General features: G+C 60.6%; 53 protein-coding genes (2 of these 53 cut by a window edge). 29 read left to right on the top strand and 24 right to left on the bottom strand.

The genetic code is table 11. The annotated features are described in order from the left end of the window. Window positions 1-105 carry the 5' end (the start) of a hypothetical protein gene (locus HCK86_RS07320; RefSeq protein WP_176083794.1) on the bottom strand. Its footprint begins 342 nt before the window's first position, so 105 of the gene's 447 nt are visible here — the first part of the coding sequence; its start codon is at window positions 103-105; its stop codon lies beyond the left edge, outside the window. Between the two features lie 138 nt (window positions 106-243). Between HCK86_RS07320 and HCK86_RS07315 the strand changes: the two genes are divergently transcribed. From HCK86_RS07315 to HCK86_RS07290, 6 genes are all read left to right on the top strand, one after another. Continuing rightward, on the top strand, window positions 244-414 hold the full coding sequence (locus tag HCK86_RS07315) for a hemin uptake protein HemP (RefSeq protein ID WP_176083793.1): 171 nt from the start codon (window positions 244-246) through the stop codon (window positions 412-414). 10 nt (window positions 415-424) lie between these two features. Further along, window positions 425-1,504 carry a ChuX/HutX family heme-like substrate-binding protein gene (locus HCK86_RS07310; RefSeq protein WP_176083792.1) on the top strand — a complete coding sequence of 360 codons (1,080 nt, stop codon included), beginning with the start codon at window positions 425-427 and terminating at the stop codon, window positions 1,502-1,504. Window positions 1,505-1,513: 9 nt separating this feature from the next. Further along, the gene (locus tag HCK86_RS07305) at window positions 1,514-2,401 is read left to right on the top strand and encodes an ABC transporter substrate-binding protein (RefSeq protein ID WP_176083791.1); all 888 of its coding nucleotides are present in this window, start codon (window positions 1,514-1,516) and stop codon (window positions 2,399-2,401) included. A gap of 4 nt (window positions 2,402-2,405) precedes the next feature. Further along, window positions 2,406-3,503, top strand: a complete 1,098-nt coding sequence (locus tag HCK86_RS07300; protein WP_176083790.1) for an iron ABC transporter permease — start codon at window positions 2,406-2,408, stop codon at window positions 3,501-3,503. Window positions 3,504-3,507: 4 nt separating this feature from the next. Next, on the top strand, window positions 3,508-4,296 hold the full coding sequence (locus HCK86_RS07295) for a heme ABC transporter ATP-binding protein (protein WP_176083789.1): 789 nt from the start codon (window positions 3,508-3,510) through the stop codon (window positions 4,294-4,296). Between the two features lie 391 nt (window positions 4,297-4,687). Continuing rightward, complete coding sequence (locus HCK86_RS07290) at window positions 4,688-5,806, top strand: anthrax toxin-like adenylyl cyclase domain-containing protein (RefSeq protein WP_176083788.1); 1,119 nt, start codon at window positions 4,688-4,690, stop codon at window positions 5,804-5,806. Between the two features lie 115 nt (window positions 5,807-5,921). On the opposite strand, the gene rsmD is transcribed toward HCK86_RS07290, so the two are convergent. Continuing rightward, the gene (rsmD, locus tag HCK86_RS07285) at window positions 5,922-6,491 is read right to left on the bottom strand and encodes a 16S rRNA (guanine(966)-N(2))-methyltransferase RsmD (protein ID WP_176083787.1); all 570 of its coding nucleotides are present in this window, start codon (window positions 6,489-6,491) and stop codon (window positions 5,922-5,924) included. After that, window positions 6,491-7,972 (bottom strand): pseudouridine synthase, encoded by a 1,482-nt coding sequence (locus HCK86_RS07280; protein ID WP_176083786.1) that lies wholly within the window; start codon window positions 7,970-7,972, stop codon window positions 6,491-6,493. The genes rsmD and HCK86_RS07280 overlap by 1 nt, the downstream gene beginning before the upstream one ends. Window positions 7,973-8,042: 70 nt before the next feature. Here HCK86_RS07280 and HCK86_RS07275 point away from each other — a divergent pair, with 70 nt between their 5' ends. Then, complete coding sequence (locus HCK86_RS07275; protein ID WP_246739491.1) at window positions 8,043-8,492, top strand: nucleoside deaminase; 450 nt, start codon at window positions 8,043-8,045, stop codon at window positions 8,490-8,492. Window positions 8,493-8,495: 3 nt separating this feature from the next. Here HCK86_RS07275 and HCK86_RS07270 read toward each other — a convergent pair whose 3' ends face one another. From HCK86_RS07270 to HCK86_RS07245, 6 genes are all read right to left on the bottom strand, one after another. Next, entirely contained in the window at window positions 8,496-8,981 is a 486-nt protein-coding gene (locus tag HCK86_RS07270; RefSeq protein WP_176083785.1) for a GNAT family N-acetyltransferase, read from the bottom strand. Window positions 8,982-9,000: 19 nt separating this feature from the next. After that, the gene (locus tag HCK86_RS07265; RefSeq protein ID WP_176083784.1) at window positions 9,001-9,678 is read right to left on the bottom strand and encodes a hypothetical protein; all 678 of its coding nucleotides are present in this window, start codon (window positions 9,676-9,678) and stop codon (window positions 9,001-9,003) included. Between the two features lie 186 nt (window positions 9,679-9,864). Continuing rightward, window positions 9,865-12,768 (bottom strand): isoleucine--tRNA ligase, encoded by a 2,904-nt coding sequence (ileS, locus tag HCK86_RS07260; RefSeq protein ID WP_176083783.1) that lies wholly within the window; start codon window positions 12,766-12,768, stop codon window positions 9,865-9,867. 280 nt (window positions 12,769-13,048) lie between these two features. After that, window positions 13,049-13,618 carry a hypothetical protein gene (locus tag HCK86_RS07255; protein ID WP_176083782.1) on the bottom strand — a complete coding sequence of 190 codons (570 nt, stop codon included), beginning with the start codon at window positions 13,616-13,618 and terminating at the stop codon, window positions 13,049-13,051. Between the two features lie 333 nt (window positions 13,619-13,951). Next, entirely contained in the window at window positions 13,952-14,932 is a 981-nt protein-coding gene (locus tag HCK86_RS07250) for a bifunctional riboflavin kinase/FAD synthetase (RefSeq protein ID WP_176083781.1), read from the bottom strand. A gap of 59 nt (window positions 14,933-14,991) precedes the next feature. Next, complete coding sequence (locus tag HCK86_RS07245; protein ID WP_176083780.1) at window positions 14,992-15,843, bottom strand: TIGR01459 family HAD-type hydrolase; 852 nt, start codon at window positions 15,841-15,843, stop codon at window positions 14,992-14,994. 540 nt (window positions 15,844-16,383) lie between these two features. On the opposite strand from HCK86_RS07245, the gene groES reads away from it, so the two are divergent. Further along, on the top strand, window positions 16,384-16,680 hold the full coding sequence (groES, locus tag HCK86_RS07240; RefSeq protein ID WP_141149097.1) for a co-chaperone GroES: 297 nt from the start codon (window positions 16,384-16,386) through the stop codon (window positions 16,678-16,680). A gap of 78 nt (window positions 16,681-16,758) precedes the next feature. Then, window positions 16,759-18,402 (top strand): chaperonin GroEL, encoded by a 1,644-nt coding sequence (groL, locus tag HCK86_RS07235; protein ID WP_141149096.1) that lies wholly within the window; start codon window positions 16,759-16,761, stop codon window positions 18,400-18,402. 274 nt (window positions 18,403-18,676) lie between these two features. On the opposite strand, the gene HCK86_RS07230 is transcribed toward groL, so the two are convergent. Both HCK86_RS07230 and HCK86_RS07225 read right to left on the bottom strand, forming a co-directional pair. Then, a complete protein-coding gene (locus tag HCK86_RS07230; protein ID WP_176083779.1) occupies window positions 18,677-20,623 on the bottom strand; it encodes an FUSC family protein in 1,947 nt (648 codons plus the stop codon). After that, window positions 20,620-21,054: a MarR family transcriptional regulator gene (locus HCK86_RS07225; RefSeq protein WP_176083778.1), complete on the bottom strand. Its 435-nt coding sequence runs from the start codon at window positions 21,052-21,054 to the stop codon at window positions 20,620-20,622. Before HCK86_RS07225 ends, HCK86_RS07230 begins: the two co-directional genes overlap by 4 nt. Before the next feature lie 317 nt (window positions 21,055-21,371). On the opposite strand from HCK86_RS07225, the gene HCK86_RS07220 reads away from it, so the two are divergent. Further along, window positions 21,372-22,445: a TQO small subunit DoxD gene (locus tag HCK86_RS07220; RefSeq protein WP_176083777.1), complete on the top strand. Its 1,074-nt coding sequence runs from the start codon at window positions 21,372-21,374 to the stop codon at window positions 22,443-22,445. Window positions 22,446-22,506: 61 nt separating this feature from the next. On the opposite strand, the gene HCK86_RS07215 is transcribed toward HCK86_RS07220, so the two are convergent. The 3 genes from HCK86_RS07215 to HCK86_RS07205 all read right to left on the bottom strand — a co-directional run bounded on the left by HCK86_RS07215 (window position 22,507) and on the right by HCK86_RS07205 (window position 25,196). Beyond that, window positions 22,507-23,214: a glutathione S-transferase C-terminal domain-containing protein gene (locus tag HCK86_RS07215; protein ID WP_176083776.1), complete on the bottom strand. Its 708-nt coding sequence runs from the start codon at window positions 23,212-23,214 to the stop codon at window positions 22,507-22,509. 150 nt (window positions 23,215-23,364) lie between these two features. Further along, window positions 23,365-24,060, bottom strand: a complete 696-nt coding sequence (gene hisG / locus HCK86_RS07210; RefSeq protein WP_176083775.1) for an ATP phosphoribosyltransferase — start codon at window positions 24,058-24,060, stop codon at window positions 23,365-23,367. Next, window positions 24,057-25,196, bottom strand: coding sequence for an ATP phosphoribosyltransferase regulatory subunit (locus tag HCK86_RS07205; protein ID WP_176083774.1), 1,140 nt, complete (start codon window positions 25,194-25,196; stop codon window positions 24,057-24,059). The genes hisG and HCK86_RS07205 overlap by 4 nt, the downstream gene beginning before the upstream one ends. Before the next feature lie 415 nt (window positions 25,197-25,611). Between HCK86_RS07205 and HCK86_RS07200 the strand changes: the two genes are divergently transcribed. The 3 genes from HCK86_RS07200 to HCK86_RS07190 all read left to right on the top strand — a co-directional run bounded on the left by HCK86_RS07200 (window position 25,612) and on the right by HCK86_RS07190 (window position 28,101). Then, the gene (locus HCK86_RS07200; protein ID WP_176083773.1) at window positions 25,612-26,187 is read left to right on the top strand and encodes an isochorismatase family protein; all 576 of its coding nucleotides are present in this window, start codon (window positions 25,612-25,614) and stop codon (window positions 26,185-26,187) included. A 1-nt stretch (window position 26,188) separates the two neighbouring features. Beyond that, window positions 26,189-27,214: a helix-turn-helix domain-containing protein gene (locus HCK86_RS07195; protein WP_176083772.1), complete on the top strand. Its 1,026-nt coding sequence runs from the start codon at window positions 26,189-26,191 to the stop codon at window positions 27,212-27,214. 284 nt (window positions 27,215-27,498) lie between these two features. Next, window positions 27,499-28,101 carry a superoxide dismutase gene (locus HCK86_RS07190; RefSeq protein ID WP_176083771.1) on the top strand — a complete coding sequence of 201 codons (603 nt, stop codon included), beginning with the start codon at window positions 27,499-27,501 and terminating at the stop codon, window positions 28,099-28,101. A 63-nt stretch (window positions 28,102-28,164) separates the two neighbouring features. Here HCK86_RS07190 and HCK86_RS07185 read toward each other — a convergent pair whose 3' ends face one another. The 3 genes from HCK86_RS07185 to HCK86_RS07175 are packed head-to-tail and all read right to left on the bottom strand — an operon-like array spanning window position 28,165 to window position 31,352. Continuing rightward, window positions 28,165-29,652 carry an FGGY-family carbohydrate kinase gene (locus HCK86_RS07185; RefSeq protein WP_176083770.1) on the bottom strand — a complete coding sequence of 496 codons (1,488 nt, stop codon included), beginning with the start codon at window positions 29,650-29,652 and terminating at the stop codon, window positions 28,165-28,167. A gap of 34 nt (window positions 29,653-29,686) precedes the next feature. Further along, entirely contained in the window at window positions 29,687-30,487 is an 801-nt protein-coding gene (locus tag HCK86_RS07180; RefSeq protein ID WP_176083769.1) for a BtpA/SgcQ family protein, read from the bottom strand. A 40-nt stretch (window positions 30,488-30,527) separates the two neighbouring features. Next, entirely contained in the window at window positions 30,528-31,352 is an 825-nt protein-coding gene (locus tag HCK86_RS07175; RefSeq protein WP_246739490.1) for a DeoR/GlpR family DNA-binding transcription regulator, read from the bottom strand. Window positions 31,353-31,585: 233 nt separating this feature from the next. Between HCK86_RS07175 and HCK86_RS07170 the strand changes: the two genes are divergently transcribed. Next, window positions 31,586-32,365 (top strand): SDR family NAD(P)-dependent oxidoreductase, encoded by a 780-nt coding sequence (locus tag HCK86_RS07170; RefSeq protein WP_176083874.1) that lies wholly within the window; start codon window positions 31,586-31,588, stop codon window positions 32,363-32,365. Window positions 32,366-32,416: 51 nt separating this feature from the next. Further along, window positions 32,417-33,586, top strand: a complete 1,170-nt coding sequence (locus HCK86_RS07165) for an ABC transporter ATP-binding protein (protein ID WP_176083767.1) — start codon at window positions 32,417-32,419, stop codon at window positions 33,584-33,586. A 53-nt stretch (window positions 33,587-33,639) separates the two neighbouring features. Here HCK86_RS07165 and HCK86_RS07160 read toward each other — a convergent pair whose 3' ends face one another. The 3 genes from HCK86_RS07160 to HCK86_RS07150 form a co-directional block, all read right to left on the bottom strand. Further along, window positions 33,640-34,458 (bottom strand): carbohydrate ABC transporter permease, encoded by an 819-nt coding sequence (locus tag HCK86_RS07160; RefSeq protein WP_176083766.1) that lies wholly within the window; start codon window positions 34,456-34,458, stop codon window positions 33,640-33,642. After that, window positions 34,455-35,348 (bottom strand): sugar ABC transporter permease, encoded by an 894-nt coding sequence (locus HCK86_RS07155; protein WP_176083873.1) that lies wholly within the window; start codon window positions 35,346-35,348, stop codon window positions 34,455-34,457. Before HCK86_RS07155 ends, HCK86_RS07160 begins: the two co-directional genes overlap by 4 nt. Window positions 35,349-35,489: 141 nt before the next feature. Continuing rightward, window positions 35,490-36,755 (bottom strand): sugar ABC transporter substrate-binding protein, encoded by a 1,266-nt coding sequence (locus tag HCK86_RS07150; protein ID WP_176083765.1) that lies wholly within the window; start codon window positions 36,753-36,755, stop codon window positions 35,490-35,492. Between the two features lie 240 nt (window positions 36,756-36,995). Here HCK86_RS07150 and HCK86_RS07145 point away from each other — a divergent pair, with 240 nt between their 5' ends. From HCK86_RS07145 to HCK86_RS07130, 4 genes are read left to right on the top strand one after another with little or no spacing between them, the layout of a single operon-like run. Then, the gene (locus tag HCK86_RS07145) at window positions 36,996-38,417 is read left to right on the top strand and encodes an NAD(P)/FAD-dependent oxidoreductase (protein ID WP_176083764.1); all 1,422 of its coding nucleotides are present in this window, start codon (window positions 36,996-36,998) and stop codon (window positions 38,415-38,417) included. 17 nt (window positions 38,418-38,434) lie between these two features. Further along, the gene (locus HCK86_RS07140) at window positions 38,435-39,466 is read left to right on the top strand and encodes a questin oxidase family protein (RefSeq protein WP_176083763.1); all 1,032 of its coding nucleotides are present in this window, start codon (window positions 38,435-38,437) and stop codon (window positions 39,464-39,466) included. A gap of 40 nt (window positions 39,467-39,506) precedes the next feature. After that, the gene (locus HCK86_RS07135) at window positions 39,507-40,673 is read left to right on the top strand and encodes an amidohydrolase (RefSeq protein WP_348641047.1); all 1,167 of its coding nucleotides are present in this window, start codon (window positions 39,507-39,509) and stop codon (window positions 40,671-40,673) included. A 13-nt stretch (window positions 40,674-40,686) separates the two neighbouring features. Then, window positions 40,687-41,925, top strand: coding sequence for an amidohydrolase family protein (locus tag HCK86_RS07130; protein ID WP_176083762.1), 1,239 nt, complete (start codon window positions 40,687-40,689; stop codon window positions 41,923-41,925). 73 nt (window positions 41,926-41,998) lie between these two features. Here HCK86_RS07130 and HCK86_RS07125 read toward each other — a convergent pair whose 3' ends face one another. Then, on the bottom strand, window positions 41,999-42,169 hold the full coding sequence (locus tag HCK86_RS07125; protein WP_176083761.1) for a hypothetical protein: 171 nt from the start codon (window positions 42,167-42,169) through the stop codon (window positions 41,999-42,001). Here HCK86_RS07125 and HCK86_RS07120 point away from each other — a divergent pair. The 4 genes from HCK86_RS07120 to HCK86_RS07105 are packed head-to-tail and all read left to right on the top strand — an operon-like array spanning window position 42,161 to window position 45,829. Beyond that, a complete protein-coding gene (locus tag HCK86_RS07120) occupies window positions 42,161-43,234 on the top strand; it encodes an ABC transporter substrate-binding protein (protein WP_176083760.1) in 1,074 nt (357 codons plus the stop codon). The two genes, HCK86_RS07125 and HCK86_RS07120, sit on opposite strands and share 9 nt — an antisense overlap. After that, a complete protein-coding gene (locus tag HCK86_RS07115) occupies window positions 43,231-44,268 on the top strand; it encodes a zinc-binding dehydrogenase (protein WP_176083759.1) in 1,038 nt (345 codons plus the stop codon). The genes HCK86_RS07120 and HCK86_RS07115 overlap by 4 nt, the downstream gene beginning before the upstream one ends. Next, the gene (locus HCK86_RS07110) at window positions 44,253-45,092 is read left to right on the top strand and encodes an ABC transporter ATP-binding protein (RefSeq protein WP_176083758.1); all 840 of its coding nucleotides are present in this window, start codon (window positions 44,253-44,255) and stop codon (window positions 45,090-45,092) included. Before HCK86_RS07115 ends, HCK86_RS07110 begins: the two co-directional genes overlap by 16 nt. Continuing rightward, window positions 45,089-45,829 (top strand): ABC transporter permease, encoded by a 741-nt coding sequence (locus HCK86_RS07105; protein ID WP_176083757.1) that lies wholly within the window; start codon window positions 45,089-45,091, stop codon window positions 45,827-45,829. The genes HCK86_RS07110 and HCK86_RS07105 overlap by 4 nt, the downstream gene beginning before the upstream one ends. A 109-nt stretch (window positions 45,830-45,938) precedes the next feature. On the opposite strand, the gene HCK86_RS07100 is transcribed toward HCK86_RS07105, so the two are convergent. After that, window positions 45,939-46,589, bottom strand: coding sequence for a pyridoxamine 5'-phosphate oxidase family protein (locus tag HCK86_RS07100; protein ID WP_176083756.1), 651 nt, complete (start codon window positions 46,587-46,589; stop codon window positions 45,939-45,941). A 189-nt stretch (window positions 46,590-46,778) separates the two neighbouring features. Between HCK86_RS07100 and HCK86_RS07095 the strand changes: the two genes are divergently transcribed. From HCK86_RS07095 to HCK86_RS07070, 6 genes are all read left to right on the top strand, one after another. Then, entirely contained in the window at window positions 46,779-47,777 is a 999-nt protein-coding gene (locus HCK86_RS07095) for a LysR family transcriptional regulator (protein WP_176083755.1), read from the top strand. Between the two features lie 183 nt (window positions 47,778-47,960). Beyond that, window positions 47,961-48,776 (top strand): creatininase family protein, encoded by an 816-nt coding sequence (locus tag HCK86_RS07090; protein WP_176083754.1) that lies wholly within the window; start codon window positions 47,961-47,963, stop codon window positions 48,774-48,776. Between the two features lie 4 nt (window positions 48,777-48,780). Continuing rightward, a complete protein-coding gene (locus tag HCK86_RS07085) occupies window positions 48,781-50,403 on the top strand; it encodes a CocE/NonD family hydrolase (protein WP_176083753.1) in 1,623 nt (540 codons plus the stop codon). Then, window positions 50,393-51,418 carry an ABC transporter ATP-binding protein gene (locus HCK86_RS07080; protein WP_176083752.1) on the top strand — a complete coding sequence of 342 codons (1,026 nt, stop codon included), beginning with the start codon at window positions 50,393-50,395 and terminating at the stop codon, window positions 51,416-51,418. The genes HCK86_RS07085 and HCK86_RS07080 overlap by 11 nt, the downstream gene beginning before the upstream one ends. 26 nt (window positions 51,419-51,444) lie before the next feature. Further along, window positions 51,445-52,497, top strand: coding sequence for an extracellular solute-binding protein (locus HCK86_RS07075; RefSeq protein WP_176083751.1), 1,053 nt, complete (start codon window positions 51,445-51,447; stop codon window positions 52,495-52,497). Further along, on the top strand, window positions 52,494-54,182 hold the full coding sequence (locus tag HCK86_RS07070) for an ABC transporter permease subunit (protein WP_176083750.1): 1,689 nt from the start codon (window positions 52,494-52,496) through the stop codon (window positions 54,180-54,182). The genes HCK86_RS07075 and HCK86_RS07070 overlap by 4 nt, the downstream gene beginning before the upstream one ends. 249 nt (window positions 54,183-54,431) lie before the next feature. Here HCK86_RS07070 and HCK86_RS07065 read toward each other — a convergent pair whose 3' ends face one another. After that, window positions 54,432-56,018, bottom strand: a complete 1,587-nt coding sequence (locus HCK86_RS07065; protein ID WP_176083749.1) for a gamma-glutamyltransferase family protein — start codon at window positions 56,016-56,018, stop codon at window positions 54,432-54,434. A 13-nt stretch (window positions 56,019-56,031) separates the two neighbouring features. Then, window positions 56,032-56,687: the 3' portion of an amidase gene (locus HCK86_RS07060; protein WP_176083748.1), read on the bottom strand. Its footprint extends 505 nt past the window's final position; the window shows 656 of its 1,161 coding nt (coding positions 506-1,161); its start codon lies off the right edge, out of view — the gene reads right to left on this strand; its stop codon occupies window positions 56,032-56,034.

Below are 56,687 nucleotides of genomic sequence, written 5' to 3'. Positions count from 1 at the left end.
GGCTGCAGCGATCGGCTGTTCCTGCGCCATCGCCGCACTGCATGGCCCTGTGATCGCGGCAGCAACGGCCATGACAAGCCGCAATTTCATTCGAGAAAGTGACATCCAATACCTCGTTCTGCCTGTCGCATGCCCTGAAGCAAACAGGCGCATTACGGGATAGACAAATATGATTTATTAAGTCAAGTTATATAAGCTTCCTTTTTGAATCAAGTTTATCAGCCGCAGGACGACACGGCCATTATGAATGAAAACAAAACGGTCACCATGCCGCCGGAAAACAGCGTCGGAACCCGCCGCGTCATTGAAAGTACGGCGCTTTTCGGCCGCGACAGCGAAATCATCATTCGCCATCAGGGCGCAGACTATCACATGAAAATCACCCGCCAGGGCAAACTCATCCTGAACAAATAGGGCCAGAACCATGCAAGACCCAACAGCCTCTTCCCGCCCCACGCCCGATCAGATCCGCGCTTTCCGGGCGGAAAACCCGGGCATGCGCGAGCGCGACATTGCCGCCCGGCTCGGCATCAGTGAGGCAGAACTCGTTGCCGCCGACGTTGGATTTACCGCAACCCGCATCATCGCCGATCCGGCAACATTGCTGGCCCATGCCGAAGCCTTTGGCGAGATCATGGCACTATCGCGCAATGACAGTGCAGTGCATGAAAAAATCGGCGTCTTCGAAAACATCCGCTCCGGCGCAAGGGCGTCGATCGTCCTCGGCGAGAATATCGACCTGCGCATTTTCCCCAATCGCTGGGCATATGGATTTGCCGTCGCCAAAACGGATAAGGACGGCAATGAAAAGCTGAGCCTGCAATATTTCGACAGGAGCGGCACGGCAGTTTTCAAGCTGCATCTGCGTCCAGGCTCGAACCTTGACGCCTATCGCAGCTTTGTCACGGACGCCAGGCTTGACGACCAGTCGCGCATCTTCACCGCTGAGGCTGTAACGCCGCATGACAGTGAATTTGAGCGCAACCCGGACGCCGTCGATGTCGAAGTGCTGCGCGGACGCTGGGCGGCCATGACCGATACGCATCAGTTCTTCGGCATGCTGTCCGACATGAAGCTTCATCGCCAGACAGCCCTTGAAAGCGTCGGCACAGATTACGCCGAGGAACTGGCGCCAGACGCGGTGACCGAGATGTTCAAGCGTGCTGCAACCCAGCCGGATCTGCCGATCATGGCCTTTGTCGCCAATAGCGGCATTGTGCAGATCCATTCCGGCCCGGTCTCAAACATCGTCGAGATGGGCCCCTGGATCAACGTCATGGATCCGACATTTCATCTCCATCTGCGCCGCGATCATATCACCCGCGCCTTTCTTGTGCGCAAGCCAACCGCTGACGGCCACGTCACCTCCGTTGAGGCTTTCGACGCCGAAGGCGGCATGATCATCCAGTTCTTCGGCAAGCGCCAGGAAGGCTTCGCCGAGCGCCCCGCCTGGCGCGATCTTGTCGAGAACCTGCCGCGCCTGAAGGCAACCGCAGCGGCCTAGGAAATCCAGATGCATATCCATTCTCTTCTCTCTGCCTCCCGCCGCATCGCCTTGCTCGCGACGCTTGGCCTTGCCATCGCCCGGCCGGCATCGGCGGACCCGCTTGCAGATCCCTCGCGGCTGGTTTCCATCGGCGGTTCGGTCACCGAGATCATCTATGCTTTGGGTGCCGGAGACCTGCTTGTCGGCCGCGACACGACCAGCATGTACCCGCCGCAGGCCATGGCTCTGCCGGATATCGGCTATATGCGCCAGCTCGCGCCTGAAGGCGTTCTCTCCGTTGATCCGAGCGCCATCATCGCCATTGAAGGGTCCGGTCCGCCGGAGACACTGGATGTCCTCAAAAATGCCGATGTGACCTTCGCCGAAATTCCCGAGACCTATGATCGCGCCGGCATTGTCGGCGAAATCACGGCCATCGGCGATCTGCTTGGCAAACAGACTGAAGCAACGGCACTCGTCGAGGCCGTCACCGCCAAGCTTGATCCCATTCTCGCCCGCAATGAAGCCCGCCCGGCGGCGAGCCGCAAGAAGGCGATCTTCATCCTCAGCCTCAGCGGCGGCAAGGTGATGGCATCCGGCACAGGCACGGCAGCCGACGGCATTCTCACCCTTGCGGGCCTCGACAATGCGGTCGGCAGCTATCCCGGCTACAAGGCCCTGACCGACGAGGCGATCATTGCGGCGGCGCCCGACGTCATCATCATGATGAGCGGCGTCGCGGGCAACCACGCCGTATCGGACGCCGATGCCCTGGCTCAGCCCGCACTGGCGCTCACGCCGGCCGGCAGGAACCATGCAATCTTCCGCGTCGACCCGATCGCCACGATGAGTTTCGGCCCCCGCCTGGCAGATGGCGTCGAGGCGCTTTCGACGGCCATCTACGGAGGTGCGTGACCACATGGCCCTGACGGAACCATTTTCGGGCCTCAGACGGATTGCCCACCACAGCCAGACCGGAAACCGTGCGGAGCTGGCGGCCGTGACCATCGCAATTCTTGCCGTTGCCGCCGTGCTTTCGGTTCTGTTCTCGGTCTCCTGGGGCGCATCGGACGCGTCTCTTTTCGACGTCGCCCATGCCATCATGACCGGCAATCAGGACGCCATCGGCAGCCGGGACCGGATCATCATTTTTGATATCCGCCTGCCGCGCGCCATTCTCGGCTTTCTGGTCGGGGCCTCGCTAGCTGTCTGCGGCGCCGCCATGCAGGGGCTGTTTCGCAATCCGCTGGCGGATCCCGGCCTTGTCGGCGTGTCCGCCGGCGCCGGGCTTGGTGCCGTCATCATGATTGTTCTCGGCGGCTCGCTGGCGGCGCCGCTTTCCGGGCTCATGGGGTTCTACGCCCTGCCCTTTGCCGCCTTTGTCGGCGGGCTTGCCACCACGCTGATCCTCTACAAGGTTGCCACCCGTCATGGCCAGACCTCCGTCGCAACCATGCTGCTTGCCGGCATCGCCCTTTCCGCGCTTGCGGGCGCGGCCACCGGCTTCCTTGTCTATCTCGCCAATGACCAGCAATTGCGTGACCTGACCTTCTGGTCGATGGGTTCGCTGGCTGGCGCAACCTGGGCAAAGGTCTTTGCGATTGCCCCGATCATGCTGGCAGCCTTCGCAGTTCTGCCCTTCATGGCCCGTGGGCTCAACGCCATCACGCTTGGCGAAGCCACCGCCTTTCACATGGGTATTTCGGTGCAGCGACTGAAAAACATCACCATTCTGGCGGTTGCCGCGGCAACGGGCGCCGGTGTCGCCGTTTCTGGCGGTATCGGCTTCGTCGGCATCGTCGTGCCGCATCTCCTTCGTCTCGTCATCGGACCGGATCACCGCTACCTTCTGCCGGCCTGCGCCCTTCTTGGCGGCAGCATGCTGATCATGGCCGATCTCGTTGCCCGCACGGTCGCCGCCCCGGCCGAATTGCCGATCGGCATCATCACCGCCGTCGTCGGCGGCCCCTTCTTTCTCTGGATTTTACTGCGCAACCGCTCGCGGCTTGCCCTCTAGGCCCATGATTACTGCCGAAAACCTCACGCTCGCCCTTGGCGGACGAACCATCCTGAACAGGATCAGCCTCTCGGCTCGTTCCGGTGCCCTGACCGCCATTTGCGGCCCGAATGGCTGCGGCAAGACAACGACGCTGCGGGCCCTCTCCGGCGAACTGGACGTGCTTGACGGTCAGATCGCCATCAACGACATGCCGATCTCAGGACTTCCCGCCTGGCGGCTGGCAAAGATGCGCGGCGTGCTGCCCCAATCTTCCACACTCGCCTTTCCGTTCACCGTGGCAGAGGTTCTGGCCATGGGACTTGCCGGCAGAACACGCCGCCAGGAACAGCGTGATGAGAGCGTGATTGCGGGTGCGCTCAAGGCCGTCGATCTGACCGGCTTCGAAGGGCGGTTCTATCAGGAACTGTCCGGCGGCGAGCAGCAGCGCGTTCAGTTCGCGCGTGTCCTGTGCCAGATCGAAATGCCGGTCGCTCACGGCAAGGCCCGATGGCTGATGCTCGACGAACCAGTGGCAAGCCTCGACATCCTCCACCAGATCGCCATCATGCGGCTTGCCCGCGATTTCTGTGCCGGCGGCGGCGGCGTCATCGCCGTGATGCATGATCTCAATCTGACAGCCCTTTATGCCGACCACATCATCCTGATGCGCGAAGGCAGGATCATCGCCGCTGGTAGCCCGGCCGATGTCCTGACCGATGACATCCTGTTCAGCGTCTTCGGCGCAAGACTGTCGGTCAACCGGGTGCCTGCGGATCAGACGCCCTTTGTGCTGCCGCATAGTGCCGCCTGACACACATGAAAGACCATCAAAGTCAGGTCATCAATATATGTATATAATACATTATATAATTTTATTATAACTCTAGATCAATGTATATATTAAATCACATTAACGTATATTTTAATTATTGATAGCTAGAAGACCGCGATATATCCTGTTTTATATTCAAGCAGGAATCGTAGCGATGCAAATTCGACCGAGATGCGCATCTGAACCACATCAACGTCAAGCGTTGCCCGATGGCGGCAGTGCCCGCTCTGCAACTGTGCCGGATCTTTCCAAATCGGCCAAAACGAGGCAGGCCCGCAGTTGGGCTCCGACGCCTTTGGGCCCGTTTGACCGGACCCGCTCACCCAGCACCTGCCTCCCTTGCGCCGAGAGTCTTGCGAGCCGCGACGCAATGATGAAGGCGCAAAACCTTCAGGAAGCCGAGAGGCGGGACCTGGCGCAGAGAGCCACGGATCAGTCAGGCATAAGTGCTGAGCATCTTCTGGCGGTTCACGCGGTCGCGGTTGATCGCAATACCATCCTTGCCATACGTCCCGTCGACAAAATGGCCCAGGAGCTCATCGCCGAAGGGCACCCGACGAAAGGCTTCCATGTCAAGGGCAAGAGCGCGAACTGGGGACCGCAATGCGCTTTCATCCCGGTCGATCAGCGACTGAGCAAGCTGAATGGCGATCCCGGTCGTGTGACAGCGTTTAGCAAGAAGGTCGCCGATTCGCTGGAGAAGAAAGAGGCCTACGCCGTGCCTCTTGTCATTTCGCGTGACCGTCTGGAAAGCCTGAGCCAGTCAAACCTCATCACGTTCGACGGTTCCAGGGACGATACGGCAGTGCTGGAAATCAGCAGCCGGGCGCCGGGCGGTGACGTGCTTCACTTCACGGCCCATCCGCAAGAGGGTGACCAGCGGCAGTCGGTTGAGATCCGGCTGGATGGCAAGCCCGTGGAAGTTTTGGCTCCAACGCCGCAATCGAAGGGCCTGACAGCCGACTACGACCTTTTCGCAGTCGCGCCGCATGAAGCAGACTTCGGCGAAGCCGACAATGTCCCGAACCGCGACATTTCCTACGAGTCCTATCTGCATCGCCGTGGCGGTGAACACAAACGGCTCAACACCGAAACCCCGAGCCAGTTCTATGCCCATGAGGACCCGGAAATCGGCAACGCCTCGCCCAGAATCCGCGAGATCATCCCGGTGCTGAACAAGGCTGTAGGACAGGAAGGGCAGCCGGTGTTCCATCACAATGCCGACTCATTCAGCCCTGCGGCCAATGACACGGATAACTTCCCCTTGACCTATGCAAGTCCGGTTGGCTTCGGCAAGTTTCCCGTCATGGGATCGATTGAAAACAAGAAGGAACTTAACGACTTCATCACCGCGGCAAAAAATGCCGGATATCACTTCGCTGTGAACCCGAACTGGAAACTCGAAACATCAGATCAACAGCGCGTTCACAGCCTTAAGGATTGTTTTGCGGAGCAGTCCCTGCGGCGCGGGGTGCGTGTCTCCGGCTGACATGTTTCATGTCCGCCGGCACCCGCGCACAATGCCAGCCGATGCAGGCGCTCTATCTTATTGAATCTAAGCAACGTTCTTTTCGAAAAACGATTCCGATTTTCGAGCCGATGCGCTAGATGCCCGCACGCTGCTGATAGCGGAAGAAATGCATCTCGGTATCGCCGAAATCGCGGGTTTCAAGCGGCTGAAAAACCGTTGAAAGCTGAAGCGTGACACCCGCTCTTTCCTCGACGATGACGAGAGCACCCGGCTTCAGCCACCCCCCCCTGTCGACGGCATCCAGCGCCTGATCGCCCAGTCCCTTGCCATAGGGAGGATCTGCGAACAGAAAATCGAACGGCTGAAGCTGCACCGGCTGGCCAATTTTCGTCGCATCGCGGCGCATGATGCGGGTGCGGCCGTGGAGACCGAGCGTATCGATATTACTCCACAACAGGCCACGCCCTTCGACGCTGTTCTCGACGAAGACCGCCATGCGGACACCGCGCGAGATCGCCTCAAGGCCGATCGCGCCGGTTCCGGCAAACAGATCCAGCATGTTCGTATCGTCGAGCGCTTCCGGATAGGCGTGAGCGATGATGTTGAACAGCGATTCCCGGGTGCGATCCGTCGTTGGACGGATCGCCTGGCTTTTCGGTGTCGCGAGCGCACGCCCGCGAAATTCACCGCCGACAATGCGCATCAGCCCCGGCCCTTGCCTGGCGTGCCTTTCGGGCCGCCACGCGGCTTACCGCCGCCAGCGGGACGTCCCCCCTGCGGGCGCGGCCCCTTGCCGAAGGGTTTGCCACTGCCGGTCGGGCGGCCGCCCTCCTTGCGCTCGCCCCTGGCAAAGGGCTTGTCTCCACCCTTGCGCTCGGGCCGGCCTTCGCCACGCGCAGCAAAAGACTTGCCGCCACGCTTCTCGCCGTCAAACGGCCTTTTCTCGCCACGCGGCCTCGATGGCTTATCGCCAGCATCGCCTTCGGCACTGCGCCGGCCATCGCCGCGCCGTCCCGCTGACCGGCGCTCATCACGACGGGCATCCTGACGCGCCTTGTCTTCCGCCTTCTTCTTGGCTTTCGGACCAAGCGGGCGGGCGCCCGGCGCCATCCAGACATTGGCAGTGCGTCCGCGCGGAATGTCGGCCTGCTCTGCCGGCTTGGTATCAAGCCGGTCGCGACCACGCTCCCGCTTGTCGGCAGGTTTTTCACGCCGTGGCCGTTCAGCCCGATCGGGGCGTGATGCAGCTTGTGCCGGCCGGGCCGCCGGCTCTTCCTCTGCCTTTTCCGGGCGCTCGTTATAGAGCGGCGCATCAAAATTGGCGCCAGCATCTTCGATCAGCCGTGGTCCGAGCTGATCACGCAGCGTGCGGCCACGCACTTCAAGCACATTGCCCTCGGCAAGGTCGCCAAGCTGGAACGGACCGTAGGAAATCCGGATCAGTCGGTTGACGGACAGGCCGAGTGCGCCGAGCACATTCTTGATCTCGCGGTTCTTGCCTTCGCGCAGCCCCATGGTGATCCAGACATTGGAGCCCTGGGTGCGATCAAGTGTGGCATCGATGGCGCCATACAGAACACCGTCAACGGCAATGCCGTCCTTGAGCTTGTCGAGTCCCGCCTGATCGATGCTGCCATGCGCACGCACGCGATAGCGACGCAGCCAGCCCGTTGACGGCAATTCGAGCACCCGCGCCAGTCCGCCATCATTGGTGAGCAGAAGCAGACCTTCGGTATTGATATCCAGGCGGCCGATCGAGATAACGCGCGGCAGATCCTTCGGCAGGTTGTCAAACACCGTCGGCCGGCCTTCCGGATCGGCGTTGGTGGTCACCAGCCCCGCTGACTTGTGGTAGATCCACAGCCGAGTCCGCTCGATCCCGCGGATCTGCTCACCATCGACCTCAATCCTGTCGGCAAGCGTTGCGTTGAGCGCCGGGCTTTCCAGCAGGGTGCCGTTCACCCTGACACGGCCCTCAAGGATCATCCGCTCGGCATCACGCCGCGAAGCAACGCCGGCGCGGGCCAGGATCTTCGAGATGCGCTCGGGCTGACCGGCGGCATCGGATTGCGCTGCCGCGGCGGCAGGCTTCGCTGCCTTGTCAGCCGGCTTTTTCGGTCCGGGACGCCCTTTACCCTGCGCCGGCTTGCCGCCGGAACGCTTGAACTTGTCTTTTTCGCTCATTTTGCCTTGCCTGTTGATGTCGATCCTCTATCAGTTCGATGTTCACGGGTTAAGAGGAATCTTGTCTAAAATGGTCGCCAGACGCGATTTCATGGCCATTGCACTCAACGAAGCAAGAGCCGCAGGCGAAAGAGGCGAAGTGCCGATCGGCGCGGTCGTCGTCCGCGATGGCGCTGTCCTCGCTGCTGCGGGGAACCGCACGCGTGAGAAATGCGACCCCACGGCCCATGCTGAGATTGAGGCGATCCGCAAGGCCTGCGCCGTCGCCGGCAGTGAAAGACTGCCAGGAGCGCACCTCTATGTCACGCTGGAACCCTGTGCCATGTGCGCAGCGGCCATTTCCTTCGCCCGGATAGAACGCCTCTATTATGGCGCCGAAGATCCGAAAGGAGGCGGTGTCGACCATGGCGGCCGGCTTTACAGCCAGCCGACCTGCCATCATGCACCGGATGTCTATTCAGGCATCAGCGAGCGCGAGGCGGCCATACTGCTGAAGCAATTCTTTTCCGGCCGGCGCTGAGGGTCAGACGTCGCCGCGCGCCATGGCCGTCAGCGTCTCGCCTTCCAGCCGATAGCGGATCCACTCGGTCTGCGGCGCACCGCCAATGCCGTCATAGACCCGGATCGCCTTCTCGTTCCAGTCGAGCACGCTCCATTCCATCCGCCCGCAGCCACGCTCGACGCCAATCTCGGCGACCCGGCGCATCAGCGCCCGGCCGAGCCCGGAACCACGGTTTTCGGGGGAGACATAAAGATCTTCGAGATAGATCCCGTTCTTGCCCTGCCAGGTCGAGAAGTTGAAGAAATAGATGGCGAAACCGGCGGGTTTTCCGTCAATTTCGCCAATCAGGGCTTCCGTCACGGATGACGGGCCGAAAATTGCATCGGCAAGACCTTCAGCGGTCGTTTCAACCTTATCCAGCGCTTCCTCGAAAATCGCGAGATCACGGACAAAGCCGAAAATGGTCTCGGCATCGTCCCGGATAGCCGGACGGATTGAAAACGCCATTTCTGCCTCGCCAGATCGCTTATTCTTCGCTGACAGGCGCATCACCAGCCAGGAACTCCTTATTCGATTGCTGCGATCCATAGGTGCAGTTCATGAACAGGAAGCACTTGTCAGGATCCTTGCCTTCAGCCAGCTTCTTGCGGCGGGCTTCCTTCTTGCGCTCGGGTTCGCCAAGATCGTTAAGCGCTGCTTCCGAAGATGGCTGCCGGTAAGCCGACGGCGGATCGATCAGATATTTGGTCTGGGTGATATCGATGGTCTGGGCATCGGCGCGGGCCTTGCGGAAGGCCTGAAGCTGCTGCTTCTCGCTCATGGCCTGCGGATTATCGGCCGTCAGCAGCGGTGAACGATAGTTCGGATCGTCCTTATGGGCCTCCGCCTCGGCATAGAGGCGCTGGCGCTGCTGTTCAGGCGATTCAAGCCACTGGCTGTTGCCGGTCGTCGCGGCCGACTGAACCGGCTTTGCCAGATCCTTGGTATCTGCAGTCTTCGGAGGCTCGACCAGGCTAGGCCGGCTGTCATAATCGATATCCGGCTGATCCGGCTTCACCAGCATGACAGCAGCACCCAGATCTTCCATCAGCTGCGTTGTTGCCGTCGTCCCGGTTCCATAGGTTGGCGCCTTCAGGCAGGAAGTCAGCATCATTGTTGCAGCCAGCGCCACGGAAACCTTCACGAGATTCGAAGACAATTGCATCTTTTTCTCACCATACCTTGCACCGCGGCGCCACTAGACAAGTTGCTTACAGATCTGAACTGCCGAATGAATCCGGCAAATTCGCGACAATTTCTAGCGCAACTAAGCCCGAACCGCAATTCGACAGTAAATATTACGATCCCGCGCCGCCGATGAAAACGGCGCGGGCCATTCAAAGACAGGATCTCAGAGGCGTCCGAGCGCTGCCAGTTCGCGCAGCGCAACCGCATCGCGCGCCGAGACCTCAGGATAATCCGGATCCGATCCGACATCCTTGGTGATGCGCCAGGACCGGGCGCATTTCATGCCGCTGGCCAGCGCCGGCACAACCGCGACGCCGGCAACATCACCCAGACGGAAGGCATCTTCCGGCCCCTCGCCTGCGACAACCTCGATCGCCGACGTGATGCAGATATCTTCGAAATCACGGCCATCCAGCACGGACAGCAGCGCCTTGTCAGCGATATAGACGACCGGAGCCGCCTCCAGCGACGAGCCGATACGCTTTTCACGCCGCTCCACCTCGAGCGCACCGGTGACAACCTTGCGGATATCGCGGATCTTGTCCCACTTGGCGGCAAGGTCACCATCGAGCCACGCGGCAGGCACATCCGGGAACTGGGCGAGATGCACCGAGACGGCAGACGGATCCCGGGCGAGCCAGGCTTCTTCCGTGGTGAACGGCATCATCGGCGCGAACCAGGTGACAAGGCAATCGAACAGCTTGCGGATGACAAAAAGCGCTGCCCGGCGACGAAGGCTCGACGGTGCATCACAATAGAGCGCATCCTTGCGCACATCGAAATAGAAGGCCGACAGTTCGACATTGGCGAAATCGGCCAGCGCCCGAGCGATCTTCTTGAAGTCGAAATCATCATAGCCCTTGCGCACCAGCTGATCGAGCTCGGCCAGGCGATGCAGCATCAGCCGTTCCAGCTCCGGCATTTCGGCAATGGCGATATCTTCGCCCTCATCATGGGCGAGCGTCCCGAGCATCCAGCGGATCGTGTTGCGCAGCTTGCGATAGGTATCGATATTGGTCTGGATGATGGTGTCGCCGAGACGCTGATCTTCCCAGTAGTCGGTCGTCATGACCCACAGACGCAGGATATCGGCGCCGGACTTGGCCATCACATCCTGCGGGAAAACCTGATTGCCAAGCGATTTCGACTGCTTGCGACCCTGCTCATCCATGGTGAACCCATGGGTGACGACGGCATTGTAAGGCGCACGGCCACGGGTGGCACAGCCTTCCAGCAGCGACGAGTGGAACCAGCCGCGATGCTGGTCAGAGCCTTCCAGATAGATATCGGCCGGCCATTTGAGATCCGGACGGTCTTCGAGCACGAAGGAGTGAGTCGAACCACTATCGAACCAGACGTCGAGAATATCGGTGACCATCTCCCAGTCTTCCGACGCCTTGTCGCCAAGGAAGCGCTCACGCGCACCGGCCTTGAACCAGGCATCTGCGCCTTCTGCTTCGAAGGCCTGAAGAATACGGGCATTGACCGCATCATCGACAAGCACTTCGCCAGCCTTGTCAGCGAAGATGCAGATCGGCACACCCCAGGCGCGCTGGCGCGAGAGCACCCAGTCAGGCCGCGATTCGATCATGCCATGCAGGCGATTCTTGCCGGCTGCCGGGACGAAGCGAGTATTGTCGATCGCGGTGAGGGCACGCGAACGCAGCGTCGAGCCGTCGCCGAAATCCTTGTCCATATAGACAAACCATTGCGGCGTGTTGCGGAAGATCACCGGCTTCTTGGAGCGCCAGGAATGCGGATAGTCATGCTTGATCCGACCGCGGGCAAACAGCTTGTCTGCCGCGATCAGGGCCTTGATCACCCGCTCATTGGCATCGCCCCACTTGCCGTTATCATCAATGACGCGCGCGCCGTCAAAGCCCGGCGCATCTTCGGTGTAAAAGCCGTCATCACCAACGGTGAAGGGGATTTTGGCGGAGATGCCGCGCGCTTCGAGATGGCGTGCCTGATCCATCCAGGCTTCAAAGTCCTCACGGCCGTGGCCGGGCGCGGTGTGGACGAAGCCGGTACCGGCATCGTCGGTAACATGGTCGCCATCAAGCACAGGCACCTTGAACATGTAGCCGAGATCGACGAGCGGGTGGGCACAGACAAGCGCCGAAAGCTCAGAGGCGTCCACATCGCGGAGAAGCGTCATCACCAGCTTGGCCTTCTCGGCGCAGTCATCCGCTAGGTTCTTGGCAAAGAGCAGCTTCTCGCCCGGCTGCGGGCCGAAATCATTCACCGCTTCGGTGATCTCGTAGAGCCCGTATTCGATGCGGTTGGAGAAGGAGATCGCGCGATTGCCGGGGATGGTCCAGGGCGTCGTCGTCCAGATGACGACAAAGGCGCCAAGGAGTTCGGAAGGCCCTTCGGTCACCGGAAACTTCACCCAGATCGTGTCCGACTGCTTCTCGTGATATTCGACTTCCGCCTCGGCCAGCGCCGTGCGCTCGACCACCGACCACATCACCGGCTTGGAACCGCGATAGAGCTGCCCCGTCCTGGCGATCTTCATCAATTCGCCGGCGATGCGCGCTTCTGAATGGAAGGCCATGGTGGTGTAGGGATTTTCGAAGTCACCCTCGATACCGAGACGCAGGAAATCCTCCGTCTGCACCTTGATCCAGTGCGCGGCATAGGCGCGGCATTCCTGGCGGAATTCGATCATGGCCGCCGGTTCGGAAAGATCGGGCTTGGCCTTGCCCTTGGCGCGGTAGTTCTCTTCCTCGATCTTCCATTCGATCGGCAGGCCGTGGCAATCCCAGCCGGGCACATAATTGGAATCAAACCCACGCATCTGGAACGAGCGGGTGATGACGTCCTTGAGGATCTTGTTCAGCGCATGGCCGATATGGATCTTGCCATTGGCATAGGGAGGGCCGTCATGGAGCACGAATTTCTCGCGACCCTTCGCATCCTCACGCAGTTTTTTGTAAAGCCCCATGTCCTGCCAGCGAGCCGCGATTTCCGGCTCCTTCTTGGGCAGGCCGGCGCGCATCGGAAAATCCGTTTTCGGCAGATAGAGCGTGGCGGAATAGTCGATCTTGTCAGTTTTTTCGGTCATGGGTTCGCATCATATTTTGCCGCGCCGCCGGTTTATCCCGGCAAACGGGCTTGATCATCTGTTTTCATCATTGGCGGCGAGCGGCGCGAAACGCCAAAATCCCGGACCTTCCGGCGCCCCATCTCAAGCCGCACGGAAAGCCGGGCCAATAATTCGGATCATGCGAAACCGGTACCCAGTCATCATGGGCGGTTCTTTACGGTCTTTTGCCCGCAATGAAAAGAGGCTTTTCAGGCCAGGATCTGATCCCCGGCCTCAATCGGATGCGTTGACGCGGAAATCAGGGGTTTGCCGCTTCTCTCAATGCTCTCATATTTTCATCCATCGTCGCAGACGCTAACTGACGGTCAGCCTTCCACTGATCCAGCCTCATCTGTCGCATGGTTTCGATATGACGCGTGTTCATTTCATGGAGCTTATTCATATGCTCGCGCTGCGCCTCACCGAGAGCCTTCATTATATTATGCATCTCTGAAAGCTGCTGAAGCGCCTCATCCAGCTCGGCCTTCTTCTTTTGGATCTCCTCCATATGGTCGACCCGACCATCAGGCTCCGCGCTACCGCCGGCCTTTCCTGATACCTGCTCAGGCTCATCCGACGACGGCTCCTCGACCCTTCCCTGTACCTGCTCAGGCTCAATCTGCGGCGGCTCGACACCAAGATTCTTGAGGCGATCATCATCATCGTCGTCAGGGTCTGCCGCAGCCCGCCTGGCACGCAATGCAGCCTCATCAAACTGGAACTGTTTCCTGTCCCTGGCCGAGGCCTGGGCAAAAAGGTCCGATACCGTCGCTGAAGGACGCTGCTGGTGGCTGCCAGCGCGCCGCGGGAGCAAACTCAGCTGCGCCATCAGATGCCGGAGCGGCGTCTGCCCCGAGCTCGGGGGCGTCAGCGACACGCGTGCGGGCGCGACGCCTGCACTGCGGACCGGCGAAGGCGTCACCTCCGACAATTGCGGCATGTTGCGCGACGGTGACACCGGTTCGGAGGCAGATAGGCTGCTAACATTTGGCACGCTCAGCACTCCCTAGATGCAACACCTCATTGAGATGAGGTGGCATTCGAACAAAGACCCAGCCATGGCAGCACATCGCCATGACATCGATACAACGCAAAAATAACGAAAGAGAAACCAATAAGCCAAACGGAAAAACTGATAGATCAGGGATCGCGCCCTGCGGGTCTAAAATGCGATCCGGGCATCAAGTTCGGAGAACGGACGAACGGCCGAAAGCAATGCCCGGGCCTGATCGGCATCGCGATGCATCTGGGCAACCAATGGTTCAAGACCATCAAATTTCAGTTCGTCGCGAAGCCTGCCGAAAAGCGAAACCAGCCCGACCTCGCCATAGAGATCACCCTTGAAATCAAAGATGAAGGTTTCCAGCAGAGGGCGCCCGTCCTCAACCACGGTCGGACGCCGGCCAAAGCTTGCCACACCATCATGCAACGTGCCGCAGGGGCGGCGATAGCGCACGGCATAAATGCCGGGACTGAGCTTGGCATCGGGATCAAACGCCATGTTGGCCGTCGGAAATCCGAGCGTCCGCCCCAGCTTCTCACCGTGGATCACCTCACCCATGACGGTATAGCGATAGCCGAGCAGGCCGGATGCAGCCACAACGTCTCCGCGCGTCAGCAGATCGCGGATCCGGCTTGACGACACCACTTCGGCATTCTCGTCGCGGAAGGCGTCCATCAGCGTCACGCCGAAGCCATGCCGCTTGCCCGCATCCATCAGAAAGGCAGGACCGCCCTCGCGATTGCGGCCGAAATGAAAGTCAAAGCCCGTTACAACCTCGCTCGCACCCAGCCAGTCCCGCAGCACGGTGGTGACGAATTCCTCGGGCGAGCGTTGCGAGAAGGTCCGGTCGAAGGGATATTCGATGACGGCGTGATAGCCCATCAGCTCGAGAAGCCGCGCCTTCATCGGCGCCGGCGTCAGGCGGAAAACCGGAGCCTTCGGATTGAAGACCGATCGCGGATGCGGTTCAAAGGTGAGCACCAGTGCCGGACAGCCGCGCTCACCGGCAAGCGCCAATGCCCGTTCGAGCACCACCCGGTGGCCCCGGTGAACCCCATCGAAATTGCCGATAGCGACAACCCCGCCCTTCAGCTCTTCAGGCAGGGCTTCGCGAAACTCGTTACGATGAAATACGGTCATTTCAGTCTTCCGCTCCGGCCGAAACATTTCCCGGCCATGCTATGTCACACGATGGCCGCTCAGCGAAGCAGCGGCAGCCAGAATTTCGGCTTTGCATTCTGTTCCGTCAAGAAGCGGGTGAGTGCCTTTTCATCGACCACACCGTCAACCGTATATTCATGGGCATGGATCCCCTCGCAGATGAACAGCAGATCGAGCCCGTAATCGCGGGCGCCGCGCACATCCGTCGGCATGCCATCGCCGATCGCGGCAATGCGTTCCTGGGCAATCGTTCGGCCGGCAAGTGCACTGCCCTTGGCAACGGCCGCATCATAGATCGGCCTGTGCGGCTTTCCGGCAATCAGGGTCTTGCCGCCAAGCGCCTCATAAAGTGCTGCCAGCGCGCCGGCACAGGGAACCAGCCTGTCGCCCCGCGTCACGATCAGATCCGGATTGGCGCAGATAAATGGAATATTGCGCATGCGCAGTGCGCTCAGCATCTCCCGGTAATCTTCCGGCGTTTCGGTTTCATCGTTGAAAAGCCCGGTGCACAGAATGCCTTCAGCCTCGTCGGCAGAAACGATTTCAGCCCCTGTTCCGGCGATCAGCGCGGTATCGCGCTCGGGCCCGAGGTAAAAGAGATTCTTTGGCCCTTCGGCGATCAGCTTCTTGGTGACGTCACCGGATGTCACGATGGCATCATAGCTTTCATCGGTAATGCCGAAGGCCAGAAGCTGGGTCGCAACCGCGTCGCAAAGACGCGGCGAATTGGTGAGCAGCACGACCTTTTTGCCGGCCCTGCGGGCGCTCGCCAGAGCTGCCGGGGCTTCCGGATAGGCCGCCACACCATTGTGCAGCACGCCCCAGACATCGCAGAGAAAGAGATCATAGCGGTCATGGATAGCGCTCAGGGCTTCAATCGGTTCAGCCATTTATTTTTCCTTGAAAGCAGCAAAAGGAGATCGCAGGGCATCTGGACGGCGGACAAAAGGTCATAAGAATGGCCGCAACGCAAGCCCTGCGCGCAAAGCAGCGAGCAAAAGCGGTAAAAGCGAAAGCCCGAAGCGCATAACCGCCGGGATGGCAGGAAGACAGAGACAGAAGGCCTGCGGATCCGTTCGCGACCAGGCCGGCAGGCCCGCCAGAACGAAAAAAGCCGATCCGAAGCCAAACGGTGGCCGCAACGCTTAAGCGCGGGATTGCGCCATGACCAAGGCTGCCACAGTTTACCCTCAATGCTTACACATAAGGAGACGGCATAAGGATGTTGCGCTGCCGGCGCATGAACAGCGGCGACAAAAGTCCGCCAGACAGGCCGCGCCCGACATAAAATTTATCGCGCCTGTTCTTGACTCAATGTGACACCACACCTAAATCAGCGGTCGTTAGCACTCTCACGAAGGGAGTGCTAACAAAGTTTCGAGCGGTTGCGAATGCGCCGCAGATGTCATTTGATCGAGGGAATAGACAAAATGGCAAGCATTTCTTTCCGCCCCCTGCATGATCGCGTCGTTGTACGCCGTGTTGAGTCCGAAGCCAAGACCAAGGGTGGCATCATCATCCCGGACACCGCCAAGGAAAAGCCGCAGGAAGGCGAAATCGTCGCCGTCGGCACCGGCGCTCGTGACGAAGCCGGCAAGGTTGTCGCGCTCGACGTCAAGGTTGGCGACCGCGTTCTGTTCGGCAAGTGGTCGGGCACCGAAGTCAAGCTCGACGGCGAAGACCTTCTGATCATGAAGGAAGCCGACATCATGGGCGTTATCGCCTGATCGTCGGGCTTTCATCCCCTTTATGTGAACTAACGGGCTCTCGCCCTTCTCAAGGTTTGAAGAACCAGGAGTTTTCAAATGGCTGCTAAAGAAGTCAAATTCGGCCGCCCTGCGCGCGAAAAGATGCTGCGTGGCGTCGACATCCTCGCTGATGCCGTCAAGGTAACGCTCGGCCCCAAGGGTCGTAACGTTGTTATCGAAAAGTCCTTCGGCGCTCCGCGCATCACCAAGGACGGTGTTTCGGTTGCCAAGGAAATCGAACTCGAAGACAAGTTCGAAAACATGGGCGCCCAGATGGTCCGCGAAGTTGCTTCGAAGACCAACGATGTTGCCGGTGACGGCACCACGACCGCGACGGTTCTGGCTCAGGCCATCGTCAAGGAAGGCGCCAAGGCCGTTGCTGCCGGCATGAACCCGATGGATCTGAAGCGCGGCATCGATCTGGCCGTTGCTGAAGTCGTCAAGGACCTTCAGGCCAAGGCCAAGAAGATCTCGACCTCCGCTGAAGTTGCCCAGGTCGGCACGATCTCCGCCAATGGCGACAAGCAGGTCGGCGAAGATATCGCCAGCGCCATGCAGAAGGTCGGCAATGAAGGCGTGATCACGGTTGAAGAAGCCAAGACCGCCGAAACCGAACTCGAAGTCGTTGAAGGCATGCAGTTCGACCGCGGTTACCTGTCGCCTTACTTCGTCACCAACCCGGAAAAGATGATCGCCGAGCTCGACGACGCTTTCATCCTGCTGCACGAGAAGAAGCTCTCGAACCTCCAGGCCATGCTGCCGGTTCTCGAAGCCGTCGTTCAGTCGGGCAAGCCGCTCCTCATCATCGCTGAAGATGTTGAAGGCGAAGCCCTGGCAACGCTGGTTGTCAACAAGCTGCGCGGTGGTCTGAAGATTGCTGCCGTCAAGGCTCCGGGCTTCGGCGATCGCCGCAAGGCCATGCTGGAAGACATCGCCATCCTGACCGGTGGTACCGTGATCTCCGAAGATCTCGGCATCAAGCTCGAGACTGTTACCCTCGACATGCTCGGCACGGCCAAGAAGGTTTCGATCACCAAGGAAAACACCACCATCGTTGATGGCGCTGGTTCCAAGGCTGACATCGAAGCCCGCGTTGCCCAGATCAAGGCTCAGATCGAAGAAACCTCCTCTGACTACGACCGCGAAAAGCTGCAGGAACGCCTTGCCAAGCTCGCTGGCGGTGTTGCCGTTATCCGCGTTGGCGGCTCGACGGAAGTCGAAGTGAAGGAAAAGAAGGACCGCATCGACGACGCTCTGAACGCGACCCGCGCTGCTGTTCAGGAAGGCATCGTTCCCGGTGGTGGCGTTGCCCTGCTCCGCTCCTCCACGAAGATCACCGTCAAGGGTGAGAACGACGATCAGGACGCTGGCGTCAACATCGTTCGCCGTGCGCTGCAGGCTCTGGTTCGCCAGATCTCGACCAACGCCGGTGACGAAGCTTCGATCGTTGTTGGCAAGATCCTCGAAAAGAACGACGACAACTTCGGCTACAACGCCCAGACCAGCGAATATGGTGACATGATCGCCATGGGTATCGTTGACCCGGTCAAGGTTGTCCGCACCGCGCTGCAGAACGCTGCTTCGGTCTCCTCGCTGCTGATCACGACGGAAGCCATGATCGCCGAGCTGCCGAAGAAGGACGCACCGGCTATGCCTGACATGGGCGGCATGGGCGGCATGGGCGGCATGGGCATGATGTAATCGGCCAGTCCGGTTGCATCTGACCATTCGTCAGATATTCGGAAAAGGGCGATCCCTCGGGGTCGCCCTTTTTCTATGCCGGCTGTCTTGCGCAGCTCCCCTTGCTGAAGAGACAGCTTTCGCCTTTCAACGAAGAGCCGGAAACGCCGGATAGGCTAAAGCGCCGTGCGTCCTTTTGGACGCACGGCGCTTTAGCTTATTGAATCGACGCATCGGTGAGCCGTGACCGGGCAGGCAGGACCGAAGGCAGCATCAGCGACGCTTGCACGCCTGATCAGCCTGCCTCTGCCCTGGTGCCGCTCCAGACCGTGATGTCATCGGCCGCCTGCGCCATGGTCCGCGAAACCTCGGGCTGGCTGTTGCCCAGCAGAGCCGAAAGACGCCGCAGTCCGAGGGCCGCCTTATGCGGCTCGCTTTCAATCCGCGCCACCCGCGCCAGCCCCAGGCGGGCCGCCCGCCTGAGCCGTGGCGAACCGGCATCGTCTGACGCCCACTCATGCATGCGGAACACCAGATTGCCGAGCCCCATGATCGCCAGACCGGTATCCACTGACGCCTTGACGGCGAGGGAGCTGGGTTCGCTGTAGCGCAACAGCCTGAGCTGGCGATGGTAAAACCGTGCTCGCCAGGCCTGACGCTTCTCGAGCGCCGTGTCGCTCGCCGCGATCAGCCGCAATTCGCGGACCATGGCGCCAATCAGCAGCGTCCGTCGCCGGGCATTGTTGATCGGAAAGACAAGGCGATAGACGATGAAGGCGAAAGCCGGCGCAAGGACAACCGCCAGACCGGTCAGCAGCCACGAGCGAAAATCGCCCGTCAGCGGCAATGCCGGCTTCAGCAGCAGCAGGCTTACCATCGAATAATCGAACCCGAAGGGCATGGAGCGACGATTTGCGGAAATCGGTACGCCCAGCAGGATGAAGGGCACCATCATCGCCACGAGTTCGAAATCGCTGACCGCATGCGGCCAGACCAGGAAGCGGCACGCCAAAGCACCGATGACACCGAGAAATTGTCCGGCAAAGACGATCGGCATCATCCGCGCCGGATTCTCGAAGGTCGAGAACATCGTCAGCATGATCGACAGGCCAAGCAGCATGAAGGGACCGCTCTGCCAGCCGGTAACGATCCAGAAGCCGCCGACAAGCAGCATGGCGAAGAGCGAGCGCAGGCCGGCGCGCGCCGCCCCGCGAAAATCACGATGGAGGATCACCCGGCGATGCGGGCCGAGATCGCCCGGTGACCCGGTCTCGGGACCGAGATAGGCCCGAAGTGCAGTCTCCAACCCGCCGAGCACGTGGCCAAGCGGTGTCTCGGCGCCGCAGGTCGCAGCCGCCTCGGCAAGGATACGGCGTGCCTCGGCCTCGCCATCACTGCGTTTCAGCGCTGCCGATGCACGCCCGAGCATGTCGGCGACAGCTGGCGGCCAGATCCGCGACGGACCGCTGCGCAGCCAAAGCAATGCCTCGACCTCGGCAATCAGAAGCCCGCGTGCGGCGCGGGCGAAACGGTGCGAGCGCAGCGACCCGGCACCATTCGGCCCCAGAGCATCTTCAATGGCTGCCAGCTCAGCCAGCAGATCCGGCAATTTTCCGGTCCGCGGCGGCACCTCCTGCGCAAGACGCAGCGACATATCTTGCAGCACATGCGAAAGCAGCAGCCGGATCCGGCCATGAAGCGGATTTTCACCCTGCCGCTTGATCATGATGAGGCCGACGACAAGGGCTGCAACAATACCGGTTGCTATGGTTGCAACGCGATCGAGCCCCAGATGCATGACATCATCGGGATGGGCGAAATCGAGCAGCGCCACCATGGATGCCGAATAGCCGGCAAGGATCGCGCCATAAGAGACGAAACCGCGAAGGACATTGGCCGTGAGGGTCGAAAGGCCGATCCAGAGCGCGAGACCGGGCACCAGCAGCATGGGATTGCCACCGGAAAAGGCAACAAGGCAGACACCGGCAAAGGCACCCATCGCTGTTCCCGCCAGGCGGAAGAAGCTCTTTTCGACCAATTGCCCGCGGGTCGGCTGCGAGGCGGCAAAGACCGTCATCGCCGCCCATTGCGGGTGATCAAGCCCCAGAGCAAAGGCGGCGAACAGCGCCAGCACAGCCGCAACGGCGGTTCTCGCAGCAAAGGAAAAGCGTTCCGGATCGAACCCGGCGCGGATCAGAAACCGCAGCGGATGACCGGGCGTTTCACCGGTGGAAGAAGTCATTTTTTCAAGCGTCCATCTATTTTGTCGAAGGCATCAAGTAGCGCCTCGATCTCATCATCATCGACATCCGCAAGCATCTCCGTCTCCGCGGCCACAAGCACCTTGCGGATCCGCACGACAGAAGCCTTCCCCTTGTCCGTCAGCATGATGCGGCGCGCCCGCCGGTCGGCGGGGTCGTGCAGTCTCTCGATCTGACCATCGCGACTGAGGATATCGAGCGTGCGAACGAGCGTCGAGCCATCAAGGCCGATCCTCTCGGCAAGCTCCTTCTGGCTGATGCCATCGCCAAAGGCCTCAAGATGGACGAGCGGTGCCCAGGTTGCGTCGGAAAAGCCGATCTCGGCCAGTCGCAGATTGAGCGCATGGCGCCACTGGCGCGCCAGCATGACAAAGCGAAGGCCGAAACGGAAACGGGGTGAGAGCGGGTTCATGCCGATTGAATGACATACAAATAATTTGGATTCAAACTATTTTTTGACAATCCGCAGCACCACGCGCCTGTTTCGAAGGGGCAACATATCGTCCACGGCAAGCTGCGTGTCACGCAATGGCTTTGCAAGCTGTTCTTATTGCAGCATTTCCGCACGTCATCCCCGCGCCCGACCTGCGCTTCGTCATCCGCCCGATGGCGGCGACTGATATGGATCAAACAGCTTTGATTGTATCGGTGGTCTATTTGCACTCTGTGGGGGAGGAAAATTGCCTCCAAAATATGCGTTATTTCGTAGCTATGAAAAAGGATATATAGATGTCCACGACTGACCTGCATTCGGACAGCCGGACCATCAGTCCGTCTGCCTGGCAGCTGATCGGCGCTGCCATTCTTGCCAATCGCCTTGTCATCGGCTGGGTTTACTGGGGCGGTTTTTCCCGGCGCTTCATCTATGACCTGAAGAAGATCGACCCGGAATCACCGGGTTATCTCGCAAACAAGCTGGTCCATGCAGCACCTGGCGTTCCCTTCGGCTTTGACAACATCGTCCACTGGCTGCTCGATCACGGCACGCTGCTGCATATCGCGGTGATCAGTTTCAGCCTGATCGAGCTCGTTGTTGGCATTGGCCTGATCCTCGGACTTGCGACCCGCTTCGTCTCGCTTGTCGGCATCGGCCTGTCGGTGACGCTGATGATCATCTTCGGCTGGATGGGCACGACCTGTCTTGACGAATGGACAATGGCGGCCTGCAGCTTCGCCATGACATCGGTCACATTGGTCACCGGCAGCGGCCCCTATTCGGTTGACAATCTGCTGGTCAAGTCCGGGCGCACGCAGAAAACACCGTGGCTTGCCTGGGCCACAAGCGGCCCTATCCCGCTGACACGAAACCGCTTCATTGCGATCACCACCCTTCTCGGCGTCATCGCCTTCATCTTCACCGTGTTCTTTTACGGCTTCTATTTCGATGCGATCTACAGCCCGCTTGGCAAGCGCTACAACAATCTTGTGCCGCGCATCACCATGAGTGAGGGTGTGCTATCCAATGGCACGGCATCCGTCCATGTCTATATGGATCGCGGCCCCGACACTCAGGGAGCCTATATCATTCAGGCCAGCCTTGCCGGCAAGGACAGTGCCGAAGCACCGATCGCCACCTTCACCGCTGAAGATCTCGACAATGCTGACCGTGTCACGATCACCGACAATCGCTTCGCGCCCTGGTCGACCTGCAAGCAGATCAGTTACGGCATTCGCTGCCAGCTTGGCAGCCAGGCGGTGCTGAACTTCACCCTGCCCGCCGATATCAGCGCAGCCGGTGATCTGGTGCTGACGCTGACTGATATCGAAGGCAAGACCTTCGCCGCTCCTGTCAGCATCCGGTAACAAGAAAGGGCGGGCCGAAAATCCGGCCCGCCCTTTTCAAAGCGCAGACTGCAGCCGTATCTCAGTCACGTGGCGGAATATTCAGCGCCTTCTGGCTGGCCGGACGGTCGAGACAACGGCCCAGCCACAGATTGACATTGGCAAATTCGGCAAGGCCCAGATGCTCTGCAGCGTCATAAGCACTCGTCAGACCGCGAACCCAGGGGAAAATCGCGATGTCGGCGATGGTATAGACGTCTCCCATGATGAAGCGACGCTCGGCCAGGCGCTGCTCGAGCACGCCCAGCAGCCGCCGTGTCTCATTGGAATAGCGCTCCGTCGGGTAGGGATTATTGGCAACCTTGTCGGCGGCAAATTTGTAGAAATGGCCGAACTGACCGAACATCGGCCCGACGCCCGCCATCTGGAACATCAGCCACTGGATCGTCTCATAGCGGCCAACCGGATCTTCCGGCATCAGCATGCCGGATTTCTCAGCCAGATAGATCAGGATTGCGCCCGATTCAAAAAGCCCGATCGGCGTACCGTCGGGGCCATCGGGATCAAGGATCGCCGGGATCTTGTTGTTCGGGTTCAAAGACAGAAATTCGGGCGTCATCTGGTCATTGGTCGCAAAGGACACAAGATGGGCCTCATAGGGCAAACCCGTTTCTTCAAGGGCTGCGGAAATCTTGATGCCGTTGGGAGTGGGTAGCGAATAGAGCTGGATAACATCCGGGTTCTTCGGCTGCCACCGCCGGGTGATCGGAAAATCGGAGATGCGCGACATCGGCGCTCCTTATCAGGTAGACGGAATTATAACAGAAACCAACAAATGTTGCCCTTGTCACGGATTTGCAACCCCGCGCCGATAAGAAACGTTTCACTATTTTGCAACAAAATGTAATCGCATCTTGACCGAATATCGCTGGACAGAAGATCAGCCGTCGGTCATCAGCGCATCGCGAATCTCTGCGACCACCGGATCCTCGGCATGTTCGCCCTTGCGCGCCCGCACGAAACAGGCCTCCGATTTCAGGATCACCCCATCCTTCAGAATCTTCAGATGGTTGGCCTTGAGCGTCGAACCGGTCGAGGTGATATCGACAATGATATCGGCCTGGCCCGCCATCGGCGCACCCTCGGTTGCCCCCAGGCTCTCGACGATCCGGTAGAGCTGGATACCGTGCTTGGCGGTGAAAAACTGCTGCGTCAGCCGCCAGAACTTGGTGGCGATGGAAAGCCTGCGACCATGGCGGCTGCGGAATTCGGCCGCCACGTCGTTGAGATCGGCCATGCTGTCGACATCGAGCCAGATCTCCGGCACCGCGACAACGACATCGGCCTGACCGAAACCGAGACGGGCGACGAACTCGACCCGGTCATCGACATTCGGCAGCCCCTCCCGCAGGAGATCCTCGCCGGTGACGCCGAAATCGACAGCGCCGCGACCAACCTCGCGCGAAATCTCCGATGCGGACAGGAAGGCGATCTCGATATCATCGCGCCCCTTGACCCGGCCGCGATAGGAGCGGTCATTGCCGATTGCCTCGATCTCGAAACCGGCCTGTTCCAGCGCCGCCTGCGAGGCTTCCTTGATCCGTCCCTTGGACGGCAGAGCGATGGTGACGGTCATGCCGGTTCTCCAGTCTTGTCGCGCGTGCGGGAGATCCGGTCGAGCCAGAGCGAAAAGCCAACCGCCGGAATGTGATCCGTCGCGCCCAGAAGCGTCAACAGCCGGTCATAGCGTCCGCCGCCGGCCAGCATCGCCTTGCGGCCATCGCCTTCGGCGATTTCGAAAACCAGGCCGGTATAATAGTCGAGCGGCCGCCCGAAGGCAGCCCGATAGCAGATCGTCTCCACATCGACGCCAGCCGCTTTCAGCGCCTCGACCCGGCGCTCGAAGGTGGCAACCGCCGGACCGAGATCAAGGCTGAATTTCCCGGCAAAGGCCTCCAGCGCATCAGAGGCCGCGGCAAGCGGCAGCGCCAGCGCCAGAAAGCTGTTCAGCGCCTCAAGCGCCTCTGCATCGAGACTGGTGACGGAAAGCGCCAGCTTCTCCTTCAGCCGGCGTGCGATTTCCGCCGGTGAACGGCTGGCATTGGTGGAATAGCCAGTATCCTGCATCGTCTGGTCGAGATAGGCGATCAGCCCGGCCTCGTCGCCATCGGCGAGGAAGGCTGCGACCCGCCGGTCAAGGCCCGAGACGGGCTGAGGCCTGGCCAGCGTTTCCATCAGCCCTTCAAGCTGGCGGCGATTGCCAAACGCCTGAATCAGCCGCTTCTGCCAGCCACCCGGCAGACCGAGCGCCCCCACGACCGCCTCGAACACCGACTGATCGCCAAGTGTGGTGACGACCGCTGCGTCCGGCAGGACCCGGCGAACGACACAAAGCGCGTCAGCCAGCGCCCGCGCATCGGCCGTGGCAAAATCCTCTTCACCCAGATCCTCGATCCCGGCCTGGAAGAATTCCGCGGCGCCATCATCGCGCGCCTGACGGAACACCATGCCGCAATAGCCATAGCGCTTCGGCGTCCCGGCATTTTCGCCGATGTGGTGCAGGCAGACGGGAATGGTGAATTCGGGGCGAAGGCAAAGGCTTTCACCGGTTTCGCTCTCGGTCATGAAGATGCGGCGGCGCAGGGCCTCGCCGGTCATGTCGAGAAACGGCGCGGCCGGCTGGATCACCGGCGTGTCGGTGAGCATCGCACCGCGTGCGGCAAATTCATTCAGGATCTCACCGGCAAATTCCGGCATTGAGGTGGGAAGCATTGCGGTCCCGCTTGCATCTAGGATTTTCAAAGCCGCATCGGAACACCATTTCCTGGCGCAAAAGTCAACGCAAAGGCCTGCCGGAGCGCGTTTTTTTGCCTGCAAACGCGGCTCTGGCATAACAAGTCCGTCAGGAGCCACCTGCGCATGATCTGTCTGCCACCGAAGAACCTGCCCGGCGCCATCCGCAGCCATCGTCTGCAAGCCGCTGCGGGCGCGCCCGCCGGAAGCGATCACGGCTTGATCTTCGCCCCCATGCGCGCCGCGCGCGCCAACCGGTGTGATGGCCGCGACGCGTCCGGAAGGACAGATCAGATCTTTGGTTCAATTTGGCGTAAAATGTCCCTTATTCGGCCATCACCCTGATTTTTATTTTGCTATTCAGTTCATAAACTGACTTCATGTTCACACCGACATGGAGCCATATATGTCCGAAGATACAGCCCTTCTCGTCATCGACGTACAGGAATCCTTTCGCCATCGCCCCTATTTCACCGAAACCGGGCTCTCCGGTTACCTTGAGCGCCAGCAAAGACTGATTGACGGCGCAACCCATGCCGGTCTTCCGGTGATCCAGATCTTCCATGAGGAAGATGGCGGTCCCTTTGATCCGGTTTCCGGCTTTGTCGAAACACTGGCACCGCTCGTCATCGCGCCCGATGCCATCTTTCGCAAGCGCCGCCATAGTGCCCTAATCGGCACGGGGCTTGATGTTCACCTGATCAGAAACAACATCCGCCGGCTGATCATCTCCGGTATCCGCACGGAACAATGCTGCGAAACCACCACCCGCCACGCCTCGGATCTCGGCTTCGCGGTGGATTTCGTCGCCGAGGCGACCCACACATTCCCGATGCGAGACGAAACGGGCCGGCTCTGGAGCGCTGACGACATCCGCGCCCGCACCGAACTGGTTCTGGCGGGCCGCTTCGCCCGGATCGCGAGCGTTGACGACATCCTTGGCGAACTGGCAGAGCGGGAAGCAGCCTGACATGGGCGACAACGCGCGGCAGCTCCCGGTTTTCGTTGTGATGCAGCCGCGCGTGCTGCTGCTGGATGTCGCCGGGCCGATCGAGGTGCTGCGCAAGGCCAATCTTGTGCAGCACGATGTCTTTTTCGATGTGCGCTACATAGCGCCCTCACCCGAAGCCGGCACGTCGATCGGCTTGACGCTCACGGGAATGTCGCCTCTGCCGGATAAGCTGCCCGAAGGCGCCATGGTGGTGGTCCCCGGCTCTGCCGATGAGCCGCTTTTCGGTGCGCAACATCCGGCAGTGCAGGATGACCGGGAAGAGGAAGCCATTGTCGCCTGGCTTTCAGAAGCGATCCGCCCCGGCATCCGCCTTGTCTCGATCTGCTCGGGCGCAACGCTTGCCGCCCGTGCCGGACTTCTCGAAGGCTATAACTGCACCACCCACCATGCCACGATCGAGGCGCTTGCCCGCGCCGCGCCAACGGCGAAAGTGCTGGAAAACCGCATTTTCGTGGAGGATGGCGAGCGCTTTTCCAGCGCAGGCATCACCGCCGGGATTGACCTGATGCTTGCCATCCTCGCCCGCGAGGCTGGCCACCGCACCGCGCTTGAGGTCGCGCGTTATCTCGTCGTCTATCTGCGGCGCAGCGGCTCTGATCCGCAGATCTCGCCCTTCCTCGAAGGGCGCAACCACATCCACCCGGTGATCCACCGGGTCCAGGACGCCATCGCCGCCGATCCGGCCGCCGAGTGGTCGGTTGCGCGGATTGCAAAGATGGCCGGTGCCAGCGAACGCAATCTGTCCCGGCTTTTCAACGACCATGTCGGGCTCAGCGTCACCGACTACATCAACCGCATGCGCATCGGCCTTGCCCGCGAATTCGTCACCGGATCCTCCCTCGCCATCGATGAGATCGCCCGGCGCACCGGCTTTTCCTCGACCCGCCACTTCCGCCGGGTCTGGCAGCAGTTTCACGGCGCGCCGCCGCGCGCCAGCCGGCATTCCAGAGAAAGGCTGGCCAGAGAAGGTGCCGCTGTGAACTGAACACTGGTCAACATGTGGAAACCATGTGGATATCCGTTGAACAACCTGTGCAAAACGCCGCACAGAAGCGCGTTTCGAAACGCCTCTTGGCAGCTCCGGGACGCAGCGGCGGATCTCAGCAAGATGATAGCGCGGACAGCCGGACGCGACCGCGAAGAAAGGCCTGCCTTGCCGCGAAAACGGGCATTTTTGATGATTTTCAGGTTGCCGTCGCAGCTGGCGGCTCCTATGTAAGGTGCAAGCGCCAAATCACACCAATTAGGCTGCCAAAAGGAGTATTGAACATGGCTTTTGAACTTCCTGAACTGCCCTACGCCTATGACGCCCTCGCCCCCTTCATGTCGGCCGAGACGCTGGAATTCCACCACGACAAGCATCACAATGCCTATGTGACCGCCGGCAACAAGCTTGCTGCCGAAGCAGGTCTTGCCGACCTGTCGGTCGAAGAGATCATGGTCAAGGCCTATGGCACCAACCAGGCACTGTTCAACAATGCCGGCCAGCACTTCAACCACATGCATTTCTGGAAGTGGATGAAGAAAGACGGCGGCGGCACCAAGCTGCCGGGTGCACTTGAAAGCGCCATCGCCTCCGACCTCGGCGGCTATGACAAGTTCAAGGCTGATTTCATTGCCGCTGGCGTCGGCCAGTTCGGCTCCGGCTGGGCCTGGCTCGCTGTCAAGGACGGCAAGGTCGAAATCATGAAGACCCCGAACGGTGAAAACCCGGTCGTTCACGGCGCCAAGCCGATCCTCGGCGTCGACGTGTGGGAACACTCCTACTACATCGATTACCGCAATGCCCGCCCGAAATATCTGGAAGCCTTCATCGACAGCCTGGTCAACTGGGACTACGTGCTGGAGCTTTACGAAGCTGCAACCAAGTAATTTCGCGTTTCATAGCGAATGCATCAAGCCCGGCCCATTGGCCGGGCTTTTCTCTTGCCGTAATCAGGCAGACGGCCGGTATAGCGCGCGATAGGTCGCATAGCCTGCATCATAGACCGCGCGGTTTCCGGCCTCCGGCGCGATCAGATCGCCGGTACCGACAAAGGCGGTGACGCCGGACCAGTCATCGGCAAGCCCTGCCCCCATCGCCGCCGTCCAGGCAACGCCAAGGCAGGAACCCGGATGGCCCGTGAGGCACTGAACCGGCGCGCCGAGCACATCGGCAACGATCTGCATCCAGACCCGGCTCTGCGCTCCGCCGTCGGAAACCAGATAGCGCGTGGTCTGATGTCCCATGTCATTCAGCACATCGATATGATGCCGGAGCGCATAGGCATAGGATTCCAGCAGCGCCCGCCAGAGATGGCCGATATCATGGGAGAGTGTCAGCCCCGAAATCACGCCGCGCGCATTCGCATCGTGGATCGGCGTCTTCTCGCCGAGAAGATAAGGCAGGATCGTCACGCCCTCGGCGCCTGCCGGCTTTTCCGCAGCCATCTGGTCGAGATAGCGATAGACAGTGATGCCCGCCTCTTTCGCCAGCATCTCTTCCCTGCCGGCGAAGGTGGCGATAAACCAGTTGAGTGCCGAACCGCCCGTCGACATGCAGCCATTCGGCATGAACAGGCCGGGGATCAGGTGATAATCGAGAAACAGGCGCGGATCGGGACGCACGAGATCGGTTGCCGTCAGAATATCAACGGCGCCACCGAATTTCAAAAGCACGTCGCCCGCCTGATTGACACCCGCACCAAAGGCGGAGGCCACCATATCCGCCGCGCCGCCGACGACCGGTGTTCCTGGCGCAAGCCCGGTCCTTTCGGCCGCCTTTGCCGTGACCCTGCCGATGATCTCATGCGAGGCGACCTTGCGCGGCACGACCTCCGGCGCAACATGCGCCCATGAAATCAGATCGTCATCAAGAAGGCCGGCAGCAACATCGACAAAACCAGCCTCAAGCGCCCAGTTCTGCTCAACTGTCTTCTCACCCGTCAGGCACCAGTTGATATAGTCATAGGATCCGAAAACCGTGGCAATTTTCGAAAACACATCCGGCTCGTTGCGCTCGATCCAGCGTAATTTGGCCGTTACAAGCTGCTGGTTGATGCCATTGCCAGCATGGGCGATGAAGGCAGCCTCATCGCGCTCTGCGCGCAGTTCCGCCACCTCACGGCCCGAGCGGCCATCGCTTTGCTGGATGGAGGGGCGCAGAACCCGCCCGGCCTCATCCAGCAGCACGACCGCGGGCAGCATGCCGGTGACGCCAACGGCGCCAATCGCTGCCGGATCGGTATGCTCAAGGCCGATGAGTTCACGGCAGATTGCCTGCACATTCCCCCACCATTCGGCCGGGTCTTCCTCGGCCCAGCCGTGATGCGGCGATTTCAGGGTCACCGGGCGGGAGACGATACCGACAACGCGTGACGGCAGCTCGATCAGAATGCCGATGGTCGAGGTGGTGCCGATATCGAGACCGATCACATAGGCCATGGCCTGCTCCTGCCCGGATGAGGATTGATGCGGATTAACGCAAGGTCGCGACGATATCCATGAAGCGCTTGACGCGCTCGCCATCAACCGGGTTCCAAGTGTCACCGTCGACCTTGAAATGGGTGCCGATGATGCAGCCAGACGCCATGGACAGGATGTCCTTCACATTATCCTTGTTGACGCCGGTATTGGCGAAAACCGGAACGTCCGTGACCGTTTCGCAGACCTTGCGCAGCCCCGACTGATCGACCGGCTGGCCGGTGATCGGACCGGAAACGAGGATCGCATCGGCCATGGAGGAGAAAACCGCACTTTTGGCACGAAGCTCGATCGGGCGCTGATCAAGCGAGAAGGCAAATTCGGCATTGATATTGAAGAGCAGCTTCAGGTCCTTGCGGCCGAGATTGGCGCGCAGCCGCGCCGGCGTTGCACAATCGGGCGCCCAGACGCCCATGTCGGAGGCAAACACTCCGGTGAAGATTTCACGCACGAAACTGGCGCCCGTGGCGGCGGCAATCGCAACGCTTGCCGAAGGGTCCCAGAGATAATTGACGCCGAAGGGCACGGTGAGCATCGGCTTGATCGCCTGCACCAGGGCCGCCATCGCGGCAATGCCTTCCGGCGCTGCCTTCAGCACATAGGGGCGGTCATTCTCATTGCCGAACATGATCGCGTCGACACCGCCCGCCTGCAGCTTTTCAATGTCGCTGGCAACACCTTCGATCAGCTTGTCGAGGCCGCCATCGGCATCATATTGCGGTGAACCGGGCAGCGCACCGATATGGGCCATGGCGATCACGGCCTTTTTCTTCTCACCGAAGAAATCGAAAATCATTGAAAAACTCCGTCATAAAACACGAAAATGGACCGGGTCGTCACGAGGCGGCTCGCTTGCCCGCATTGGCAACGATGATCTCGATGCCGGACTTGTCGAGCGCCTGCGCCAGCGCGCCGGAGGGGCGAACATCGGTGATCAGCGTATCGAAGCTGGCAAGGTCCGACACGTGGACAAGCGACATGCAGTTGAATTTCGAAGCATCGCACAGCACCACCTTGCGGGTGGAACGGGCGAGATAGACACGCTTCATCTCCGCATCATCGAAGGAATAGTCGTAAATCCCATCAGCGGTGAGGCCGGAAATGCCAATAAAGGCGATATCGAACCAAAGCTCGGAAAATTCCGCGACAGCGGCAGGCCCCGTGATCGACATTTCATCGCCACGCATCCGCCCGCCGGGCAGATAGACCTCGCCAAGACCATCGCCGAGGAAGAAGGCGTTGCGCACCGAACTGGTGAAAATCTTGGCATGCTGGCGATCCGTCAGCATGCGCGCCAGCGTCAGCGCCGTGGAGCCGACATCAAGGGCAATCGTGCGGTGGGCGCTGGCAAGACGCGCCGCCTCAGCGGCAATCGCCTGCTTGGCCAGCGCATTCTTGGCCGTGCGCATCTGGAAGGCCGGCTCGCCGAGGAACGGCTGCGGCGCCACGCCCGGCTCGCTGCCATTGTCCGAGCGGACGGCGCCACCGTGGGTGCGGGCAAGCTTGCCCTCTTTTTCCAGTTCCGCCAGATCACGCCGGATGGTCATTTCGGAAACGCCGAGCTGCAGCGCCACATCGGAAACAGAAAGTGCGCCAACCTGCGCCAGCACTTCGAGAATGCGCGCATGCCGCACATGCGCCAAAACCTTGGTCTTTTCCATGTTCGTTTGTGCGCTTACCGGTCCGGACGCCATGCGTTCCCTCGCCTAACATTCGGCGCATGCCCGGCCCACACCGTAAATGCGCGATTTCAAAAGCCCTGTCCAAAGCCAGGGCAGCCACCTTGCTCCTTTCTGCTTAAACGCGTGATCGAACAAAATCAAACATTATTTTCTCTTGTTGTGTATGTTTTTGTTGATATATGATCGAACAAAACAAACTGGGGAACAACATGATGAACCATCCGACCTTTCCCGAGCTGAAAGGCAAAAAAGCGATCGTCACCGGCGGCGCATCCGGCATTGGTCGTGCGCTGGTTGAAGCGATTGCACGCCAGGGCGTTACAGTCGCCATCTGCGACATCAATCTGGACGCCGCCGAAAAGACTGCGGCAGATGTCGGCGGCTTCGCCTTCGCCATTGATGTGCGCGACCGCGCCTCGGTGGAGCAGGCCTTTCAGGCTGCGGCAGAAAAGCTTGGCGGGCTGGACATCCTTTTCGCCAATGCCGGCGTATCGACCATGAACCCGGCGCTCGATCTGACGGACGAGGAGTGGGATTTCAACTTCGACGTCAACACCCGCGGCATTTTCCTCACCAACCAGATTGCCGCCCGCCGCTTCAAGGCCCAGGGCTCCGGCGTGATCGTCAACACCGCATCGCTTGCCGCCAAGGTCGGCGCACCGCTTCTGGCGCATTATTCTGCCAGCAAGTTCGCGGTGCTCGGCTGGACCCAGGCGCTGGCCCGCGAGCTTGCCGGTGACGGCATCCGCGTCAACGCAGTCTGCCCCGGCTTCGTCAAGACCTCGATGCAGGATCGCGAGGTTCAGTGGGAGGCGAAACTGCGCGGCATGACGCCTGACGAGGTGATCGCGGACTATATTTCGCAGACGCCGCTCGGACGGATCGAAACACCGGAAGATGTCGCCAAGGTCGCCGTTTTCCTCGCCTCCGACAGTGCCGGCTTCATGACCGGCCAGGGCGTCAACGTCACCGGCGGCGTCTACATGACCTGATACGGCAGCCGCCGCCTGACGCGCTTATTCAGAACACACGGGAACCAGACCATGGCAGCCATTCGCTTCAACAAGATCGGCAAGCGTTATCCGGATGGTTTTGCCGCCATCGACAATCTCAACCTCGATATCGAGGACGGGGAATTCCTGGTACTCGTCGGGCCATCCGGCTGCGGCAAATCCACGGCGCTGCGCATGATTGCCGGCCTTGAGGACATTACCGATGGCGAGCTGATCATCGATGGCGTGGTCGCCAATAATCTCAGCCCCCGCGACCGCGACATCGCCATGGTGTTCCAGTCCTATGCGCTCTATCCGCATCTCAGCGTCGAGGAAAATATCGGCTTCGGCCTGCGCGTGCGTGGTGCCGAGAAGACCGCACTTGCCGAAAAGGTTCGCCAGACGGCAGAGCTGCTGGAGCTTTCAGATCACCTGAAGCGCAAGCCCGGACAGCTTTCCGGCGGCCAGCGCCAGCGCGTCGCCATGGGGCGCGCCCTGGTGCGCAATCCCAAGGCCTTCCTGATGGATGAGCCGCTCTCCAATCTTGATGCGCGGCTGCGCGGTCAGATGCGCACCGAGATCGCCCGGCTGCAGAAGATGAGCGGCATCACCACCGTCTACGTGACCCATGACCAGGTCGAGGCGATGACCATGGGCGACCGCGTTGCCGTGATGCGCCACGGCGTGTTGCAGCAGCTCGATACACCGCGCGCGCTTTATGACACACCCGCCAATCTCTTCGTCGCCGGCTTCATCGGTGCGCCCTCGATGAATTTCATGAGCGCCGAGCTGATCGAGGCGGGGCACGATGTGATCGCCAAGGTCGGTCCCTTCGATTTCGTCTTCGATGTCGCCGATGTCGACGCCCGCCCCGGTCTCGCACGCGGGCTTGACCGCAAGGTCGTGCTCGGGCTCCGCCCGGAAATCTTCACGCCTGTCGATCACCCGAATGTCTCGGTCAACACCATCACCGGCGAGGTCGTGTTCGTCGAGGATCTGGGCGCCACGCTGCTGGTCCATATCGATATCGGCACCGCCGACGACAATCTGAAAGCGATCTCCGACGATGATGCCGAAGACGGTGCCATCTCTGCCCCGCGGCTGCGCGTCGTGCTTGATGGCCAGATCAAGGTGAAGGCGGGCGAGATCATCAATCTTTCCGTCGAGGCCGGCCGCATCCATGTCTTCGACGCCGCCACGGAAGACGCGATCCGGGACTGACCTCGGTCGCTGTCTCGTGAAGGGCGCGGCGGCCAGCGTCACCGCCCCGCGCTTCAGTGAATGCCCTTGGTCAGCCCCTGCACGAAATAGCGGTTGAGGAACAGCACCACGATGACAATCGGGATGGTGGAGAAATGGGCGAGCGCTCCAAGCGTGCCCCAGGTGATATCCTTTGTGCCATAGGCCGACAGCAGCGCCACCGAGAGCGGCTTGGTATCGAGCTTGGTCAGGAACATCGGATAGAGGAAATCATTCCAGGAAAACATCAGGCAGAGCAGCACACAGGCAATGATGCCGGCCCTGACGGCAGGCAGAGCGACCTTGAAAAAGGCACCAAGCTGACGGCAGCCATCCGTCAGCGCCGCTTCTTCCAGCTCCTTCGGCAGACCGCGGAAATAGGAGAACATCATCCAGGTGACAAAGGCGGCATTGAGCATGGAGTTGATCAGGATGACCGCCATCCAGGTGCCCAGCAGGCCGACATCACGCATCATCATGTAAAACGGGATCAGCGCCGCCACCGACGGGATCATCCGGATCGCCATCAGGAAATAGGCCGTTGCCATGGCAAAGCGGCTTTTCGATCGCGCCAGCGCATAGCCGGCCGGAACGCCGAGCAGCAGCGACAGGATCACCGAACCAGCGGCAATGATGACGCTCGATTTCAGCAAATTCCAGACATCGAACAGGCGGAAGACGGTTCTGAACTGATCCAGCGTCGGCGAGAAGGTGAAGCGCGGTGGAATGGAGAAAATGTCGCCGGAAGGCTTGTAGGCCGTTGTTGCCAGCCACAGGAAGGGCAGCAGAAAGAAGGCGAGCATGGCAACCAGAAAGAGCTTGCGGGCAATATCGAGATAGGCGGTACGGTTCATCGTCCGTTGGCCCTCCGGTCGGCATAGCGGATTGTGACGGAAAAGACGGTGGCAATCACGGCGATGATGAGAAGCGTCAGATTGGCGATCGCCGAGGCATAGCCGATATTGAAGAATTCCAGCCCCTGCTTCACCGCATGCAGCATCAGCGTATTGGTCGCATTTCCCGGCCCGCCACCGGTGGTGACGTAGACACTGTCAAACACACGGAAAGCATCGACGGTTCTCAGGATCAGCGCCAGCAGCACTGCGGGAAGCATCAGCGGCAGCACGATGATGCGCAGCTTCTGCAGACCCGTCGCGCCGTCAACGGAGGCAGCCTCGAGAATATCGCCGGGCAGCGCCTTCAAACCGGCAAGAAGGATCAGCGTCACAAGCGGCGTCCACTCCCAGACATCAACGAAAATCAGCGTCGCCAGTGCCATGCGGGTATCGGCAAACAGGCCGCGCGGATCCGTCAGCCCCCATTGTGCCAGATAATAGCCGATCATGCCGTAATCGGAGGCCAAAAGCCCCTTGAAGATCAGCCCGACCACCAGCGGCGTTATCGTCACCGGCACGAGGATCAGCGCCAGCACGATGCGGTTGAAGCGATCATCTTTCCACAGCGCCAGCGCCAGAATGAAGCCGAGCACCAGCTCGAAAAACACGGCACCGACCGTAAACAGCGCCGTATTGATCAGCGCCTGCCGCGACGTCCTGTCGGTGAGGATTTCGACGTAATTTTCCAGCCCGACGAATTTCGTCCGCTTCGGGCGGATGAGGTTATAGTCATAAAGCGAGTAGAAGATGCCCTGTGCCAGCGGCCATACGCCGACGACAAGCACATAGATGATGACCGGCAGGGCCATGGCGATAAGGAACAGCCGGCGGCGGGTGGCAAAGGCCATGCCTTTCGGCACGATCAGCGTCTCGGCAGTTTCATAGACAGCTGCGCTCACGGTATACTTCCGGTCATTTCAAAAGCGGGATCAGCATGCCCGGCGGCGATGACGGCCACCGGGCAATTTCACAATATCACGGCGTGCCGGTCAGAACAGATCTTCGGCTTCCTTTTGCGCGGCATCCAGCGCTTCCTTCGGATCGGCATTGCCGACCAGAACATCATTCACAGCCGTGCCGAGAATGTCCTGGATCTGCGGATATTCAGGGATACGCGGGCGATAGTTGTAGTCGCCCTTCTCAAAGGTTTCGGCAACAACCGGCAGGAAGGGGAATTTCGCCAGCAGATCCGGGTCGCTCATCTCGCTCTTGCGCAGGAAGCTTCCGGCGCCCATGAGATTGAACTCCTTGTGGATCGCAGGGCTCGTCAGCCATTTGATGAAGGTCCAGGCCGCTTCCTGCTGCTCGGGCGAAATGTCAGCATTGATCGCCATGCCCCATCCGCCGATACCATAGGCGGGCGGTACATTTTCACCATGCGGCGCAACGGTGATGGCAACGTCATCGACGATCTTTGACATGTCGGGATTGTAATAGCCGGGCGCACCGACAGACCAGGTCTGCATCTGAGCGGCAACGCCCTGACGGAAGCTTTCCTCACGGCCGCCCCAGTCATAATTGGCGGCGCCGGGCGGTGCAGCAGTCTTGAACAGATCGGCATAGACCGTCAGACTCTGAACATTGGCTTCGGAATTGAGCGCCGGCTTGCCGTCGGGGCCCATGATCGAGCCGCCCATTTCGGTATTATACTGCATCCAGTCCTGCGCGACCGCCGGGCCCTTCTGGCCATTGGCAACGAAGCCGTAAACGCCCTTTTCCGGATCGGTGAGCGTCTTGGCGTCGGCGACAAACTCTTCCATCGTCGTTGGCGCCGTCAGGCCTGCCGCATCGAACATGGTCTTGTTATAGGCCAGCACATTGGCATAGCCGGCGAACGGAAAGGCAACCTGCTTGCCGTCAAAATTGCCAAGTCCCATCATCAGATTGGGATAGATGTCATCGACATCGATCTCGGCGGCATCGCGCTTGATCAGATCGGTCAGATCGACAGAATAGCCGTTCTCGGCATATTCGCCGGCCCAGACGATATCCATGGTGACGAGATCATAACCCGCGGTATCGCCGATATAGTCGGCCGTGGTCTTGGTCAGAAGCGAGCCATAGTCGAGAATATCGACATTCAGCTTGGCCCCGGTTTCCTCTTCGAATTTCGGCGCCAGATCCGCAATCACTGCGGCGAACTGGTCATTTTGAGACGCGAGCGTCAAGGTCACGCCATCAAGCGGCTTGTCCTGAGCAAGGGCGGTGGAACCGAGCAAGAGCGCGGTCAGTGCTGCTGCGGATGCAAGTTTCATACTATTCCCCTTTTTGTGACCTTCAGACGCCCGACCTGGCGACTTGATCGAAAACACTATACATCAAACAAAAACGCACTCAAGCGCACTTGACAAAATTTCAATCGCGGTAAAAAATCACAAAATAGAACATTATCGCCCAAAATTAAGACAGAAGCCGCCTTTTCTGCCTTAGCTTTAATCAATTTCCCGATCGGACCAAAGAATGCGCATGTTTTCAAAGCCAGAGGATTTTCAGCCATGAGCGAAGATCTGAAGACACGGCTTGCCGCGCTGAAGGCACGCGCTGCTTATGAGATCGACTGTATCGAGGGCATGGCGCCGGTCTGGCTGGAAAAACCGGAAGCAGACAATAGCTACAATGTCGTCATTGTCGGTGCGGGCCTCAACGGTCTTTCCGCAGCCTTCGCACTGAAGCGGCGCGGCATCCGCGGCGTGGTCGTCATCGACCAGGCCGTCAAGGGGCGTGAGGGGCCGTGGATCACCTCTGCCCGGATGAAGACACTGCGCTCGCCGAAGACGCTGGCGGGCCCCGATTTCGGCATTCCAAGCCTGTCGCCGCGGGCCTGGTATGAAACCGTCCATGGCGCTGACAGCTTTGCCGGGATCGAGAAGATCGCCCGGCCCGACTGGATGGACTACATGCTGTGGTTCCGCGACGCGATCGACGTCGACATCCATAACGAGACCCGGCTTGAAGCGCTGGCGGAAAGTGACAACGGCGTGCGCCTCTCACTGTCAGGCAACACGGCGCTTCCCGCCGAAATCACCTGCCGCCATCTGATCCTCGCCAATGGCACGGATGGCTGCGGCGGCCCACTTATCCCCGCCGACATTGCAGCTCTGCCGCGACAGTTCTGGACCCACAGCGCTGAAGAGGCTGATGACAGCCACCTTGCGGACAAGGATGTCATCGTACTCGGCTCGGCGACATCAAGTTTCGACTGGGCGGTCAGGGCGCTCGAAGAAGGTGCGAAAAGCGTGACGATGGTCGCCCGCGCCGATGGTTTGTCGCGCACCGAAGCACTGGCCTGGACCAATTTCCCCGGCTATCTCGGCCATTATGCATCGCTGTCGGACGACGAAAAATGGCGGTTCTCCAAAAGTTTCTTTGCCCTGAAAGTGCCGCCGACCCAAGATCAGTATGACCGCGCCTGCGCCTATCCGCAGTTCCGGATGGAATTTGCCAGCGGCATAAGGTCCATCGCCATCGAAGGCGAACGACTGGCCGTCACGACAGCCCGGGGCAAGCGCATGGCCGATCACATCTTGCTCGGCACCGGCTATGCGATAGACTTCACGCTGCGCCCGGAGCTTGCCGTCCTTGAAGGCCGGTTTCAGCGCTGGGAAGATCGGTTCACGCCGGAAGTCATCGAGGAGGCCCCCGCAATCGGTGCCTTCCCCTATCTTGGCCATGGTTTCGAACTGACCCCGAGAAGCGATGCGGACCAATGGGTGCGCCGCATCCATATGTTCAACGGCGGCGCAGTGCCCAGTCTGGGGCCGGTCAGCAATGGCATCACCGGCGTGAAATACGGAATTGCGCGCATTGCCGATGGCATGACGCAGACGCTGTTTCTGGAGGAAAGCGGCCGGCTGCATGATGCCTTTTCGAACTACAGCGAGCTGCATTTCGATCCGCGCGGCAAAATTTCCGCCTGAAGCGGGAGGAGACTGACATGACCATGCCCCTATCGCTCGACACCGTGCTGCGCAAGGCCCAGACGGGAAGCGTCGAGTTTCCCTATCTGCTCGCCAATCATGTGCCGATGGTGCTGATCGCTCTTGACCGGCTCGGCGCAACGCCCGAGCGCCTCGACGAATGGTACGAGACCTATCGCGAGGGCCATCAGGTGCCATCAATCCCGGCGCCGGTCGCCGCCATCGACCCCTATAACTGGACCGATGCGCTGGGCGAGCGGACACGAGAGGCCGATTTTCGCGGCTTTTTCGTGGGCGAGGTTCAGCGGCTCGGTATTGACCGGGCAATCCGCAACTACCTGCCGGTGATGACGCAGGGCCTTGCCGCAAGCGCCACCCATCCGCTGATGCGGCTTGCCTATGGCGTCCTCAAGAATGATGCCCGCGAGGTCGGCCACGCACTCGGCTACTGGGCGACGACCTTTCTGCCCCTGCCCGCTCCCGGCCGCTTTGCCGGTGACACCGAAGATCCGGCCGCCGTGCTGGCCGCGATCACGGACATTCCGGGCATTCACGAATACGAGACCGAAACAGACCTGCTCTGGCATAATATTCGCGCGGTTGCCGCCCTTGAAGGCTTCGCGCCGGTGATCGACCGGCTGATCTTCCGTCCCGACACCGTGCGGCAAATGACTTCAGTCTCGCTTGCCGCTTTTGCTGCGACGCTCGATTTCTCGGCGCTGCACGCCGTTACCGGCATGCACTGGATGCGGCTGGTGACCTGGCATGTCAATGAAAGCGACAGGGAACCGCTCTATCGCGCTTTCTGGCAGGTGATTGCGTCGCTGATGCCGAAAATCGGCTTTCCGACGCTGCCTGATGCCGAAGCGATTGAGGCGATGCGCAGCCTGCCCTGCCCGGACTGGCCGGAAATCCGCACCGCAGCGATCGCATCCTATGACGAGCATGATATAAGCCTCACATTCTCCGCGCAGGAGGAGCAGAAGGCCTGGGGCGGCGACCGGCTCTACCGTGTCGCTGCCGCCAAACGGCTGAAGTTGATCGACTGACAGAAACATCAAGGGGGAAGGCGTGGCCACCGATCTCGTCATCGAAAACATCATCGGCTGCAATGGCGCGCCAACCACCATCGCCGTTACCGGCGGCAAGATCAGCGCAATCGGCGCGGATGCCCGCAACGCCGGGCCGACAGAAATTGTCGATGGAGCCGGGCGCTTGCTGCTGCCCGGCCTTGTCGATGGCCACATCCATCTCGACAAGACGCTGATCGGCCTGCCTTTCATCCCGCATATTCCCGGCGATACGGTGGCCAAACGCATTGCCGCAGAACGCGAATTGCGTCGTACGGTCTCGCTCCCCGTCACCGCGCGCGGCGCAGCGCTGATCGCGCAGATCGCGGCAATGGGAACCGTTGCCGTCAGAAGCCATGTCGACATCGACACCGAAGCGAAACTTTCCGGCCTTGAGGCTGTGCTGTCGCTGAAACAGAGCCATGGCCACCTCATCGACATTCAGACGGTTGCCTTTCCGCAATCCGGCATCATCCGCGATCCCGGCACCGCCGAACTTCTCGACGCCGCGATCGAAGCGGGTGCCGATCTCGTCGGCGGCCTCGATCCGGCGGGCATCGACAATGATATTTCCGGCCATCTCGACGTCATTTTTGCGATTGCCGGGAAGCATGGCGTCGGCATCGACCTGCACCTGCATGATGGCGGCGCGCTCGGTGCTTTCGAGCTCAGACAGATCGCCGAGCGCACCATTGCACTTGGCCTGGAAGGAAAGGTCGCCGTCAGCCACGCCTTTTGCCTCGGAGAGTTGTCCGACAGCGATTTCGCCCGCACCGCCGCCTTGCTGGCGAAAGCAAACATCGCCATCATGACCAATGGCCCCGGCCCGGTGCCGATGCCGCCAGTCAAGCGCCTGCAGGCGGAAGGCGTGCGCATTTTCGCAGGCTCCGACAATATCCGTGATGCCTGGTCCCCCTTCGGCAATGGTGACCTCATCGAGCGCGCCGGGATCATCTGCGACCGGCAGGATTTCCGCGCTGATGCGGATCTGGCGCTGGCCTTCAGCCTCGTCACCGCGGCCTCCGGTGCCGTGCTTGGCCGCGGCGCGCCCCTGACCATTGGCGCAGCTGCGGACTTTCTGCTTGTCCGGGCAGGTTCGCTCGCCGAAGCCGTTGCGGGACGCGACCGCGACCGTATCGTCTACAAGGCCGGGCGGAAGATTGCTGAAGCAGGCCAGCTGGTCTGAGCGGAGCGTGAAGATGTCAGATATCGATTTCGTCATTCGCAATGCTCGCCTTGCCGGCCGGAAGGACCTGACCGACATTGGCTTTTCCGGCGCAAACATCGCAGCCGTCGCCAGCAATTTCCGTTGCGATGCGCCGGAACTGGATGCGAAGGGCCGGCTTGCCACGCCCGGCCTTACCGAAACCCATATCCATCTCGACAAGGCCGGGATCATGTCCCGCTGCACCCTGTGCGAAGGGACATTGGCAGAGGCCGTGCGCGAAACCGCCAGGGCCAAGGCCGCCTTCACCGCAGAAGACGTCTATGCCCGCGCCGCCCGCGTGGTTGAGCAGGCAATCGCCCATGGCACCAACCGGATGCGGACTTTCGTCGAGATTGATCCGCGGGCCGGGTTCCGTTCCTTCGAAGCCATCAAAGCGCTGAAGCGTGACTATGCGCCGCTGATCGAGATCATCATCTGCGCCTTTGCGCAGGAGGGGCTCACCAACGATCCCGGCACCGAGGAAATGCTGGCAACGGCGCTTGCCGACGGCGCAGATCAGGTCGGCGGCTGCCCCTATACCGATCCCGATCCGGCCACCCACATTGCAAAAATCTTCGATCTTGGCGAGCGCTTCGGCGTGCCGGTCGATTTCCATGTCGATTTCGACCTTGACCCGCAGGGCTCCAACGTTCCGGCGATTATCGCCGAGACGGTCAAGCGCGGCTATCAAGGCCGCGTCTCGATCGGGCATGTCACCAAGCTCTCCGCCCTGCCGCCCGCCGCATTCGCCGAAAAGATCCGCGCCCTGTCGGAGGCTGGAATCGGCCTGACGGTTCTGCCGGCAACGGATCTGTTCCTCAATGGCCGCAATGCCGATCACCTGGTTCCGCGCGGATTGACCCCGGCGCATCTGATGGTCGCCGCCGGCGGCAATGCGACGCTCTCGACCAATAATGTGATGAACCCGTTCACGCCCTTCGGTGATGTGTCGCTGATGCGCATGGCCAATCTCTATGCCAATATTGCCCAGATCGGAACGCCAGCCGATCTTGATGTCGTCTACGCCATGGTGACGGAGCAAGCGGCGAAAATGCTCGGCCTTGAGCAACGGCAGATCGCCCCCGGACAACCGGCGACAGTGGTGCTATTCGATGCCGAGACCCCGGCAGAAGCGGTCGCCACCATTGCTCCCGCCACCCATGGCTTCATGGCAGGACGCCCGAGCTTCGACCGTCCGACGCCGCGTATTTTCCGGCCAAACCGCGACTGAATCCGTAAAGCCGCCGCCCGACTTGACTGGCAGTGCGGAAATTGTCGCAACCTTTTTGTGACTTTGTGTTTTTTTACGTTCTAAATCGTTCGAAAATGTTGTGCATTTCTTCGGGCGTGATAATCTTCAAATCAGGCGCAAGGATCAGGCTTTCCGGCACAAAACGACCGACCGGCCTTTGCGCTTTTCCCGTCGCTTCAGCGATGCGGACAGTTAAAAAACCGGAGAACAGCACATGCATCATCCTCTTTTTTCGCGCCGCTCGGCTGGCCTCAGCGCTCTGGCGCTGATCCTTGCGGCGGGCACGGTTGCGCCTGCCCATGCCGAAACCGCGATCAGCGCGGACCGCTGCGAGGCCAACAAGGCGGCGGGCAAGATCACCTTCCTCACCTCTTTCGCCTATGCGGCAACGCTTGGCATTCTCGACGTCGTCGCCGCCAAGGAACGCGGCCTGTTTGACGATCTGTGTCTCGACGTCGCCATCGAACCCGGCTCGACCAACAGTCAGCTGGTCAGCGCCAATACCGCACAGATTGCCGGCGTCGGCTCCGCCTCCGATGTGATGGTGGCGATCGACAATGGTGCCGATATTGTCGGCGTCGCCACCTATGGCAATGTCGGCGCGATCGAGCTTCTGACCATGGCCGACAGCGGCATTGAGGAACTGAAGGATTTCGAGGGCAAGACCGTCGGCTATAAGGGCGCGATCGCCCCGCAGTTTTCGGCCATGATGCTCGATAACGGCGTCGATATGGGCAAGATCAACTGGGTGTCCGTCGGTTACGATCCGACCATCCTGCCCAATGGCAATGTCCAGGGTCTCGGCGCCTACAAGTCAAACGAGCCGAAGGTTCTGGAGGCCAAGGGCAACTCGGTGAAGGAATGGGACCCGGATGCTTACGGCGTGCACTCGACCTTCAACGCCATGATCGCCAACAAGCAATGGGCAGCAAAGAACCCGACCGCGATCGAGGATTTCCTGCGGGCCGAATTCAAGGCCTTCGACTGGATCAATGAAAGCGACGCCAATCTTGACGAGGCGCTGTCTTACGCCGAAAAGCTTTCGACCTCCGGCTATGACGTCAAGCAGAGCAAGGTCCGCTGGCAGACAGAGCTGGCACTGATGCAGGGCAGCCTGCCGGAAGGCATGATGCCGGGCCAGCAATCCGATGCCCAGTGGCAGCCCGAAGCCGACATGCTGGTGCGCTTCAACCTCGTCAAGGCGGCGCCGGATATCGAGACAGCCCAGGACAACACCTATATCGACGCCATCTATGCCGATGGCGCGCTGGTCTGGCCAGCACCATGAAGGCATGGGTTCAGACCGCCTTTGGCGGCGCCGAGGTCCGGGAGCTGAAAGAGGTCTCCCGGCCTCAGCCAAAGGCTGACGAAGTGATCATCAAGGTGGCGGCGGTCGCGCTCAACCGCCTTGATATTCTCCAGCGCAAGGCCCCCGTTATCGCCACCTTCCGCCTGCCGCATATCGCCGGCATGGATTTTGCCGGAACGGTTGTCGAGGCCGGCTCGGCGCTCGGTGCCTCGCTGGTCGGCACGGATGTCGTTGCCGATCCTGTCGTTACCTGCCACGCCTGCGATTATTGCCGCGCCAACATGCCGGAATATTGCGTGGAGCTGAGAACCTGTGGCTCAAGCCGCGATGGCGGCCTGGCTGAATTTGTTGCCGTGCCGGTGGAGAACTGTATTCCGGTTGAAGGTTCGGTTCTGCCGCTTGCCGAACTGGCGGCGGTTCCCGTCGCCTCGGTCACGGCATGGCACGGCCTGCTCGGCGCAGGCAAGCTTGAAGCCGGCGAGATCATCGTCATTCCCGGTGCCAATTCCGGCCTCGGCAGCGCCGGCATCCAGATCGCCAAGATGCGGGGCGCGACCGTCATCACGCTGGTCTCCGATCCTTCGAAGATTGCGATGGCCAAGTCCCTCGGCGCCGATCTGGTGATCGACCGCAAGTCCGAAAACTGGGTCGAGACGGCCCGGGCCTTTACCGGCGGCAGGGGCGTGGACATCGTCTGGGATCATGTCGGCGGCCCCTTTCTGCAGGAGGCAATCAATGCCTGTCGCATCGGCGGGCGGGTCGTCATGTCAGGCACCACGGCCGGCAATGATTCGACGATCTGCAACACCAGCATCTTCCATTGGGGCAAGTCACTGATCGGCCATGGCGGCTATTCCAGACAGGAAATGGCCGACACCGTTGCCGCCTATAGCCGTGGTGATCTGAAACTGGTCATCGACAGCAAATGGGCTTTCGAAGACTATCCCAAAGCCGAAGCGCGACTGGAATCGGGCGCATTTTTCGGAAAGGTCCTCATATGCCTGACCCCATGAGCGCGGGCAGAAAAGGCCCGCGCGACGCGGCTTTCGGTTCGATCTGCGTTGAAAAGGTTGAAAAGATCTATGAGAGCGATCGCGGCACGGTGCGTGCACTCTCCGACATTGATCTTTCGATCGAACGCGGCCGCTTCGTTACGCTGTTCGGCCCGTCCGGCTGCGGCAAATCCACGCTTCTGCGTGTGATTGCAGGCCTTGAGGAGCAGACGGCGGGAACGGTTTCGCTGTTCGGCCAGACACCGGCCGAAGCATCGCGCGACAAGAACATTGCCTGGATCCCGCAATCCAACGCCCTGCTGCCATGGCTGACGATCCGCGACAACGTGCTGCTGTCGCAGAAGATCAACCGCGAGGCAGAGCGGCGTGGCAAGTCGCTGCGCATCCCGGAAGATCCCGACCAGGTGCTGGACGAGCTGAAACTCGGCGACTTCAAGACCGCCCGCCCGTCCGAGCTTTCGGGCGGCATGCGCCAGCGCGCCGCGATTGCCCGCGGCTTCGTTCAGGGAGCGCCGCTGATGCTGATGGACGAGCCTTTCTCGGCGCTCGACGAACTGACCCGCGATGCGCTGCGGCTGCGGCTTCTGACCGTCTGGGAACGGCATCGCAAGACGGTGGTTTTTGTCACCCATTCGGCCTTTGAAGCGGTTCTCCTGTCCGATCAGGTGGTGGTGATGACACCACGGCCGGGCCGTATTCATTCCGTCATTGATATCGACCTGCCGCGCCCGCGCACATTCGAGGTGACCGAAACGCGGGAATTCGAACAGCTGGTCCGCGCCGTCAAACACACACTGCGCGATGGCTGGGAGGCAGACGAATGAAGCCGAAAAACCTGGCGATCACCATCATTGCCCCCTTGATCGTTTTCGTCATCCTGGGGCTTTGCTGGCAATGGGTGGCGCTTAATCTGAAAAGCATCCTGCCGCCGCTCGGCGATGTGGCAAACGAGTTTCTGAGCCGCCCGGATTTCTATTTCACCAATCTCTGGGTCACCATCTATGCCGCGCTGGTCGGCTTTGCGATCGGCTGCGCGGTGGCGATTTTCCTCGCCATCCTGATCGTGCATTTTGCCTTCCTGCGCGCCGCCATCCTGCCCGTGGCGCTGATGCTCAATGTGACACCGATCGTGGCGATTTCGCCGGCGCTCATCGTCGCCTTCGGCTTCAATGCCATCCCACACATCATCGTTGCTGGTCTCGGAGCCTTTTTCCCGATGATGATCAATGCCATCACCGGCCTGCGTTCCGTTGACGATCAGGCGCTGGAAGTGTTCCGCTCGATGTCGGCCAGCCGCACGGATATCTTTCTGCGCCTGCGTCTGCCGACCAGCCTGCCGCATCTTTTCTCCGGTGCAAGGCTCTCGATCACCGCCGCCATGGTCGGCTCGATCGTCTCGGAATTCATGGGAACCTCGAAGGGCATCGGCGCCACCATCGTCATGGCAACCACCTATCTCAACCTGTCACAGATGTGGGTGGCGATCTTCGTCTCGGTCATCACATCGCTGGTGCTGATCTTCCTCGTCGGCCTGGCCGAACGGCTGACCATCCGCTGGTGACAATCAAGCGTATAGAGATACGGGTGCGCTTCACATGATAAAAAGACGGACGGCGGGTTTCATCGGAAACCCGCCGTCGCAATTTTCCGGTTGCCGCATCACGCCGCCGTTACGACTGAACCGCGCCATGGCTCCAGCCAGCCGCGCCGCGGGCATAATGGACCCGCCGGTTCAACGCTTCGGGATGACCTTCCCAGAAGGTGACGGCATCCGGCACAAGCCGATACCAGCGCCAGTAATCCGGCCGCGGGATGATGTCGGCTGATGCCACGAGATCGCCATGCGCCTTCAGCTGCGCGGCCTCATCCTCAAGCGGCAATCCATGGAAGGAAACGGTCCGCGCCGCCTGCACCGGGCGACTGTCCTCGGCAAAACGCCGGTCATTTTCCGCATCCGTCGCAATCACGATTTTGCCGGTGATATTGACCGACTGCGCTGTCTCCCGCCAGTAAAGCGATACGGCCGCACGTCCCGTCTCCAGCATCTCAACGCCCTTTCGGCTGCCGAAATTGGTGGTGAACAGCAGCGCATCATCCTCAACGGCGAGCAATTGCACCGTACGTGAGGACGGAATGCCCGAGGCACTGGCCGTCGCCAGCGTCACATACATCGGCTCGACAGCCTCGATCGACAGGATGTGATGCACCCAGTCCTGCAGCAGCAGACACGGATTTCCCGGCGCAGAGGCCGCATCAAGCGGCGCAGCGCCGCTCGCAAGGGCAGGAAAGGAATTGGTGGTCGCAGGCGTCAGGCGGGACATGAAAACTCCTTGGCAATGGCACGATCACAACTGAACGATCATAAATTAACAATATCATTCAAAATAAAACAATATAAAACGTATTCAAACGTGGCAAAACGCCTATCCGCCGATTACGAAACTGGAATGGAAATTGCTTACGTTAAGATCGGGAGACTGTTTCGCGCGAGCGAGAAGAAGAACTGCGCCATGTTTACCGACCAAAACGCATCGATTGACGCCAAATTTCTGCACACGGTCTACCTGCTTCTGACCGAACAGAATGTCTCGCGCGTCGCCGCCATTCTCGGCCAGAGCCAGCCATCGGTCAGCGCCACACTGAAACGGGCGCGCATGGCCTTTTCGGACCAGCTCCTGGTCAGAAGCGGCCAGGCCATGACCATCACCCAGCGCGGGGAAACCATCCGCCAGTCCTTGCGCCACATTCTCGACGAGCTGTCGGCTACGCTTGCGCCCGACAGCGCCTTCGACCCGGCAACCGCAACCTTTACCATGCGGGTTTCGGCGATGAGCTGTTTCGGCGGCTTCCTGATCCCGCCAATCGCCGAGCGCCTGCGCGGCGAGGCACCGATGGCCTCGATCGACTTCTTCGCCCCGGCCGAAAGCGACGACCTGACCGAGCAGCTCGCCTCAGGCAAGACCGACCTGCTGATCGCCAACTGGCCCTCACCGCATCCGGCACTGAAATATTCAACCATCTTCGACTGCGAAACAGCCTGCATTGTCAACGAGAAGCACCGTTTTGCCGAGCGCGACGAGATCACCATGGAGGATTATCTCTCCGTCACCCATCTTTCGCTCGGCTCCGTGGTGCGCCCCGCCTTCTCACCGATCGGCGGACGGCTGAAACAGCTGGGTGCCAAGCGCCGCGTCGCGCTTTCCGTGCCCGAATATGCGCTGGTGCCGCCGGTGATTGCCCGCACGGACCTGATCTTCACCACGGCCCGCCCCTATGCCGATTTCGTTGCCGCGCGCTATCCCGATTACGGGCTGAAGGTTGTGCGGGCGCCGCGGGCGCTGGGCAATATGCGGCTCTATCTGCTCTGGCACGAGCGGGCCCATCAGTCACCGGCCAATCGCTGGGTCCGGGCACTGATCCGCGATGTTTCGCGCCGCTACAGCGACGAGCTTGCCGACAATCCGAACGATGCCGGACTGGCGGAACTGGCGGCCGCGACGGCATTATAAGCGCCAGCCTATACCCCCTATAACCATGAGCGGAATTGCCGAATGTCAATTCCAGTGATCATAATGCAGGCATAAATTCTATTTGCACAAATTTTGATCCGGTCGCCTGCGCGACGCCCCGGACGGGACCACTCGTCTGTGCGACAACGCGCGCGCCTGAGACACGATGAAAGGACATTTGAGATGCCGCAGAAATCGCACTGGTGGTGGGACCATTCGACGAAAGACTTTTCCGAGATGGACATGTCAGAATTTGTCGCCATTCTGCCGGTCGCCGCCGTTGAGCAGCATGGCCCGCATCTCCCCGTCCGCGTCGATTCGGCCATCAATGCCGGCATCATTGCCCGCGCCGTCGAGATCATGCCTGATGACTTGAAGGTTCTGGTTCTGCCGATGCAGGCGGTCGGCAAGTCGGTCGAGCACCTGGAATATCCCGGCACGCTGACGCTGTCCTATGAAACGCTAGCCCGGCTCTGGTTCGAGATTGGCGAGAGCGTGGCGCGTGCAGGCTGCAAGAAGATCATTTTCGCCAACTCCCATGGCGGCCAGCCGCAGGTGATGGAAATCGTCTGCCGTGAACTCAGGATCAAATGCGGCATGTTCGCCGTCTCGTCCTGGGTTTCGGCCGGTGCCAGCCAGTCCGATCTCTACAGCGAGCACGAGCTGAAGCACGGCATCCATGGCGGCGAATCCGAAACCTCGACCATGCTGCATCTGCATCCCGATCTCGTCGACATGCAATATGCCGATGACTTCCAGCCCATGTCGGTTCAGATGGAAAACGACAATCAGGTTCTGACCGCCGAGGGCCGGATCGGCTTTGGCTGGCAGACCCAGGATCTGCATCCCTCCGGCGCCTGCGGCAATGCCGCAGCGGCCGATGCCGAACGCGGCGCAACCCATGTCCAGCGCTCGGCTGAAAGCCTGGTCGCCCTTTGCCAAGAAGTGCTCGCCTTCCCGATGGAACGTCTGACCCAGAAAACCATGTTCAAGGGCTGAACCATTGCTCGACAAACCACGCCCCACACCGATTGAACCCGAAACGGCAAGCCTGACGCTTTCCGATGGTGTGCGGCTGGTTGCCGATATCTATCGCCCGGTCGAGCCGGGCGATTACCCGGTGCTCTTGATGCGCCAGCCCTATGGCCGCAAGATCGCCTCCACAGTCACGCTCGCCCATCCCGCCTGGTACGCCGCCCATGGCTATATCGTCGTGGTGCAGGATGTGCGCGGCATGGGCGGCTCACAAGGCGATTTCGACTGCCTGCGCCAGGAAGTCCGCGATGGCGCGGAAGCCGTGGCATGGGCGCGCGACATCAAAGGCAGCAATGGCAGAATTGGCCTTTACGGCTTTTCCTATCAGGCGGTGACGCAATATCTGGCGCTTGCCGGTGGCGCACGTGTTGATGCCATGGCGCCGGCCATGGCCTCCTTCTCGCCGGAACACGACTGGGCCTATGAGGGCGGCGCGCTGCGCTTTGGCGGCATGACCTTCTGGGCACGGCAGATGGCGCTGCTGAAGGCGGCCCATAAGGGTGATCGCGCAAGCTGGGACATGCTTGCGGCCCTGACCGACCCGGCCGCAATCTACCGCGCCCTGCTTGCCCGCCCCGATCTGTCGCATCTGGCACTCTGGGCCGAAAACAGCGCGGACTACTGGGACAAGGCCTCCCCGGCCCGTCTGCTGAAGGATATCGATCTGGCGATTCCCGTGCTGCATACCGGTGGGTTTGCCGATTTCATGCTGACCGGCACGCTCGCCGCTGACGCCGCCTTTCGCAAGGCATCCGCCGCAACCACGCATCTGATCATCGGTCCCTGGTCGCATATTCCGTGGAATGCCAGCGCCGGTGAAGCCCACCTGCCCGCAGAAGCGGCGCGGTCGATCGACCGCGACCAGATCGCCTTCTTCGATTTCTATCTCAAAGGCATCGGCATGGCGCCCCCGGCCTTGAGCCTTTACGATATGGGAACGAACGCATGGCGCGACTTCGCCGCCATCCCGGCCGGTGAAAAGCGCAGCCTTGACCTTACCTCCGGCGGCCTTGCCGCGACCCATCTTGGCAATGGAAGGCTTGGCGAGGCCGAAAAGGACGACGGCTTCGACCTGATCGTTTCCGATCCCTTCCGCCCGGCACCGCTTGTCGGCGGCCATCTGGGGGATCCGGCCGGCCCCGTCGACCGCGCAGCCCATGATGACAGGTCCGACGTCGCCACCTACACCACCGCCGCTGCGGAAAACCCATTCACCCTTTGCGGGCCACTTTCGGCCGAAATCACCGTGAAGACTGCTCAGCCGGTCTTCGATCTTGTCGCTTCACTCTCGCTTGTTTCCCCCTCGGGAGTTGCCCGTGTGATCACCACAGGCACGACCAGAACCTCTGTTTCCGGCAGACCGGTGCAAATCGACCTGCGTTCGATCTATCAGACCGTTGCGAAAGGGGATTGTCTGCGCCTTTCGCTTCAGATCGCCGCGTGGCCCGCCTTTTCCTATCCCGGCGAAGACCCGGCTGACGCCAACCCGATGGCGCGGCAGCCGGCAACACTTGCCATTCTGCACGGCGGCGCAACAGCCAGCCGGCTTCACTTGCATGTCATGACAGAGGACCACGCAAATGGCGCCTAAGCCCTATCTCACGCTCGACAATGTCTCGGCGATCTATGGCGAGACCACAGCCGTTTCCGGCCTTACGATCGAAGTGCCGAAGGGCGAGCTTCTGTCGCTGCTTGGTCCCTCTGGCTGTGGAAAGACCACCACGCTCAGGATGATCGCCGGTTTTGTCCAGCCCTCCGGTGGCCGCATCTTCATCGATGACAAGGAGATTACCGGCAAACCCGTTCACAAGCGCAATATCGGCGTCGTGTTCCAGTCCTATGCGCTGTTTCCGCATTTGAGCGTCATCGACAATGTCGGCTTCGGGCTCAGAATGCGCAACCTCTCGCGCAAGGAATGGCGCGAGCGCGCCGGCCGCACGCTGGAAACGGTCGGCCTTTCCGCCTTTGCCGATCGCTATCCGGGCCAGCTTTCCGGCGGCCAGCAGCAGCGTGTTGCACTGGCCCGCGCGCTGGTGATCGAGCCGGATGTCCTGCTTCTCGATGAGCCGTTGTCGAACCTTGATGCCAATCTGCGTGCGGACATGCGCAACGAGATCCGCTCCTTGCAGCAGCGCCTCGGCATTACCACCATTTTCGTCACCCATGACCAGGCCGAGGCGCTCTCCATGTCGGACCGCATCGCGGTGATGAGCAAGGGCCTGATGAGCGAGATCGGCACGCCGGTTTCACTCTGCGATGCACCGCAAAGCGCCTTTACCGCCTCCTTCCTCGGCCACCGCACGGTGATTGACGGCAAGGTGGAAAACGGCATCTTCGTCGCACCTGGCCTCACCTGCGCCAATGCGCCTGCCAAGGCGGAAAAGCTCATCCTGCGCGCCTCGCGGCTGAAGATCGGCGAAGGCGACGGACCGCTTGCCGTATCCGGCACGCTCGTCAATGCCGCCTATCTCGGCGAGACCTACGAAGTCGACATCCAATCCGCCTGCGGCTCGATCCGCCTGATCGTTCCGTCGGATACCCCACCGCCAGCCATCGGAAGTCCCTGCAGCATTTCTGCCGAGGCTGGCGGCACCACCTTCATATAAATCAAAAAAACCGGAGAACAGCACAGATGAACATCTCAAGACGCTCAGTCAATAAACTGCTTCTCGGCGGCGCAGCCTCGCTTGCCGCTCCCTATTCCTTCGTCCGCGCTGAGACGCCGGATCCCAAGCCCGGCGATGAACTCGTCGTCGGCATCTGGGGCGGCGAACAGGAAAAAATCGTCAAGGAATTCATCGAGCCAGTGCTTGTCGACAAGTATGGCTGCAAGATTTCCTACGTTCTCGGCGGCACCGTGGAGCGCCGTGCCCGCGCCTATGCTGAACGCGGCCGCCCGAGCTTCGACGTGCTCTACCTCAACATCTATGAAAGCCGCCAGGCCGTGGCCGATGGCGTGACCCAGGCACCGACCGATGCGGTCGAAAATGCCCAGTATCTCTACCCGATCGCCAAGAAGGGCGGCTATGGCGTTGCCATTAACCCCTGCACGATTGTCTACAACACCAAGAAGGCGTCCGCGCCGATCACCTCGTGGAAGGATATGTGGAACCCGGAATGGGCCGGCCGCATCGCCTGGCCGAGCGGCCTTGGCGCCGAAGGCATTTCAGCACTGATGATGTCCAACATCGCCTGGTTCGGCGATCAGACCAAGATGGCACCCGATGGCTTCAACAAGGTCAAGGAACTGAAGCCGTTTGCCGCCATTCAGGGCAGCCAGGCCCAGCTCTTCGACATGTTCGATCAGAACATCGCCGATCTGTCGGTTGAATTCGGCAGCTATTGCGAAAAATACATCGAAGAACGTAATCCCGATTTCGCTCTCGCCAAGCCGACCGAAGGCCAGGCGATTGCCATGAACGTCGCCTGCATCACCGAAGGCACCAAGAACCAGAAGCTCGCCGAAGAGTGGATCAACCTGCATCTGTCCGAACCGGTGATGCAGGCCTATGCCGAGCGCATCTACTACTCGCCGACCGTCAACAATGTCGCCATCGCCGATGATCTGAAGCCGAAGCTGATCATGCCCGATCAGATCGACAGCCTGGTCGACTTCGACTGGGATTACATCAACCAGAACCGCACCAAGTGGCAGGCCATCTACGACCGGGAGATTGCCGGATGAGGAAATGGCTTGGGCCGGCGCTTTCAGCGCCGGTCACCATCTGGCTGGCCTTTGCCTTCGCCGCACCGCTGCTGGCGGTGGTCATGCTGTCGCTGCACGAATATTCCGACCCCTTCGCGCCGCTTCTGCAGGTCCCGTCGCTGCAGCAGTTCATCGACATCGCCTCGGACAGTTTCTACTACAAGGTCGTGTTCGAGACGATCTGGCTCAGCCTGCTGGTGACACTGGTTTCTGCGCTGCTCGGCTATCCCGTTGCGTTCTGGATTGCCCGACTGCCGGTGAAATACCGGGCGCTGGCCTTTTCCATCATTCTCATTCCGCTGCTCACAAATGTCGTGGTGCGTTCGCTCGGCATCATCCTGCTCTTGTCGCCGGATGGGCTGATCAACACCGTGATCGGCTGGTTCGGCATTCCCTCCTTCAACAAGATGCTGTTCAATCAGGGCGCCGTTGTCGTCGCCCTCGTACAGGTCTTCATGCCCTTCATGGTGCTGGCACTTTACGACAATCTGCAGAATACCTCGCCGCGCATTCATGAGGCCGCCGAAAGCCTCGGTGCATCGCCGGCGATGCGGTTTCTGACCGTCGATCTGCCGCTGTCGCTGCCAGGGTTGAAATCCGGCATGATCATCGTCTTCCTGATGGCCTCCACATCCTACGTCTCTGCCGTGATGCTTGGCGGCAAGAAGGTCTGGACCACCGGCATGCTGGTGCTGCAGGAGGCGATGCAGAACCTCAATACCTCGCTGGCCGCAGCGCTGGCGCTGATCATGACCGCCACCGGCCTGATCTTTGCCGTCCTCGCCACGCTGGCGCTCAACCGGATGATGGGCTGGCGCCATGGCGGCAAGAGCCGTCCGCTCGCCATTCCTCGCTTTGTCGAACCGCTTGCCAATATTGCCGGCCCGATCGTTTCCAAACTGCTGTTTGCGGCGGCTGTCGGCCTGCTGCTCCTGCCGCTGTTTCTCGTGGCGGTCCAGAGCTTCAACAATGTCGAACTGGCAACAGCGGCCGGTTTCCGTGGCTTCACATTGCGTTGGTACAAGGAAATTTTCATCAACGGCTACTACACCGATTCATTCCTGATCTCGGTAAAGCTCGCCCTTGTTTCGCTGCTTGTCTCGCTGATCGTGGCAGTTCCGGCCGCCTTTGCGCTGGCACGCTTTCCTTTCAAAGGCCGCTCAGCCCTGCTCGCCTTCTGGCTGCTGCCGCTGTCGCTGCCCCATGTCGCCCTCGGCGTCGGCATGCTGAAGCTGCTCCAGATCTATATCGCCATTCCACCCTTCATCGGCCTGATGGCGATCCATGTTGTCGTTATCCTACCCTTCGCGATCACGCTTCTGACGGCCTCCGTTCTTGGTCTCGACCACAGCCAGGAAGAGGCCGCAGCCTCGCTTGGCGCCAACGGAATGAAGCGGTTCTTCCTGATCATCGTGCCGGGGCTGATGCCGGGCCTGTTCGCCACCTCGATCGTCGGCTTCCTGTTGAGCTTTGATGAAGTGACGGTGACGAGCTTCCTGACCACAGCGCGCATGACAACATTGCCGGTCAGACTCTATGCCGAGGCCTCCTTCGAACTGCGCCCGACAGCCCATGCTCTCTCCACCGTGCTGATCCTGCTGACGGTGATCATGCTGGCGCTGGTTGGCCGCTTCGTCCGCCTCGACAGGCTCTATGCACGCTGAAAAAGAGCCAAAACAAAAAGGCCGGTAGAGCAATCCACCGGCCTTCAGACTGCTGACAAACCGCCCCCCCTTTCGCTGACGTCATGCCTGTGCTTGTCACAGGCATCCAGCCGACGCGCGTCCGCGCGGCGAAAGACTCTTGCCCTTAAGAGCCTGGATCCCCGTGACAAGCACGGGGATGACGACAGAGGGGGGCTATTCCTCCCCAAGTGAGCAATCTGAATGGCTTCGTCACCCGCCTGAAAGGCCTCAGTCGACGATGGCAGCGCCATCGGCGCGCGGATCGGCAGCAGCTTCCATCAGCCCGCCTGGATGCAGAACGACGGCGCCCGCATGGCCGGCCGTATCGGAAAAGGGCGCGATCATCTCGACGTCGTGACCGGCATCCTGCAGCGCCTGAACCAGCGCCGGATCGAAGCGGTCCTCGAGTTTCAGCGTCGTGGTTTCCTCGCCCCAGGTGCGCCCGAGCAGCCAGCGCGGCGCGGTGATGGCCTGCTGCAGGTCCATGCCATAGGCAATGTGACGGGTGAAGACGGCGCTCTGCGTCTGCGGCTGCCCTTCGCCACCCATGGTGCCATAGGCCATGACACGACCATCCCGTAAAAGCGCCATGGCCGGATTGAGCGTATGGAACGGCCGCTTGCCGGGCGCAAGCAGGTTCGGGCCAGGCTTGAGCGAGAAGCCGGCACCGCGGTTCTGGAAGTAGACGCCGGTTTCCGGGCAGGTCAGCCCAGAACCGAATTCCCAATAGACCGACTGGATGAAGGAAACGACATTGCCGTAGCGATCGGCTGCCCCCATCCAGATCGTATCGCCTTCCGCCGGATCATAGGGCCAGGCAAGCGCCCGGCTGCCATCGATCTTTGCCGCCAGCGCATCCAGCCGCTCGCCGTCCAGCCAGTTCTGTGCCGGCTCAGCCATGAAATCAGGGTCACCCAGTCCCGCATTGCGCAGGATGAAGGCCTGTTTGGTGGCCTCGATCAGCCCATGGATATGATCAAAGCCCTCGCCTTGCTCGACCGCCAGGCGGTCAAAAAGGGCAAGGATCATCAGCGAGGCGATCCCTTGCGTTGGCGGGATCATGTTCATCAGCACGCCATGCGACGTGCCGACCTTCAGCGGCTCCACCTCACGCGCAGCATAGGCGGTGAAATCCTCGTAGCGCAGCGGCGAGCCGTGATCCTCGAGAAAGGCCGCATGGGTTGCCGCCAGCTCACCGGAATAGAAGCTTTCAATGCCCTCGGTGGCGATCAGCTTCAGCGTCCGTCCGAGCGCACGCTGTTTCAGCCGCTCACCGGCACGGGGCACCTTGCCATCGACAAGAAAGGTTTCGGCAAAACCCGGCACATCCTTGAGACCCGCCAGCTTGTCCGCCGTGCAGACCGACTGGTTGCCGGTGACTGCAATACCGTCGCGGGCGTAAGAAATGGCCGCATCAAGCAACTCGTTCAACCCGAAGCGCAAATCCGCCTCGACCAGATCGAGCGCTGTCGCCCAGCCGCCAAGCGTGCCCGGCACCGTCAGGGCCGCATGCCCGCCCCGTGTCGGCATGGCGTTTGTGTGGCCGCGCTCGGCATACCATTCGGGCGTTGCGAGGCCCGCTGCCTGGCCACAGGCCGAAATGCCGGTAACAGATCCATCGTAGCGGCGGATCAGCCAGAAGCCGTCGCCGCCGATCCCATTCATGTGCGGATAGACGACGGCAATCGTCGCCGCAGCGGCGACCATGGCCTCCATCGCCGTTCCGCCCTGACGCAGGATATCGCGCCCGGCGAGCGCTGCAGCGCGATGCGGTGCTGAAAAAGCACCCTCAAACCCAAGGGCTGCATGAAGCATGATGACAGTTTTCCTATCGCATGAACATTTTTGCAGTTTCAATCAAAAGCCGGTCCGATCCGGGAGCCGCAACCAGCGACAGACCGATCGGTGCGCCATCGACAAGGCCGAGCGGAATCGAAAGCTGCGGCAGACCGCCATGGCCGGCAATTGCCAGCATGGAAAGCGCCCGGTTGCGGAAGCTCTCCACCTCGTCGTTACCGGCAGTCAGAAGCGGGGCCGGTCCGGGGGCTGTCGGATAGACCATTACCACTCCCGGCTGCAGCACCTTCTCAAGATGCGCCCTGAAAGCATTGCGCTTTTCGACCGCATCGTCAAATGCCGCCCTTGTAATTTTCGATGCCATGGCAAAACGTTCGCGGATACCGGGCCCGAAATCGGGCTCGCGCTTTTCAATCCACGGGCCGAAAACCTGCCAGACCTCATACCCCTGATGAATGCGGAAGACCGGAAGGAGATCGGTGATATCGGCCCTGGAAAGAAGCGGGCTGTCATTGCGGTCACCCCGTGGCAGAGCCTGCTTCAGCTGCGCGGCGGAGGCCTGTTCGCACAGATGCCAGACATCGGCCGGATACCAGAGCCGCACCTCCTCAGCCACGCTCTGCCCGGCAGCAAACAACCTGCCGAGCTGGCGCATGGTGGAAAGATCGCGGGTCATGAAGCCCGGCA

It is taken from the genome of Martelella sp. HB161492, from assembly GCF_013184775.1.
Classification (GTDB): domain Bacteria; phylum Pseudomonadota; class Alphaproteobacteria; order Rhizobiales; family Rhizobiaceae; genus Martelella.
Note: the sequence above shows the minus strand (reverse complement) of the source record. Positions and strands in the feature narration are given on the sequence as shown.

Excerpts from the sequence above, each read along its gene's own strand:
- HCK86_RS07290 (WP_176083788.1), top strand. The coding sequence starts at position 4,688 with ATGATGAAGGCGCAAAACCTTCAGGAAGCCGAGAGGCGGGACCTGGCG.
- HCK86_RS07110 (WP_176083758.1), top strand. The coding sequence starts at position 44,253 with ATGCCTGACCCCATGAGCGCGGGCAGAAAAGGCCCGCGCGACGCGGCT.
- HCK86_RS07310 (WP_176083792.1), top strand. The coding sequence starts at position 425 with ATGCAAGACCCAACAGCCTCTTCCCGCCCCACGCCCGATCAGATCCGC.
- HCK86_RS07155 (WP_176083873.1), bottom strand. The coding sequence starts at position 35,348 with ATGGCCTTTGCCACCCGCCGCCGGCTGTTCCTTATCGCCATGGCCCTG.
- HCK86_RS07220 (WP_176083777.1), top strand. The coding sequence starts at position 21,372 with ATGTCCACGACTGACCTGCATTCGGACAGCCGGACCATCAGTCCGTCT.
- HCK86_RS07065 (WP_176083749.1), bottom strand. The coding sequence starts at position 56,018 with ATGCTTCATGCAGCCCTTGGGTTTGAGGGTGCTTTTTCAGCACCGCAT.
- HCK86_RS07180 (WP_176083769.1), bottom strand. The coding sequence starts at position 30,487 with ATGATTTTCGATTTCTTCGGTGAGAAGAAAAAGGCCGTGATCGCCATG.
- HCK86_RS07250 (WP_176083781.1), bottom strand. The coding sequence starts at position 14,932 with ATGACCGTATTTCATCGTAACGAGTTTCGCGAAGCCCTGCCTGAAGAG.
- HCK86_RS07225 (WP_176083778.1), bottom strand. The coding sequence starts at position 21,054 with ATGAACCCGCTCTCACCCCGTTTCCGTTTCGGCCTTCGCTTTGTCATG.
- HCK86_RS07205 (WP_176083774.1), bottom strand. The coding sequence starts at position 25,196 with ATGCTTCCCACCTCAATGCCGGAATTTGCCGGTGAGATCCTGAATGAA.
- HCK86_RS07075 (WP_176083751.1), top strand. The coding sequence starts at position 51,445 with ATGAACATCTCAAGACGCTCAGTCAATAAACTGCTTCTCGGCGGCGCA.
- HCK86_RS07215 (WP_176083776.1), bottom strand. The coding sequence starts at position 23,214 with ATGTCGCGCATCTCCGATTTTCCGATCACCCGGCGGTGGCAGCCGAAG.
- HCK86_RS07305 (WP_176083791.1), top strand. The coding sequence starts at position 1,514 with ATGCATATCCATTCTCTTCTCTCTGCCTCCCGCCGCATCGCCTTGCTC.
- HCK86_RS07130 (WP_176083762.1), top strand. The coding sequence starts at position 40,687 with ATGTCAGATATCGATTTCGTCATTCGCAATGCTCGCCTTGCCGGCCGG.
- HCK86_RS07120 (WP_176083760.1), top strand. The coding sequence starts at position 42,161 with ATGCATCATCCTCTTTTTTCGCGCCGCTCGGCTGGCCTCAGCGCTCTG.
- groES (WP_141149097.1), top strand. The coding sequence starts at position 16,384 with ATGGCAAGCATTTCTTTCCGCCCCCTGCATGATCGCGTCGTTGTACGC.
- groL (WP_141149096.1), top strand. The coding sequence starts at position 16,759 with ATGGCTGCTAAAGAAGTCAAATTCGGCCGCCCTGCGCGCGAAAAGATG.
- HCK86_RS07170 (WP_176083874.1), top strand. The coding sequence starts at position 31,586 with ATGAACCATCCGACCTTTCCCGAGCTGAAAGGCAAAAAAGCGATCGTC.
- HCK86_RS07275 (WP_246739491.1), top strand. The coding sequence starts at position 8,043 with ATGGTCGCCAGACGCGATTTCATGGCCATTGCACTCAACGAAGCAAGA.
- HCK86_RS07145 (WP_176083764.1), top strand. The coding sequence starts at position 36,996 with ATGAGCGAAGATCTGAAGACACGGCTTGCCGCGCTGAAGGCACGCGCT.
- HCK86_RS07270 (WP_176083785.1), bottom strand. The coding sequence starts at position 8,981 with ATGGCGTTTTCAATCCGTCCGGCTATCCGGGACGATGCCGAGACCATT.
- HCK86_RS07115 (WP_176083759.1), top strand. The coding sequence starts at position 43,231 with ATGAAGGCATGGGTTCAGACCGCCTTTGGCGGCGCCGAGGTCCGGGAG.
- HCK86_RS07280 (WP_176083786.1), bottom strand. The coding sequence starts at position 7,972 with ATGAGCGAAAAAGACAAGTTCAAGCGTTCCGGCGGCAAGCCGGCGCAG.
- HCK86_RS07095 (WP_176083755.1), top strand. The coding sequence starts at position 46,779 with ATGTTTACCGACCAAAACGCATCGATTGACGCCAAATTTCTGCACACG.
- HCK86_RS07175 (WP_246739490.1), bottom strand. The coding sequence starts at position 31,352 with ATGGAAAAGACCAAGGTTTTGGCGCATGTGCGGCATGCGCGCATTCTC.
- HCK86_RS07200 (WP_176083773.1), top strand. The coding sequence starts at position 25,612 with ATGGAGCCATATATGTCCGAAGATACAGCCCTTCTCGTCATCGACGTA.
- HCK86_RS07300 (WP_176083790.1), top strand. The coding sequence starts at position 2,406 with ATGGCCCTGACGGAACCATTTTCGGGCCTCAGACGGATTGCCCACCAC.
- HCK86_RS07105 (WP_176083757.1), top strand. The coding sequence starts at position 45,089 with ATGAAGCCGAAAAACCTGGCGATCACCATCATTGCCCCCTTGATCGTT.
- HCK86_RS07195 (WP_176083772.1), top strand. The coding sequence starts at position 26,189 with ATGGGCGACAACGCGCGGCAGCTCCCGGTTTTCGTTGTGATGCAGCCG.
- hisG (WP_176083775.1), bottom strand. The coding sequence starts at position 24,060 with ATGACCGTCACCATCGCTCTGCCGTCCAAGGGACGGATCAAGGAAGCC.
- HCK86_RS07080 (WP_176083752.1), top strand. The coding sequence starts at position 50,393 with ATGGCGCCTAAGCCCTATCTCACGCTCGACAATGTCTCGGCGATCTAT.
- HCK86_RS07090 (WP_176083754.1), top strand. The coding sequence starts at position 47,961 with ATGCCGCAGAAATCGCACTGGTGGTGGGACCATTCGACGAAAGACTTT.
- HCK86_RS07140 (WP_176083763.1), top strand. The coding sequence starts at position 38,435 with ATGACCATGCCCCTATCGCTCGACACCGTGCTGCGCAAGGCCCAGACG.
- rsmD (WP_176083787.1), bottom strand. The coding sequence starts at position 6,491 with ATGCGCATTGTCGGCGGTGAATTTCGCGGGCGTGCGCTCGCGACACCG.
- HCK86_RS07255 (WP_176083782.1), bottom strand. The coding sequence starts at position 13,618 with ATGGCGCAGCTGAGTTTGCTCCCGCGGCGCGCTGGCAGCCACCAGCAG.
- HCK86_RS07230 (WP_176083779.1), bottom strand. The coding sequence starts at position 20,623 with ATGACTTCTTCCACCGGTGAAACGCCCGGTCATCCGCTGCGGTTTCTG.
- HCK86_RS07150 (WP_176083765.1), bottom strand. The coding sequence starts at position 36,755 with ATGAAACTTGCATCCGCAGCAGCACTGACCGCGCTCTTGCTCGGTTCC.
- HCK86_RS07315 (WP_176083793.1), top strand. The coding sequence starts at position 244 with ATGAATGAAAACAAAACGGTCACCATGCCGCCGGAAAACAGCGTCGGA.
- HCK86_RS07185 (WP_176083770.1), bottom strand. The coding sequence starts at position 29,652 with ATGGCCTATGTGATCGGTCTCGATATCGGCACCACCTCGACCATCGGC.
- HCK86_RS07190 (WP_176083771.1), top strand. The coding sequence starts at position 27,499 with ATGGCTTTTGAACTTCCTGAACTGCCCTACGCCTATGACGCCCTCGCC.
- HCK86_RS07160 (WP_176083766.1), bottom strand. The coding sequence starts at position 34,458 with ATGAACCGTACCGCCTATCTCGATATTGCCCGCAAGCTCTTTCTGGTT.
- HCK86_RS07265 (WP_176083784.1), bottom strand. The coding sequence starts at position 9,678 with ATGCAATTGTCTTCGAATCTCGTGAAGGTTTCCGTGGCGCTGGCTGCA.
- HCK86_RS07245 (WP_176083780.1), bottom strand. The coding sequence starts at position 15,843 with ATGGCTGAACCGATTGAAGCCCTGAGCGCTATCCATGACCGCTATGAT.
- HCK86_RS07125 (WP_176083761.1), bottom strand. The coding sequence starts at position 42,169 with ATGATGCATGTGCTGTTCTCCGGTTTTTTAACTGTCCGCATCGCTGAA.
- ileS (WP_176083783.1), bottom strand. The coding sequence starts at position 12,768 with ATGACCGAAAAAACTGACAAGATCGACTATTCCGCCACGCTCTATCTG.
- HCK86_RS07070 (WP_176083750.1), top strand. The coding sequence starts at position 52,494 with ATGAGGAAATGGCTTGGGCCGGCGCTTTCAGCGCCGGTCACCATCTGG.
- HCK86_RS07100 (WP_176083756.1), bottom strand. The coding sequence starts at position 46,589 with ATGTCCCGCCTGACGCCTGCGACCACCAATTCCTTTCCTGCCCTTGCG.
- HCK86_RS07295 (WP_176083789.1), top strand. The coding sequence starts at position 3,508 with ATGATTACTGCCGAAAACCTCACGCTCGCCCTTGGCGGACGAACCATC.
- HCK86_RS07165 (WP_176083767.1), top strand. The coding sequence starts at position 32,417 with ATGGCAGCCATTCGCTTCAACAAGATCGGCAAGCGTTATCCGGATGGT.